Below are 56,781 nucleotides of genomic sequence, written 5' to 3' on the forward strand. Positions count from 1 at the left end.
TCGTTGTCCAAGAAACGGGAGGCAGTTCATTTCTCTCATCGGGGGCTTTTACTATGCGCTGTCGACTGGGCCTGGTGCGGAGCCGGTAGCGGATAGCTTATTGTTCATTGACCTCGCGGGGCTTCTGCGCGGGGTTGGTGACCAGCGGTTCGTCCTGGGTGATGGGCTCGGCGTCACCGTTCAGGTCGTAGACCTGGGCATCTTCGGGGATTTCCATGGCGGGCGCGCCGGGAATCCGGTCGTAGCCACCGGTGAGGCTCTCGCCGTTGGCTCCTGCCGTGAGAGCTTCTGCGGTTGCTTCGGCTGCCTCGTCGGCGGCGGCTCTATCGGCAATCTTAGTGTTAGATGCGCCTGCGCTCAGTCCCTTAGAGATCACCTTAATCGTCTTGCGCGGTCGCAGGTAGGTCACCCTACCGTTCGCGTCCAGGTTTCCAGCCTGTTTAGCCAGTTTGAAGCTGTTGATAATGCCTCGTCCACAGAAGTACTTATCGCACTTGATGCGGTTTCCCCCCGCGAGGGTGAACGCCTCCTCGACCTGCTTAGTGGTCATGGAGGTGCCGTTGACCAGCTGCTGCGCCAGCAGGGCGGAGACGTGCGGTGCCGCCATGGAGGTGCCGCTCTCGTAGACGTAGGTGAACTTGGTGTTATCCGGGCGGTCGAGGCTGTTCACGGACAGGGAGAGGATGTCTTCACCCGGTGCGGAGATGTTGACCCTCGTGCCGTAGTTGGAGAACGATGCTCGCGTGCCGGCCTTGGTTGTTGCGCCGACCGTGATGACGCCCATGCAGTTGGCGGGCGCGTACTTGGACGCCTCCGTGTTGCCGTTACCTGCCGCGGCGACCACGATTGCGCCCTTGGAGCGTGCAATGTTGATGGCGCGCTGGTACGCGGCGGGGCACTGGGTTACGGTGCCGATGGACATATTGATGATCTTGGCGGGGTAGGTGTTGTCCGGCACGCCGTCAACGTGTCCGCCGGCAGCCCAGATGATGGCGTCGGCAATGTCGGAGGTGCGGCCACCGCATCGGCCCAGCACGCGCACGGGCTGCACACGGGCGAGGTCGGCGGTACCAACCATGCCCATGCCGTTATTGCCGCGGGCGCCGATAATGCCGGCAACGCTGGTGCCGTGCCAGGTGGAGGTGTGGGCGTTCGCCTGATCCTTGCAGAGGTTGTAGGGCGCGTAGTCGCCTTCATCCCTGGGGTTGGGGTCGCGGCCGTCGCCGTCGCGGGCGCTGAGCGGGTCGCTGACGAAGTCGTAGCCGTTCGCCATGCCGGTGACCAGGTCGGGGTGCGGCACGTAGCCGGTGTCGAGTACGGCGACCTTCACGTATGCGCCGCGGCGCAGGCGTGCGTTACCGGTGTTCTGAACGCCGGTGGTGGGGTTGGTGAGGTTCCACTGCTTGCTGTACTGCGGGTCGTTGAACTGGAAGGTGATGTCACCTTCTGCGGCGGGGTAGTTGATGTAGTCGGGCTCGACGGAGGCTACGTCCGGGTCGGAGGCGACCTTCGCCATGAACTCCTTCGCCTCGTTTTTGTTGAGGGTTTTGGAGGTCTGGATGACGGCGTCATCGGTGGAGGTGTTGTGCAGGAACTTGGTGTCGACGTTCAGTGCTTCGCTGACGACGTCGACGGTGTCCATGATGTCGTCAACGATGCCGCGGACTGCGTCCCACTCGCCGTCGCGCAGCATTTTGCGCTGCTTGGCTTCGTCGGTGTAGGTGACGATGAATCGGTCGAAGTTCTGCTGGGGAAGCGTGCCGGGGGCTGCCGCGGTGGGGGTGGTGGGGCGTGCTACGCCGTTGCGTGTGAGGGTGAGGGGGCTGACGGGCCCTTCAATCTGGGGCGCTGCCTGAGCTGCTGCCAGGATGGCTTCGTCGCTGGGTGCCTGCGCGAGGACGGCGGGTAGGTCGCCTCCGAAGAGGAGCGCACCTGCGGCGAGCAGGCTCAGGGCTGCGTGTGCGGGGCGCTTGCGACGGCGGTTATCGGTGTAGAGGTTATCGGTGCGGCGGTTATCGATGCGGGGGCGAGGAGGTGTTTCGGTGTGCTGCGCACCGATGTATGGAAGCCTCATCTGGTTCTCCTGATGTAGGTGGTATGCGAACTGTGTGATGTGTACTGGTGTTTCCGTCTGTAGGTGCACGAGGTGCGCATAGGGTTCTTACGGGGCGGCAAAGGGGCCTGTTTTTGGGCGCGCTGAAGTAATGAATGGGGTGAGGGAATAGTGTTTTGTAGACCCTTTTTCGTACCGAAAGAACCCTTTTTGGACGGTGTGCAACGTACATTTCTAAGGTATCACTTCAAGGTGAACTTGAGGGATTTTTGAGGTGCTTTTCACGGGTTAATGTGCAGAAAATCAACCTCTGGAGGCTGAATAGTGCCCAATGGTTGAGGGTTTATGTAAGTAAAGCTTGAGGGTTGGAGTATACGAGGCAGGATATGCGGCACCTCTTGCTGACAGGGGAGAGAAATAAATGTTTTAACACTGTGGTGTAAGCACTAGAATGCATTAAAAATGCAGTTGATAGCAAAAAATAAAAATAGCCTGAAATACGCGTGAAAATAAATAAAAAGCTGGCATCAAACACACGGGACAGCACGCACCGCCGGTAGACACACAGACCGGGGCGGCCACCGCATGGGTGACCGCCCCGGTCTATAGAATCATCAGCACCAGCAAGCTGGCGCTCGCTACCTACTGGAGAAAGCGTCCTTAGGAAGCGTAGGAGCCCAGCAGGCGAACCGCGCCGCCGTCCACGCCCTTAGCGCCCTGCACGTAATCGGGGTTGTTAGCCTCGGGCTCACCGGCGGCAACAACGTCACCCATAATCCAGGAGGGGATACCGCGGTCGTTCAGACGCTTGGTAGCAGCCTCAGCCACGGAGGGGTCAACGATAGCAATCATGCCCACGCCCAGGTTCAGGGTGCGCTCCAGGTCGGCAAGGGGCACGTTGCCCAGCGAACCGATCAGGGAGAAGATGGCGGGAATCTGCCAGGTGGAGCGGTCCACACGACCCTCCAGGCCCTGGGGCAGAACGCGAGCCAGGTTAGCAGCCAGGCCGCCGCCGGTCACGTGCGAGAAGCCGCGTACACCGCTGCCGGTGGTGCCGTCTTCGCCGTTGACGGGGAATGCTGCCGCCAGGTCCAGGCAGTCTGCAGCGTACACGCGGGTGGGTTCGAGCAGCTCTTCACCGATGGTGCGGCCCAGCTCGTCCACCTGGCGCTCCAGACCCCAACCGGCAACGTTCAGGACCTTACGGACCAGGGAGTAGCCGTTGGAGTGAATACCGGAGGATGCCATAGCAATCAGTACGTCACCCTTACGCACGCGGTCCGGGCCGAGCAGCTCGTCAGCCTCAACCAGACCGGTTGCCGCGCCCGCAACGTCGTACTCGTCTTCTGCGAGCAGGCCGGGGTGCTCAGCGGTTTCGCCGCCAACCAGGGCGGTGCCAGCCTGTGCACATGCGCCAGCGATACCGCGCACAATGTCAGCGATACGCTCGGGAACGACCTTGCCGGTGGCAATGTAGTCGGTCATGAACAGCGGCTTAGCGCCGCAGACCACGATGTCGTCCACGACCATGCCGACCAGGTCGTAGCCGATGGTGTCGTGAATATCGAGTGCCTGCGCAATAGCGACCTTGGTGCCCACACCGTCGGTGGAGGTAGCCAGGTAGGGCTTGCGGTACTTGACGAGCTCGGAGACGTCGTACAGGCCCGCGAAGCCGCCCACGCCACCAACGACGGAGGAGTTGTGGGTCGCCTTGATAGCGCCCTTCATCAGCTCAACGGCGCGATCGCCAGCCTCTACGTCAACACCTGCGCTCGCGTAGGTTACGGTGGTGGTGTTCTCGCTCATTAGGATTCCTTCGGGGTAGCGGTAGCGGAGGAGTTTGCGGGGATGCGGTCCTGCTCGGTGAGCAATGCCTCGAGGTCGGCGTCGGGGCCGGGGTTGCACATGCCCATACCGGCGTCGTCTGCGGCAACCTGTACTGCGGAGAGATCGAACTTCGTTTCGAGAGTTTCGGTGCCTTCGCGGGTCTCAATGGAGACGGCCTCAGCATGCTCAGGCTTGGAGGGGACGGGGCGCTCCACGGTCACCTCAGCTGCCTTACCGGCGAGGGGTCCGCCCTTGCCCTTTTCTCCAGCGTCGAAGAGGGACTTGCCGCGTCGTTCCTCGCTCGGCAGCTCGATCGGGTATTTGCCGGTGAAGCATGCGGTGCACATGTTTTCGGCGGGCTGCTCGGTGGCTGCCATCATGCCGTCCTGGGAGATGAAGCCGAGAGAATCGGCACCCAGGGAGGAAGCGATTTCGTCCACGGACAGGCCGTTAGCGATCAGCTCCGCGCGGGAGGCGAAGTCAATACCGTAGAAGCAGGGCCACTTCACGGGCGGGGAGGAGATGCGCACGTGCACTTCCTTCGCGCCAGCTTCGCGGAGCATACGCACGAGGGCACGCTGAGTGTTACCGCGAACAATGGAGTCGTCAATGACGACGAGGCGCTTACCGGCAACCACGGACTTCAGCGGGTTCAGCTTCAGGCGGATACCGAGCTGGCGGATAGTCTGCGAGGGCTGAATGAAGGTTCGGCCCACGTAGGCGTTCTTGACCAGGCCGTTACCGTAGGGGATGCCGGACTCTTCGGCGTAACCAATAGCAGCCGGAACACCGGATTCGGGGGTGGGCATGACCAGGTCAGCTTCAACAGCGTGTTCGCGGGCGAGCTGACGGCCCATTTCTACGCGGGATTCGTAGACGCTACGGCCGGAGATGGTGGTGTCCGGGCGTGCGAGGTAGACGTACTCGAAGACGCAACCGGCGGGCTTAGCTTCTGCGAAACGCTGGGAACGCAGACCGTTCTCGTCAATGGTGAGGAATTCGCCGGGCTCCACTTCACGCACGTAGGATGCGCCGACAATATCAAGTGCCGCGGTTTCGGATGCGACAACCCAGCCGCGCTCCAGGCGACCGAGTACGAGGGGGCGTACACCCTGCGGGTCGCGTGCGGCGTAGAGAGTGTTCTCATCCATGAAGGTGAGGCAGAAAGCACCGCGCAGGGTCGGCAACAGGTCGAGCGCTGCTTCTTCAAGGGAATCGAAGTCATGCTCTGCCAGTAGAGCCGTAACGAGTGCGGTGTCGGTGGTGTTACCCTGAGCAAGCTCACCGTGCTTGGGGGGCTTGCCGCCGTTCTTTTCGAGGATACGGTCGTAAAGGTCAGCGGAATTGGTGAGGTTACCGTTGTGCGCCAGACAGAGCGTGCCGTGCGGGGTGGTACCGAGGGTGGGTTGTGCGTTAGCCCAGTGGGATGCGCCGGTGGTGGAGTATCGGGCGTGGCCGATAGCGTGGTCGCCGGGCATGGAGCTGAGGGTGGCTTCGTCAAAGACCTGGGAGACGAGTCCCATATCTTTGTACACGTGGATGCGTTTGCCGTTACTGGTTGCGATACCTGCTGATTCCTGGCCGCGGTGCTGGAGTGCGTACAGACCGTAGTAGGTTAGCTTTGCCACGTCCTCGCCGGGTGCCCACACGCCGAAGACGCCGCAGGCGTCCTTGGGGCCGTGGTCAATCGGATCGAGGTCGTGAGTGAGTTTTCCGTCGGGACGAATCAATTCACTTCTTTTCGACGTTGGGACTGCGGATGCGTCTGCGCAGGCGCAAGACGGACGTGTGTTTCTGTACTCGCACCTGCCTGTGTGTGCGGTAGCATACACCAGACCTTTAAAAGTGTACCGGGTTTCAATGTAGACGTGGTGAAGGATACGCTAAATACCTCAGGATGGACCACTAGAACAGGCACCAAACACGCCAAATCACGAAAACTGCGTGGACCTGTGAGCTCGTAGCGAATTCTAGAAGAGCGGCAACAAACCCGAAAGGTCACTACGCTCACCCGACGCATCCAGCGCACCGGCACTCACCGCCTGCGCCCACGAACAGGCACCCAGAACCAGCGCCGCCCACACGAGCGGACGCGCCTCCACAACGGACGGGGGAGTGCCGCGCGTATGGCGGGGGCCAGCAATACACTGAGTCACACCCAGCGGGGGTACACGCACCTCCACACTATTGCCGGGGGCGAGGGTTGCCAGCTCCTCCAAGGTGAAGCGCACAAAGGTCGCACGCACCGAGCGGGGGAGCGCGGCAAACGCCTGCTCCACCTCGGCGCTGTTCAGCAGGTACTCGCCTTGGGCATGCACATCTGCAGGCTCGCCGGCTGCCGCACGCTGCGCCTCAAAGAAAGCACGCACTTCGCGTACCGCCGCCATGCCGTCTGCTTCGGAAGTTTTACGTCGAATCGCCACGATTAGTCCTCTTCCGGGGCGCCGGGAACCAGACCCTCGCGGGTGAAAAGCTCCTCATACACACGCAGCTCGCCCACCTCAACCGGCTTGCCGTCCACGTAGCCGCCGGTCACCGGGTGAACCACCAGCGCGAGTAGGCGCTCGCATTCCTCGGCGCTCAGGTAGCCGCCAGCGGCGAGAGCACGCAGAGCCACGGCGTACATGGCGCGGTGCGAACCGTCGCTCATCTTCACCACCACGGATGCGCCCGAACGCAGACCAATGCAGAGCACGCCCTCCGCACCGCCCTTGACGATCGCGTCCAGTTCTTCGCTGAGCACGGTGTCGGGGGAGCCGGGTGCCTGAATCAGCTCGGGGTAATCCACCATGGCGGTCGCGACCGTGGAGGCGCGCGCATCCGCGCCGAGGTTGCGGATTGCCGCACCCAGGGTCGAGTAGGCGCGTGCGGCACCGGCCAGGGAGACGGCGTGCACGGGCGCACCGCAGCCATCAACGCCGATAGCGGCTACGGGCTCGCCGGTGAACGCCTCAATTTCTTCGGTGATGACCTGCTGCAGCGGGTGGGCGGGGTCGAGGTAGTTGTGCAGAGTCCAGTCCTGCGAGCCCTCTTCGAGGTCGCCGCGCTCAAGCTTGGCGGTGCACGCCCACAGGAATGCGGCGTGCTTGCCGGAGCAGGGGTGCGCCAGGGTAGTAGCGGCAAGGTTCGCCTGAACCATTGCCTGGCGTGCCTGCTTGTCGGAGGGGAGCGTGGGCTTGAGCGCCAGGTTTGCCGGGGTGAGCGGGTTGGTTTCGGTGCTGCCCTGGGTGAGTACGTCCTGCACGGCGCGCATCTGCTCGAAGGTGCCGCGGTGCGAGCCGCAGGCGATGGCGACCTGGGAGCCGCGCAGGGGCGCGCCCGCCTTCATGGATCCGATGGCCTGCAGCGGTTTGGCGGCGGAGCGCAGGTAGAAGGGCTCGTGAATATCGCCGAGGGCAAGCTGCACATCGCCGTCGGGGCCCAGCAGGATGAGGCGGCCGCGGTGGCGTGCCTCAATGAAGTTGTTGCGGGTGAGCTGCGCGAGTTCTACGTCGAAGGCGCTGCTGTGGTCGGTGGTGTGAGTGGTTGCCTGTGGGGTGGTGCTGTTGGTCATTCTTCTAGTTTAAACGGGGCATGCGGCTTGACCCTATTCGTGCTTAGTGGTGCGGAGCTAGGATGGGCTGGCGCGGTCGAAGGAGAGCCGTGTGAAGAGATTCACGCCCACTACGGGTTGAAGCTATGAGTAACTCATTTTTATAATTGAAGGGTGCTCAAGCGCAACAGGAAATACTGAGGTACGTGAGCGAGGCACAGCCCGCACGAACCGAAAGACCTGACCCGCGCACCGCATAGGACCGACCACGATTGACGCCCGACGAACCATTCTGGCGCCTCGACGTACCGCCTCATGAACATGGCGATGACCAAGGCAGCGGCAGATGAGCAAAACCCCACCCCGTCAATCGATGAGCTATGAGTGTATCCACGGTTCATCATCTCTGACATGCCCCAATATGCAGTCTGAGAACGGGCGTAATGTATCCAGTACGCAATTGATGCAGTCCCGGGGCCTCTATATCTAGGCGAAACTAGTTAGACGTGACCCGGTACGAGTATGCATCGCTTAATGCCCCTTACCCCTCAACTCACTCTTGATTGGTGAGCGGCAAACCATGTAAAGGAGTACATCCATGGCAGAGCAGAACAACACCTCCGCAAACACCTCCGCACAGAACGTCTCCCCCAAGGGTGGCGTGGGCGTGGATTCTGAATTCCACGCAAAGTTCTTCCCCATCCTGGCTCGCGTTGCTTCTGTGACCGCAGTGCTCATGTATGTCTTCTACTTCCCGCAGATTATCGGTAACCTGAACGGTCACAAGGGTGACTGGATCCAGCCGCTGGTCGCTGCGGTGAACTGCACCCTGTGGGTTCTGTACGGTCTGTGGCGCCCCAAGAAGGACGTTCCGATCATCATTGCGAACGCTCCCGGTATTGTCTTCGGTGGCCTGGCTGCTATTACCGCCCTCATCTAGTGCTTTAGTTTGATTCGGTAGCTTCGGTTACCGCGCTGTGCGGCTCTTCTCTAGCGTGCATTCTTGCGAATGTGCCGCTACATGAGAAGGGCCGCATTTTTAGTGTGCTCAGCTCACATTTTTGAGAGGGTACCGGGTACCCTAAATACTATGAAGGTTTTGGTACTGGGCCCCGGCGGCCGCGAACACGCAATTATTCGAGCGCTTCTGCGCGACCCTGAGGTAACCGAGGTGCACAGCGCCCCCGGCAACGCCGGCATTGCCCAGGATGTTCCCGTCCACGCAATTGATGCGAATGATCCCGCCCAGGCAACCGCCCTGGCACGCGAACTGAACGCCGACCTGGTTGTTATTGGCCCGGAGGCACCGCTGGTCGCCGGTGTTTCTGATGCACTGCGTGAGGCGGGTTTTGATGTTTTCGGCCCCTCTGCAGCTGCCGCTCAGCTGGAGGGTTCTAAGGCTTTCGCTAAGCAGGTCATGGAAGAGGCTTCCGTGCCGACTGCCCGCGCTTACGTGGCAACGAATGCTGCTGAGGCGCAGGCTGCCCTGGACGAGTTCGGTGCACCCTATGTGGTGAAGGACGACGGCCTGGCAGCAGGTAAGGGCGTTGTGGTGACCGAGGACCGCACCGCAGCACTGGAGCACGCTCAGGCTTGCTTCAACGCTGGCGGTACCGTGGTCATCGAAGAGTTCCTGGACGGCCCCGAGGTGTCCCTCTTCGTCATTTCTGACGGTAAGAACGTTCTGCCGCTGTCCCCGGCTCAGGACTTCAAGCGCATTTTTGACAACGATGAGGGCCCGAATACCGGCGGTATGGGCGCCTACACCCCGCTTCCCTGGCTGCCCGAGGGCTTCGTGCAGGAGGTCGTGGAGAAGGTTGCCCGCCCGACCGTGGCTCGTATGGCTGAGCGCGGCACCCCGTTCGTGGGTGTGCTCTTCTGCGGCCTGGCTGTGACCAGCCGCGGCGTGCGCGTTATCGAGTTCAACGCCCGCTTTGGCGACCCGGAAACCCAGGCGGTTCTGGCGCGTCTGCGCACCCCGCTGGGTCAGCTGCTGCGTGCGGCTGCTCGCGGTGAAATTTCTGAGGGTACCGAGCTGGATTGGGATCCCCGCACCGCAGTGGACGTGGTTATGGCTGCTGAGAACTACCCTGACACTCCCCGCAAGGGTGATGTTATCTCCGGTCTGGATGAGGCGAATGCTCTGGAGGGCGTGCACGTGATTCACGCGGGCACCGTGGTTTCCGGCGAGGAAATCCACACCGCCGGCGGCCGCGTGCTGGCCGTCGTGGCGCTCGGTGAGAACCTGGGCGCCGCCCGCGACGCCGCCTACGAGGGCGTTCGCGCTATCTCCTGGGCTGGCGCGCAGTACCGCACCGACATCGCGCTGAAGGCTGTGGAGAACCGCATCCACATTCCCGCCCCGCGCGGCTAAAACCTAAGGTGACCGGCTTCCCCGCTTGAGGGTGGGGGAGCCGGTCGCTTCTTTGCCACTCGCTTCTTTATCCCTCGCAGCCTCAGCTTTTCCCGGGTTCATTTCCTCGGCTCGGGGTGCTGTCGGCGGCGACCGGGGCAGGTTGGGCTCTCAAGATTGTGCCGTATTGATGACTGGTTGGCACTATCGGGAGCCGTGCCTGTCGCGGTATTGTAATTACACAGACTTTTTGCATCCACATCACACCACCTCATCAGGAGAAATTCTCATGACTTCTCGTTCTAACCCCGTGGAAATCCCGGGCTGGACTCACATTTATTCCGGTAAGGTCCGCGACCTGTACGTTCCGAATGAGGAACGTTTTGATGCTACCGGCTTGACCGTCAATGATGACGCTGAGCTGCGTGCCGGTTCGGTTATGGTTGTTGCCTCGGACCGTATTAGCGCTTTTGACCGTATTCTGCCCACCGAGATTCCGGATAAGGGCAAGATTCTGACTCAGATGTCCCTGTGGTGGTTTGAGCAGCTTAAGCAGGTTCCGAACCACGTGCTGTCCACTGACGTTCCGGATGTTGTGGCTGGTCGAGCAATGATTTGCCGCTCCCTGAACATGTTCCCGGTGGAATGCATTGTGCGCGGTTACCTGACCGGTTCGGGTTTGGCTGTGTACAACGAGACTGGTGAGATTGCTGGCGTGAAGTTGCCTGCGGGTCTGGTGGATGGTTCCCGCCTGGAGACCCCGATTTTCACTCCGACCGGTAAGGCTGAGGTGGGTGAGCATGATGAGCTGGTGACCCGTGAGGAGCTGTACGCTGAGGTTGGTCAGCCGGTGGGTGAGCGCCTGGAGGAGCTGAGCCTGAGCCTGTACACCACTGCGGAGAAGATTGCTCGTGAGCAGGGCATTATTCTGGCGGATACCAAGATGGAGTTCGGTACTGATTCGTACCGTGGCGAGATCACTCTGGGTGATGAGGTTCTGACCCCGGATTCTTCGCGTTTCTGGGACGCTCAGCAGTATGAGCCGGGTCATGCTCAGCCGAGCTTTGATAAGCAGTATGTGCGTGACTGGCTGCGTTCCCCGGAGGCGGGCTGGGACGGTTCGGATAACGTGCCGCACCTGCCTGAGGAGGTTGTGGAGAAGACTCGTGCCCGTTACGTTGAGGCGTATGAGCGTCTGACCGGCACGAAGTTCTAAACTCAATATTTCGGGCTGAATAAGTCTTTGAGATAGCTAAAGGGCGGTGCCCCGGAAGGTCATTCTTCCGGGGCACCGCCCTTTAATCCATAAGCTCTTTTACATGCATTCTTATAGGTGCTATACGTCATAAATACATCTTGTGTGTCTATTGTACGGGGGGGGGTTGTCCTCTATCATACTTAGTAATCGGCTCATGATGCTTCTACTCCGCAAAACGCAGGTTTACACCATATAGCTGGTCTGTAGATAGCCCTCACGATACGCTCGTATCACTGCCGGTTCTCGCCCATCAATGATGCTTGAGAAAGGTGAAGTTCATGGCAAAGAAGCCCTTCACACCCCTCGCCCTTATCGGTATTGCCTGTTGCCTGGGCGTATCGAGTTGCTCCACCACCGTTGAAGTTAAGCAAGACATTCGCAATGTCCTGGCAAGCTACGAGAATCCCTCCCCGGACATTAACGTGGCCCTCGTTAACGAAGTCAAAAAGTGCATGAGTGAGAAGTCCTTCACCTACTCCGGTAGCCAGAACATTATTGACGGCAGCTCCGTTCATGAACTTGCGATGAGTGACGCCCACTTCGCCAACGAAGAAGCGGCCACCCAAGGGTACTTATCCACCCGGCAGGGCAACGCTAGCTCCAGCAATGCACCCGCGATGGAAAACCCGGCATATCGGAAAGCATTTCAAGGCGACCCCCAAGCCGCAGACAGCAAAACCGTTACCATCACGATGAGTAACGGTTCCCAGACCGGCATGGCAACAGATTCATGCCTGGGACGTGCGGCAGAGGCTGTCTTTGGCTCAGCAGAAAACTACCTCAAATACATCAACTTCATTAACGAGCTCATCGTGGGTGGATCCAAAAATAACGCAGTAGAAGAAATGGGGAAATACTACCGTAATGACACCACCTACGGTGCATGCATGAAAGAAAGCGGATACACCGATATCCAGCACTTCGGAGATGCTCCCAGCTACGCAGAGAAAACCTGGGGTAAGTATAAGGCAGCCAATGCCGCCGCCAATGCGGAAGAGCAATCCCTAGCTCATGCTGACTACAACTGCCAAAAGTCTACTGGAATCCTGACTAAGGCACAGAATATCTACTACGAAAAGGCTGCGACCTGGCTCAATGAGCATGAGCCGCTCATCCTTGAAGTACGCGATATTGAACGTCAGGCACAGGAGCGTGCCGCAGCTCTAGTCAACGGCAACTAGCCAACGGCAACCAGTAAACGCTGATTCCTCGTTGGACATTTTCTAGCGAAAATTTTCTACCGGTCCTCTGCTCTCAACCGCGTTCACCCGCGGATGAGAGCAGAGGATACACCCCTTTATTCAACCCCCGCCACGTTGTTACCCTCAGCAATTACCCCTAGTCCCGCCCCATATTTCACCGCAGAAAGGTGAACCCATGAACACGCAGCAGAGTTCAGAAAACCCCCGCCGCGCCGCCACGACGGCAACCATACGCGCCTACCTGGTTCCGGTGCTCGTCATTCTGCTCGTCATCACCGGCGGGTTCTCCATCTACGCACTTAATACGGGGCTACGCACCAATGTTGAATCCAATGCGCAACCGTCCCGCGCCGCGCAACTAACAACCCGAATCAGCACGCAGACTGTTACCCGCACCTACTCGGGAGAAGTTAGCGTGTCACCCGCTCGAAGCTACACCGTGGGAACCCCTCAAGGAGTGGTGACCAGGGACGGTGCCAAGGCGGGTACCCAGCTGAGTAACGGCTCAATTATCACCACTATCAACGAGCGTCCCATCATTGCGTTCAAGGGTAGTATTCCCGCCTACCGCGACCTTGCCGTAGGCGCGCGCGGCGATGATGTTAAACAGCTCCAAGAGGCTCTAGAATCGCTTGGCTACAGTATCTGGGATGAGGAAGGAAACTACGGCGAAGCAACCGCCAACGCTGTCTACCGTTTCTACCTGGATCGTGGCTACTACCCTCCCGGGGATACTGACCGAACCGAAGAAGGACGCTACAGCACCGCACTGCCGCTCTCTGAATACCTCTTCGCTGACGGCAATGAATACACCGTAGACAACAGCTGCGGCACCAAAGGCCAAACCTCAACTCAGGCGCTGTGCACCCTATCCGCGGGTGGATACCGTCTGGTACTCTCCGCGGACGGTAGCGCTCTCAGCAATGAACTCGCTGAGGGACAGAAAGTCCAGATTCTTACCGATAACGGAAGTTCGCTCGAAGGCACCCTGGGCGCGGCCCTCACACCCGAAGGCTCAACTAACGCTGACGGCGGCGCTAACGCAGGTGCCTCCAACGGTGCGCAGAACAGCGCGCGACCTAACAGCGATACCTCCGCACCGGGAGCTACCGCACGGAAACGCTACCCCATCACAATCGACTTGCCGGAAAACACGACGGCATCAACACGTTTTCAAGCAACCGTCACTCTCAACCGAGGCGCTGAAAACGCCCTCGCAGTGCTTGAAGCCGCCGTCAAAACCGAAGAAAACGGAACGCACTCCATCACCCTGGATAACGGTCAGAGCGTTCCCGTCACCCTTGGCGTGTGCTCCGCCGGAATCTGCGAGCTCGTCAACCCCGCTGCAGAACTCAAGGCAGGTACCGTCGTGAAGCTGAAGGAGCGCTAAAATGCCTCATCACGAGACAGAACGTGCCCTCCCCACGAGCGCTACCGCCACAAAACCTAATATCGAGTGCCACAATATTGCGCGTTTCTTCCCGCCCTCCACCTGGGCACTAAAAAACGCGACCCTCAGCATTCATGAAGGCGAATCGGTGGCCATTACCGGCGCCTCCGGAAGCGGAAAATCTACGCTCCTCTCTATCATCGGGCTACTCGATCAGCCCTCTGAAGGTGAGCTGAAAATATTGGGCCAAAACATGGGCACCGCCAGCGACGCCGAGCGAACTGTAGCACGCCGTGAGCACATCGCTTTTGTCTTTCAGGCGTACCACCTTATCGCTCATCTGAACGCCACCGAGAACATTGCCCATACCCTCCGGATGCGCGGCGTACCGGGCCGTCAGGCACATCAGCGTGCGTTGCAGGCACTCGAACAGGTGGGTTTGGGGCACCGTTTGGAGGTTCTTCCACGCAATATGTCCGGTGGTGAACAGCAACGAGTCGCGGTCGCACGCGCGTTAGCCTGCGCCCCGCGTATCCTACTGTGCGATGAGCCTACAGGAAACCTCGACACTGAAAACTCTCACAAGGTGTTGGATCTGCTCCTCGCCGGCCGTGCGGAGAAGCAAAGCCTGGTCATCATCACCCATGAACCCGATATCGCGGCTCGCTGCGACCGGCAGCTACACATGGTCGATGGGATGCTCGTTAGCCCCGAACTCACTCGTCCCGAAGAGCTTGCCCACCAAACGCTCATAGAACCCGTTGTCAGGGGAGGATAGATGCTAAGGAACAACCTTCACTACGCTCTCCTTGCAGTTGTTCGCCGTTGGCGCCGCAACCTGCTCACGGTACTGGCGATGCTCGCGGGAACAACCACCATCATCATGCTGGTGGGCGTCAGCGAGTCGTCAGCACTCAACACGAGCTCGCAGCTGGTCAGTTACGATTCCACCCGGCTCGGTGTGCGCCTCCAGCCGCAGACCTGGGATATACCGGAGGATGAACTGCTCTGGCGCGTTAACCAAGTTCCAGAGGTCAAAGCTGCCGGTACAGTCACCGTCGATACGCAGACAACGCGTCCGCAGGTCAACAGGCCGGGGCAAGAAGGCCAACAGACACCCCTCGCAATCGTTTCAGAATCAGGTTTGAAAGCACGAGGTGCGCACATTGTTGAGGGACATTTCTCGGAACCTGCCCGCGAACGCCTCGGTGAGCCTACCGTCTATCTGGGTGTTGCCCTCGCGAAAGAGCTAGGGGTCAGCACTGAGCCCGGGCGGAACATGATTGAGGTCAACGGAATGCGAGCCTACGTACTCGGCATTATCCGTGACGGCGGCAAAAACGCTGCTCTCAGTAGCGCTCTTATTCTGCCGACCACCTCCACTTTCTTGCCGCAAGCCCACACCCTGCAACGCGGTATGGACGTCATCGTGAATCCAGGAAGTGCAGATACGGTCGCGGAACAGCTTAAGCAGGTACTCGATCCGCAGCGCGCCCCCGTTGATACAAATATTGAGATTCCGCCTTCACCGGTGACTCTTCGTGCTTCCTTGACGAAGGATAGCCGAGCTCTTACGACCATTATTCTGGTGGTTCTTATCGTCTCGACAAGCTTCGGCATTGTGATGACTATGCAGATTTCGGTCTGGGAACGCCGCAGGGAAATCGGCATCAACCGTGCATTAGGGTTGGGACGGCGAGATGTGGCGGTCAGCTTCCTTGCGGAGGCGGCTCTCCTCGGTGCCTTGGGCGCTCTTGGAGGCTTCATCCTCGGTATTCTCGGTTCCTGGGTTGTGTGCCTTCTCAACGGCTGGGCGCTATCTCTGCCGCCCCTTATCCTAGGGATTCCTTTCCTCGGCTTGGGTGTGGGCATCGTGGCGGGTGCATTGCCCGCCTACGCGGCAACGAAGGTTCAGCCGCTTGAGCTGCTACAATAACTGCCCAGCGAATAAGGGCGGTGCCCCGGAAGGTCATTCTTCCGGGGCACCGCCCTTTAGCTATGTGGGGTTATGAGGTTGAGTGGCACATCCTAGCCGGCGTGAATGTTCTCGTGGCATAAATCCTCGTGCAGAATATCCCGCGCCGGATGCTGCCGCGCCCGCTCCTCCGCAGCCCGGTCAGACAGCGAATAGAACCACGTAATATGCTCGCACACCCGCTCATAGGCTGCCTGCTCATCGTGAGAGGCAATCGCCTCAATAATGCCGTAATGCTGCTGCTGCAACGTGCGCTTGACCGCTTCCCAATCCTTCAAGAAAGGAACTGCCTCCTGCACATAGCTCATCGTCGCCATGTGCAGAGAGTCAATCACCGTATCAAGCACAATATTGCCGCCGAGCTTCGACAGCTCATAGTGAAAACGCGTATCGCAGAAATGGAAACGCTCATCGCTGATCTGCTCATCCATCTCCGCCAGATGTACGCGCGCCCGCTCCAACGCTGCCGCACGCTCCGGGGTGTCCGGCGCGGCAGCCGCCGCACGCGCCGCAGGGCCCTCCAGTAGCAGACGGGTTGAGACAACGTCCTTCACCGGCAGGCTACGGGTCGCAATGTGCATGCGCAGCGCCCAGCTGAGTGCATCCGACGGCTCCGAAATGATAATCGCGCCCGACTTCGGTCCCGAACCGGTACTGGAACGAATCAGACCCAGTGCGTTCAAAACCCGAAGGCCCTCACGGACCGAGGGACGGGAAATACCGTGCCGTGCCGCCAGCTCACGCTCGGAGGGGAGCTTATCGCCCACACGCAACTCACCCAGGCGCAGGCGCCGCTCAAAGGTCTCCAGAATGATGCTGTAGCTGCGGTCCGCCAGAATCGGCTGGCGCTCAACCACAGGGGGCGCCTCTGCAGGCTGGGTGTCGTCAAAAGAACGAGGCATACTCTCTCCTGATAACGAGGCGGATAACGAAAAGAAGTCTCGACTCAGCATGTTCTCCCAAACTATTGGGGCAACCTATCGAGTCATAAGGGGCATAAAAAGCGGGGCGGCGATACCGGAAAGGTACGCCGCCCCGCTGTGGCCTCCGGTCAAACCGGGGCGAATGTCCTACTGTTCGTGAAGCGGATGCTTCAGGAACTCTCTAAAACCTGAGCTTCAGATTAGGGAATCATGAAGGACAGCACGTTGGTCTGCAGGAAGACCAGGACGCAGACGAACAGGAGCATAGCGAAGGACCAGGGGAGGACAGCCTTGAGGATGTCGGATTCCTTGCCTTCCATGTCCACGGAGGTAGCAGCAATAGCCAGCGACTGCGGGGAGATCATCTTACCGACCACACCACCGGTGGTGTTAGCAGCCAGCATGAGCTCGGGGGTTGCTCCGTGGATACCTGCGTGCTGCAGGTTCTCAGCGGCAGACACCTGCAGCTTGGAGAACAGTGCGTTGGCGCTGGTGTCCGAACCGGTCACAGCGGTACCGATCCAGCCCAGAGCCGGTGCGAGGAACGCGTAGACGGTGCCCAGGCCTGCCAGGAAGGTACCCATAGCAATGGTCTGACCGGAGAAGTTCATGACGTATGCCAGTGCCAGAACCGAAGCAATGGTCAGGATGGACCAACGCATGCGGTAGACAACGGAACCGAACTCGGTGAAGATTGCCGGGAACTTGAAGGCGTAGCGGCCCTTCTCGTTGAAGAAGAAGTAGACGACCGCAACAACCAGACCGGAGATGATCAGCAGGGTGCCGGGGTTGGACATCCACGCGAAGTTGTAGACAGCGTCCTTGACGGGCTTGCCGTCAGCGGTGACGAGGCGGGAGCTCAGAGCCTGGATATCAATCTTGATGACGAAGCTCTTCAGCCATGCCTTCAGGCCAGCGTGCAGGTTAGCAACACCGAAGATTGCAACGACGATGACGTAGGGCAGCAGTGCCATCCAGACGCGAACGGCGGGCAGAGCTTCCTTCTCTTCAGCCTGTGCGGGCAGGCCGTAGCGTTCACGAACGCCTGCGACGCCGCGCGGCTTCCAGAACTGCAGGAAGACAACAGCAACACCCATGGAGACGATGCAAGCAACAACGTCGGTCAGGTTGTATGCGGGGGTAGCAGCGGTGACCCACTGTGCAATTGCGAAGGAGACACCGATGATCAGTGCGGGCAGCCATGCGTCCTTCAGACCCTTCATACCGTCAAGGATGACGAGCAGGATGAGCGGAACGAGCATTGCCAGGAACGGAGCCTGGTGACCAACGATGGTTGCGATAACGTGTGCGTCCTTGCCGCCAACGTCAGCTGCGGTGGTAATCGGGACAGCAACTGCGCCGAATGCCACGGGTGCGGTGTTAGCGATCAGAACGGTGACAGCAGCCTTAAGGGGCTTAACGCCCAGGGAGAGAATCATGGTTGCGGTAATTGCAACGGGAGCGCCGAAGCCAGCCAGTGCCTCGAGCAGACCGCCGAAGCAGAATGCGATGAGGATAGCCTGGATGCGCAGGTCGCCGCCGCCGAGGCGGTCGAAGACGCGGCGCAGGTCTTCGAATCGACCGGAGAGAACGGTGATCTGGTAGAACCAGATGGCGCCCAGAATCACCCAGCAGATGACCAGGCCGTAGATGGCGCCGCGGACGGCGCTCAGGCCGGCGAGGTCAGCGGGCATGTGGAAGCCCAGCGCTGCTACGAGGATGGATGCTGCCAGTGCCACGAGTGCGGACCAGTGAGCGCGTGCCTTAACGCCCAGTAGCATCACAAAGAAGGTGAGGAGGGGAATGGTTGCCACGAGCGCGCTGAGGCCGAGGCTACCTCCCACTGCATTGGTTACAGCGGTATAAGTTTCCACTGGAACTCCTTTGGTTCAGGGTGTGTTTTGTGTGTGGTCAGACCATAGATAATTCTGTGGGGAACGAGTCATTGTTCCCTGCATGGGGATGTGGTCAGACCATTGATCGCATGTTTAGAAGAGTACCGGATAATGTGGTGTTTCACCAAAAGTGACCTGACTCATTTTTGTGGAAGGCGACCGGAACCTGGGCTCGCTTCCAGTGAAACTGCCGAAATATTGCGGTTCTGATAGTTAATTCCAGGTTCTGAAACTCGAATATTTTCAGATACATCACGAGTTGGGTGTATGGGTCATTGGTTTACCCAGGGGAGAGTCTTCATTTGGACGCATATACCCGAAAAGAATGTTGTTTTAAAAAGGAAAAGCCCCATAAAACAACCATAAAATCTTCAGAACGGCGGATTTCTAGGGGGTTTATGGTCCACTTCTGTGTGTTTGATAAATGTTCAATCTGCGAAAAGAATATAGGGGTCTTACGGGGGGTGCATGGGAGATGAGGTCACATGTACCGGAAGGTAGGGAAATATACCTTAAGGTCAGGTCGACCTAACCGGTTATTTAACAAGGAAAGTATGTGCTATTCCAACTAGAGAAAAGCCGCCCAACGGTGTTAAATGGCTAGAAAGATAAAAGACATCACCACGGTTTCTGATCCCACCGCATCCCACCTCCACTTGGGGCGCGCACATTAGCCGGAACCATCCGGCCCAGCTTCCCCGACTCAATACATCTGAGTCGCTTCTTTGGAAGACCGAACTTGTTCGGACTGTGCCCCGCCTGCCCCAGACGCAGGCGGTGAGACCGAGAAACTCTGAACACAGAGGAAAGGACGGACAAGTCATGCGCATTGCACTCTTCTCCACGTGCATCGTTGACGGCATGTACCCCCGCGTAGCACGCGCCACCGTCGAAATTCTTGAGCGCCTGGGCCACGAGGTTGTCTTCCCCCCGAACCAGACCTGCTGCTCTCAGATGCACGTCAACTCGGGCTACTTCGATGACGGTTACGAAGTCATCAAGAACCACGTTGAAGCTTTCGACTCCTGGGACTGGGACGTAGCTGTTGCACCCTCCGGCTCCTGCGTTGCTTCCCTGCGTCACCAGCAGGCAATGGTCGCACGTAGCCGCGGCGACGAAGCGCTGGCTCTGAAGGCAGAGCAGATTGCTTCCCGCACCTTCGAGCTTTCCCAGCTGCTAATCGACATCCTGGGCATCACCAACGCTGCCGAGCAGCTCGGCTCCTACTTCCCCGAGCACGTCACCTACCACAGCTCCTGCCACGGTATGCGTATGCTCGGCCTGGGCACCCGCCAGCAGGACCTGGTCCGCACCGTCGAAGGCATCAAGTACACCCAGCTCGAGGGCATGGACCAGTGCTGCGGCTTCGGTGGTACCTTCTCCTTCAAGAACGCTGACGTCTCCGGCGCAATGGTCAACGACAAGGCAGACAACGTTGAAGCAACCGGTGCTTCCGTCTGCACCGGCGGCGACTGCTCCTGCCTGATGAACATCGGCGGTGCGCTGATGCGTCGCGGCTCGGACGTTCAGACCATCCACTTCGCTGAGATCCTCGCATCCACCAAGGAAAACCCGCTCAAGATTAACTCCGAGCGCGTCGAGCTCTCGATCGGCTAAGGAAAGATAAGACCTCATGACCGCTATTCAGCTTGGTATGCCCAAGGTCGTTCACTACGGCGAGGGCAACATTTTCGAAGAAACCCCCTTCCCCAAGTACGCGAAGGAAGAGCTCAAGAACGAGCAGCTACGCGCCAACCTGCGCTTCGTGACCCACGCGATCCGTAACAAGCGCGCACGCGTCACCGCAGAGGTGCCCGACTGGCAGGACCTGCGTAACACCGGTGAGTCCGTCAAGAACTACGTTCTGGCGAACCTGCCCGAGCTGCTCGAACAGTTCGAGCGTAACTTCACCGCCGCAGGCGGCCACGTGCACTGGGCACGCAACGCCACCGAGGCAAACCAGATTGCTTTGGACCTGATCCGCGAGCAGGGCGTGGACGAAATCATCAAGATTAAGTCCATGGCAACCGCAGAGACCGGCCTGAACGAATTCCTCGAGGAAAACGGCATCAACGCTATTGAGACCGACCTCGCGGAAGAAATCGTCCAGCTCGGCCACGACCGCCCCTCCCACATTCTGGTGCCCGCAATTCACCGCAACCGCCGCGAAATCCGCGACATCTTCCTGCGCGAAATTGAGGGTATTAACCCGGACATCACCGATGAGCCGGCAGAACTGGCAGAGGCATCGCGTAACCGTCTGCGTAACAAGTTCCTGAACACCACCGTGGCAGTCTCCGGCACCAACTTCGGTATTGCTGAGACCGGTACCCTGACCATCGTGGAGTCCGAAGGTAACGGCCGTATGTGCCTGACCCTGCCCGACACCCTCATTACCTTCATGGGTATTGAGAAGATTCTGCCCACCTTCCAGGACTACGAGGCATTCCTGCAGCTGCTGCCCCGCTCCTCCACCGGTGAGCGCATGAACCCCTACACCTCCATGTGGACCGGTGTGACCCCCGGTGACGGCCCGCAGAACATGCACGTCATCCTCATTGACAACGGCCGTACCGCTGTTCTGGCTGACGAGCTCGGTCGCCAGGCACTGCGTTGCATCCGCTGCTCCGCTTGCATGAACGTGTGCCCCGTGTACGAGCGCGCAGGTGGTCACGCCTACGGCTCCACCTACCCGGGCCCCATCGGCGCGATTCTGTCCCCGCAGCTCTCCGGTATCGAGGCTGCAGAGAACAACTCCTTGCCGTACGCATCCTCCCTCTGCGGCGCATGCTACGAGGTCTGCCCCGTGAAGATTAACTTCCCCGAGGTCCTCGTGCACCTGCGCGCTAAGGACGTCGAGTCCAAGCACGCTATCCGCGAGTTCGAGGGCAACAAGAAGGCTCCCTTCTCGCAGATGGACGGCATGATGCTCGGTGCGAAGAAGCTCTTCACCTCCGGCAAGATGATGTCGATTGCAGAGCGTGGTCTGCCCATGTCCCGCCTCATTACCGGCCGCAAGCACAAGATCACCGCTGTTCCCGGTATCGTCGGCGGCTGGACCGCTTACCGCGACATCCCCGAGCCCCCCAAGGAATCCTTCCGCAACTGGTGGAAGAAGGAGAAGGGTCAGGCTCCGGCACGCGATAACGCACAGCGCGTTGACATTCAGGCCCTCATCGAGGCTAACAAGGGTAAGGCAGCTGAAGCGGCTGCAAACGCTAAGGCTGCTCAGGAAGCCCGTGAAGCTAAGGAGAACAACTAATGTCCTCTGCTAAGGAAGATATCCTCGCACGTATCCGCTCGTCCCTGGCTGACGCACCCGTCGCCCCCGAGCCCGTACGTAACTACCGCCGCGTCAGCGAGCTGAACGAAGAGCAGACCATTGAGATGCTCGTCGACCGCCTCATTGACTACAAGGCAAATGTGTTCCACGCGAACAAGGAGAACATCTCCGAGGTCATCGCAGAACGCCTGGGTGAAAAGTCCACCTACGTGGTTCCCGAGGGCCTGAACATGGAGTGGCTGCCGGCTGACACCGCTGACCGCAAGCGCGTCACCGACTCCGGTAGCACCCTCAAGCCCGGCTGCCTGTCCCTGAAGGAACTGGACGCAGTTGACGCTGTGGTGACCGGTTCGACCGTCTCCTGTGCAGAGACCGGCACGATCTTCTTGAACACCAACCCCGATGAGGGTCGCCGCGCCATCACCCTGGTGCCCGACCACCACATCTGCGTGGTGCCCCGTTCCACCGTGGTGGAGCTGGTTCCCGAGTCGATCGAGCGTATCACCTACACCCGCCCCGTGACTATGATTTCCGGTCCGTCTGCAACCAGTGATATCGAGCTGATCCGCGTGGAGGGCGTGCACGGCCCCCGTACCCTGGACGTCATCATCTACGATGCCTAAGGTAAAGCGCCAGAAGGCAAACCTCTAAAGAAACCGCCCGAGAGCTAAGGCTCCCGGGCGGTTTCTTTATGCCCTCTCGGCTTCTGCATCTTTCAGAGCAGTAGAGAGCGGCGGAGAAGATAAGCGAACGGTGGCGGGCCCATGTTTCCCGCCACCGTTCTGTGCTTTATAGGGTGGTGTATCGACGGTTAGCGTTGTAGCGCCCTGTGAGGGTGCTTAGGCGCGTGCGTCGAAGTGCTGCAGACCGGAGTCCTCACGGCTACCGCCTTGGCCATCGCCAACATCGTGGTAGTCCTTGATCCACTCGATCTTCTGAACCCACTTGACCATCTTGTAGCCGTGCATGGAGTCCGCACGCAGACGGAGCGGGCCGCCGTACACATCGGGCAGGGGCTTGTCGTTCATGCCCCACGCCAGGATGGTCTCATCTTCCATCGCCATGGAGATGTCCAGGCACTCGTAGTAAGGTTCGGTCGGGCGGCCGTCGTAGGTGTGGCCCACGTGGCCGAAGGAGGTCACCATAACGTAGCGAGCCTCGTCGGTCTTCTCGACCAGTGCGAGAACGTCGCGCAGGCGCACGCCCTCCCACTTGGCGATGCCGGTCCAACCCTGCATGCAGGTGTGCATGGTGATGTTGACTTCCTTGCCCAGCTGCTTGAGCTCGTCAATGCTCAGGGACTTGGATTCCTTCACCAGGCCGCCCAGCTCGAGGCGGTAGTCAACGAACTCGTGCTCCTTCAGGCGGTTCCACTCGGTGCTCTCACGCTCTGTCGGCGGGCGAGTGTTAACCCAGTGGAAGGGCGAGATGTCGGCATCGGTGAAGGTCTTCTTCTGCACCTGACGGGAGGTGATACGGTCCAGCAAGACGTTACGAATCGGCTGGGTCAGACCCCAAATGAAGGTCTGGGTGAATCGCAGGTCGCGCAGGGACCAGTACGAAGCGAAAATCCACAGAGCCACAGCGAAGACAATGCCGCCAATGAGCATGGTGACTGCCTGAGCGAACTGTGCTGCGTCGACCTCGTTGTAGGGCTTGTTCAGCATCATGTGGGCGATGTTGTACTGGGGGTGAACCACGAACACCAGCGCCACGTGAATGACGGTGAAGACGCAGTAGAACGCCATGCCCAGGAAGTGGATGGAACGTGCGGTCTGGCGGTTACGGAAGAGGCGCACGTAGCCGGGGAAGCGGCCGCAGAATGCCGGGCTCATAATCGGGCCGGTTGCAATCATCAGCGGTGCCACGATGAACACCACAGTGAAGTACATAATCTGCTGCAGAGCGTCGTACGGCTGGAAATGCTCAATCGAGGGAATCTGGAAGCCAGCGTAAATCTGGATGGATTCCCACGCCTGCGGGATGATGTCCCAGCTGGTCGGGACGATGCGGCGCCACTGACCGGTCAGGAACAGCAGGGAGACATATACCAGACCGTTAACAATCCAGATGACGGTCACCAGCGCGTGCCATGCGCGGCCCAGACCAATCTGAGCCTTACCGGGCAGAGAAATCAGGGGAGACAGGGTGCGCTGGTCATCGCGCGCAGTAAATGCGCCGGGGGTGGTAGGGACCTTGTCCTTGGTGAACTTAATCCACTCAGAACCCGGGGTGCAATGGTTGTTCCAGTACAGGCGGGGGTGAGAGGCGAGAACTTCCCAACCTGAACGAATCAGGAAGCCCATCATAATGAAGTTGATAAAGTGCGTAATTCGGAGCCAGGCCGGGAAGTCCAGCTCTACGCCACCAGTGCTCGCGGTGAGGAGTAGTTGGTGCATGATATTTCCTTCGGAAATGACTGTGTGTGCAGACAATCGTTAGGATTCAGTGCGAGGCCTTGAGATGCGAAGTTAGAAATAGTTACCTTTCTGAACCATATGATCCTCCTCCATAGTTGGGAGCCGCCGGGGGTATCGTCGCGGATACTCCCGAAAGGGGCGCCTCCCGTGTGTGAGATGGGAGGTGCGCCAGCTCCCGCTGGGGCGGAAGCGACTCTGTGTATGTATGTTGGTTTATGTGTGTTTTAGGGAAATTCCCTGTCCGCTTTCAATTTTATAGGACAAAGTGTCAGTCGTGAAAGCTAAGACACGTCATGTTCTGTAATATTTGCATAAAAAATCCGAATTTAAGGAAGATTCTCATCTTTCCGCGGTTTATAGGGTCTTTCGGGTGCAAAAAACCCACCGCAGCCTCAAGAGGGGATGCGGTGGGTTTTGATCCTATATGTGGGATGCGTGTTGGTTTGCAGGGCTTTAACTGCCTGGTATTGTGTGGTTTTATAAATTCAATCCCACATAAGGTTGCGGTGACTGTAAGCGAGATACCCGCTCAAACCGGTTTGTAACCCGACCTTGAAAACGCCGAAGGCAACCGTACCGTAGCCGCTACTAGATCTCTGCAGAACCCGTATTTTCCGCAGAACCCTTACGCTTCTTTGCCTCAGCCCGAGAGGCTGCTCGGGACGCAACACTAGAACCAGCGGAAGTGTCCGTAGCCTCGGCAGAGCCGGGCTGAGCATCGGCCGGGGATTCAGAATCGGGCTGGGACTCAGAATCGGGCTGGGTCTCGGAATCAGCCTGCGACTTCAGCTGAACCACCGGAATCATACCCGTAGTCAGCTTTGTCTGAGCATTACGCTGAGCCTTCAGAGCATTCATCTGTTCCTTACGGCTCGGCGCCTGCTGAGACGGTCCAGCAGAACCAAACGCCTGACGAATACCCAACGCCCACAGCGGGAACAGTAGAACCGTCAGCGCGCCACCGGCAACCAGCAGCGACGCCGTGGACTCCTCCAGAAGACCCGAACTGGTCGCAACCTCCGTCACCGCCACAATAATCGGCAGACCCGCAGCCGAATACAACGCCAACTGCGCCTTCTGCGCGCGAGCGGTCAACCCCGAACGGGTATCGAAGAAATGCTCCGCCAAAAGCACCGGAACACCACGGCACAGCAGAATACCCACCACCACGGCAAGCAGACCCAAAGGCTTAGCCACCACGGCAGAGACATCAATGCCCATACCGCTGACCACAAAGAACAGCGGAATCATGAACGTAAAACCAACCACCTCAAGGCGGCGAGTCATCATGTGCAGAGCCGCCGGAGGGGTCAGGGTACGCAGAATCAGGCCCGCCGCGAACGCGCCCAGCACCGCATCCAAATCGAAGAGTGCGGTGCACATGATCAGGGTCGCCAGCAGGAACATCGCAAGACGCAGAACCGTCTGACCGGTAGTGTTCGCCTCCGCAGCCATAATCTGACGCAGACCCGGCACATGCGCAAACAGGCGGTGCGGAATCAACGCCGTAATCACCGCAACCACCATAAACGCCAGCAGCACCACAAACGCCATACCCGGCGAACGCGACGACAACAACAGCGAAATAGCGAAAATCGGCAGCAGCTCACCCACAGCGCCGTGCACCAGCACCGCATTACCCACCGGCGTACCGGCGGCACCATGAGACTTCAACATCGGCAGCAGCGTACCCAGAGCCGTAGAACTCAGCGCCACACCCACCGCAACATACGTATTCAGCTCACGCGAGAACGACGTAATCACCGCCGCACCCGCCATACCCAAGGCAAAACACACAAACCACGTGGCAATAGCGCTATAACCCTGGCGGCTACGCAGCGAGGACACGTTAATCTCAAAGCCCGCAATCAAAAAGAGCATGCCCAGACCAAGCTCCTTCAGCAGCGGGATGCCGCCCTCACTGCTGGCAAGATTGAACATATTCGGGCCAATGAGCAGACCAAAAATGAGCAGGAAAACCACATCCGGAATCTTCTTACCCGTCACGCGGGAAAGAATCGGGGAAAGCAACGCAACCAACGTAATCCAGAAAATGGACACAAACTGGCCGCTATCGTGGCTCGATCCATCCGACAGAGTCGTACCCGAAGCAAGAAGAGCACCAGACGCCCCCAAATCCGTCAAGAAAAGCGGGGAAAAAGTCGAAAACATAAAACCTCAACGTGGTGTGTGCAGGTGGGGCGCGTTTGGGACAGTAAAAGGAGCGAAATCATGCTCCCGCGGGATTGCCCCACCTTTAAGAACGTACCAATGGTACACACCCAACCTCGTGCAACAACACTTGAACAGCACTCACCAATAGGGCAAGAAGCTCCAGCCAGCAGCCGACCGAGAGGCGGCATGAGAGCAAAACCTCCGCGCCACCGCCGGACCAGACACAGCTTCCACCGTTACACTTAACACCTATGCCAGAGCATCCGGCACACACCACCGGATGCGGCAGATACCCTGGCAGCGCACATCCCCTGGCAGGGCACACACCACCGGCAGGGTGCACAGACTCTCAAACACGGCACTACAAGGAGCGAGGACATGGCAGCAGGGCGCACTCAACCCATCCCCACCGTCAGCAGCGGGGCACGCGCCGCCTCCCTCGGAGGAACCCGACGCGACCTCGGGCTCGACCTAGCCCGCGCCTTCGCCGTGCTCAGCCTGCTCATCCCCTTCGGATACTGGCTGCAGCTGATCCCGGTGTCCTGGAAATTCTGGATCCCGCAGACCCTCGTACCGGCAGAACCGCTCTTCGCCGCAATCCTGGGCGCAGCCGCCTGGCGCTACGCCCGCACCGCAAACTTTCCGCAGCTCTTTGCCGGAACCATCGTGCGATTCCTCGCGCTGCTGCTACTGGGTGTGGCACTCATGCAGGGCATCACCTACCTGCCGCAAGCCGGCGTGACCGTACCGACGCAGGGCTTCTCCTACTCCCTGCCCTTCGACATGCTCGTGCACCTGGCGCTACTCACCCTGCTGACCCTATTCGTCGTGCACCTGCCCCTGTGGGCAATCGCAGTGCTAGCGGTAGTCACCAGCCCCTTCATTACCTGGACCTACACCCTCCTCATGGACGTAGCCGCTCGGGCCGACCAGTGGACCGCTACCCAGCTGCCGTTCCTGGCAAACCACGGCGTCAACCACGCGCAGAGCGCCCAGCTCATCTGGGTCATGTGCCTGGGCATCGTGCTCGTGCGCCTCTACGACAACCTGCAGGCAAAGCTCGCAATCCCCGTAGTACTCGCCGTGCTGGCGCTCGCCGTCTACCGCACCTTCAACCCCTACACCGAGCTCGGCTTCCTCAACAGCCCGCAGGTGCTGCTAACCCTAAACCTCGCGGCAACCCTCTACTTCTGGGCCGAATGCGCGCGCCTGCTCTCCGCACAGGCGGGAATGCTTACCCCCATCGCCCGCCTGGGCCAGATGTCGCTGAGCGCCTCCATTGTTCTGAGCGGAATCATCATCTACGCCGGCCCCACCGTCAAGGCTCTCACCGTCGGCGAGCACTACATCGCCACCGGAGGCTGGGGCACCGCCGTGTACTGGAGCGCCTTCCTGCTGCTCGGCGCTGTTATCGCCCTGGGCTTCTGCACCCTCTGGTCACGCATGGCACGCTCCATTGCCGGACGCGGCCCCCTGGAGGCGATTCTCGCCCTCATCTCCGGGCGCGGCTAAACGGAACTGAACTCAAAACGAAAGCGACCCCCTCCCCGCGTTCCTGCGCGGGTAGGGGGTCGCCTCTATATGCTCAACATCTGCAACAGAAATACTGCGGGTACGACAAAGCCCCGGTCCAGAGGACCGGGGCTTTCTGTCGGGATGACAGGATTTGAACCTGCGACCTCGTCGTCCCGAACGACGCGCGCTACCAAGCTGCGCCACATCCCGATGTTGACCTATCAGTGAATACCGTAGGCAACTCACCTAGGATAACCCAAAAAAATTCAGAACGCAACACAGCGGCACACCACCGGTCGGGGAGAGGCAAATAAAGTTCCTAGGCTTCAGCCTCCTGAACCTGATTCAGCTCATCCCAGGAGGCGTACATCGCTGCAAAACGACCACCGGAAGCAATCAGCTGCTGCGGGGAGCCATCCTCCACCACGGAGCCCTCATGAATCACCAGCACACGATCAGCACCCAGAACCGTCGAGAGGCGATGCGCAATCACCAGCGCCGTACGCCCCGCCAACACGGTTCGTAGCGCCGCCTGCACCGCACGCTCACTCGGGATGTCCAGCGAAGCCGTCGCCTCATCCAGGATCAGCACTCGCGGATTCGCCAAGAACACGCGAGCAAAGGACACCAGCTGACGCTGACCCGCCGACAGGGTAATACCGCCGCGACCCAGCTGTGATTCGTAGCCCTCACGCAGACGCTCAATGAACGCGTCAGCGCCCACCGCCTTTGCGGCAGCCTTCACCTGCTCATCGGTCGCCTGTGGGTTACCCATGCGGATATTCTCCAGAATCGACGCGGAGAACAGGAACACCTCCTGGGTCAGCATGAGCACCTCACGGCGCAGCTGCGCATCCGCCAGCTGGCGAACATCCACGTCGTCAATACGCACCTGACCGGCTGAAACATCGTAGAAACGAGCCACCAGCTTAGCAATCGTCGACTTACCGGCACCCGTAGCACCCACCAGCGCCACGGTCGTACCCGGCTCAATGCGCAGGGTCGTCTCCTTCAACGCGTGACGATCCGACGTGTACCCAAAGACCGCCGAATCCAGCTCCACCAAAGCGCCCTGAACCGTGCCGGACGTGCCCTCAGCAGCACTAGACTTAGATGCAGACTCGGCGGTAGACTCTACAGCGCGCTCATGCGGATGCTCCGGTTCAGCAACCTCCGGCTCCTCAGCCAAGAACGACGACAGCTTCTCCAGCGCGGACATCGCCGACTGGAACATGTTGTAGAACTCAGAAAGCTGCATAACCGGCTCAAACACGCGGTTCGCGTAAATCACCAGCGCCAGCAGGGTACCGATCTGCATGGTGCCGCCCAGCACCGCATAACCACCCAGCACCAACGCACCGGCAATAAACACATTGCCCAAAAGCATCAGCACGGGTGAGTAGACGCCGAAAATCTTAATGGAATCCATCACCGCAAGGCGGTAACGCTCCGACGCCTGAGCGTACTCATAACGCATCTGCGCCTCCGCACCAAACGCCTTCACCGCGCGGATACCCGTAAAAGTCTCCACAAAACGGCTCGTCAAATGCGCAGACTCGGTACGCATCGTACGGAAAACCGGCACCGCGGTCTTCTGGAACCAGCGCGTCAAGAAATAAATCGGCACACCCATGACCAGCATGAACAGACCAATACGCCAATCCAGAAGGAAAATAGCGACCGCAGAAATCACCATGGACAGCAAGGTAATCGCCAACTGGCTGATGCCGCTGTCCAAGAAGCTGCGGACCGTATCAATATCGCTGGTCAAACGCGAAATGACCTTGCCCGAGGTATACCGCTCATGGAACGAAACACTCAGCGACTGCGCGTGACGGAACACCCGCTTACGCAGGTACACCACCACGCCCAGCGAAACGCGCACCGTGTACGCCACGTTGACCCACGAGAAGATCGCGGTTACCGCGGTAGCCGCCACAAAAAACGTCAGCAGGGTTAGCAGGGGAGAAACGTTACCCTGCCTAAGCGGCTCAATGGAACTATCCAGGACGCGGGCAATCAGAATCGGCGCAACCGCCGAGGAACCCGAGACCAAAAGCACCGAAATAATCGACAGAGCCAACGCCCCACGGTGCGGGCGCAACATCTGGCGCAGTAGAGCCATCGAGCGTTCGCGAGTCTCCGCGCGCTCCTGCGGGCTCATCTGCTCCCGCGGCTCCGCCGGACGATGATGGGCCATTAGCCCTCCTCCATCGTCATCAGCTGGCGGTACTGCTCCGAAGAGTCCATCAGCTCAGCGTGAGTGCCCTCCGCGACCACAGCACCATCAACCATCAGCAGCACGCGGTCCGCCAACGCCACGGTGGAGGGGCGGTGCGCCGTCAGCAGGGTCGTAGCGCCGCCCAGGCCCTCCAGCCCCTCACGCAGGCCGGTAATAATACGCTCCTCGGTGTTCACGTCCAGCGCTGAGAACGGGTCATCCAGCAACAGCACGGAGGGGCGCTTCGCCAGGGCACGTGCCAACGACAGACGCTGACGCTGACCACCCGAAAGGCTCAGACCCTCCTCACCAATGACGGTATCCAGACCCTGCGGAAGCTCCGCCACAAAATCGCACGCAGCCAGCTGCAGTGCGGTCTGGAGGGTCGCCTCCAGCTCTTCTGCGGCGGGGTAGTCTTCATCCTCGGTGCCGTGCTCGTACTGCTCGGCAACGCCCATCAGTACGTTCTCGCGGACCGTGCCGGAGAAGAGCACCGCCTCCTCAAAGACGAACGCGGTCTGGGCTCGCACCTCCTCAATGGACATGTCGGCGGTATCTCGGGTGCCAAAACGTAGGGAACCGGAGGTCGGCTCGTAGAAACGCGGAACCAGCGACAGTACGGTCGACTTGCCGCTACCGGTTGCACCCACCAGCGCTAGAATCTCACCCGGGAAGACCTTGAAGTTTACGTCCTTCAGCACGGAAACCTCGGGTGCCTTCACCTCAGAGTTTGCGTCGGTATCCTCAGCAGAAACAGGTGCTTCGGCAACATCGTAGCTGAACTGAACGTGATCGAAAGTGACAGATACTGCGCCACCGCTGGGGTACTGCATAGTTTCCTTCCCGGAGCCGCCCTCGGCAGACACTCCAGCTACTGTTGACGAATCAGAAGCACCCTGCGGATGCTCGGGCACAGACACAGCTGCGGAGCCACGAACCAGCGGCACCGCCTCAAAGCCGGGCTCGTCCATGACCTCGTTGTGGCGTTCCAATGCCACCTTATAGCTCAAATAGGCAGACATCAGCGCGGTCGAGCGCGTCACGTGGCTGAGCACGGTCGTCTGCACCGCAAAGTAGGCGGTCATCGCACCCAGGCTCAAGGTGCCCGCCGCAACCTGCGAAGCACCCACAGCCAGCGCCACCGCCGTGGAGACACCCACAATCAGGCCCTGGTACAGGGCAACGCGAGCCACCAGCATCGACCTGCCGTACTCGCGCACCTGCAGGGCATCCACAGACTCGGAGTATTCCTGAATCTGCTCGGGGGAGCGGCCCAGCGCCTTAATCACGCGGATACCGCGCACCGACTCCTCAATACGGGTGGAAAGATCGCCCGTCATTTGCTGAATCTCATGCGAAGCGCGGTAGTACTTGCGGGTAAAGTTCACCAGCGACAGCACCAAAATCGGCACGGTCACCACGAACACCAGCGCCAGCGACGGCGAAGAACGCAGCATGAAGAAGCCACCGACCAGGAACATCACCGCAACAGTCAGCATCTGAACAATACCGAAAGACAACCAACGGCGAATTGTCCCCAAATCGCTCATGGAGCGGGTCAGCAACTGACCGGAGGGCCAACGATCCAGCAGAGAAAGCGGGGCACTGAGCAGACGGTCAAAGAAGTTCATGCGCATGGACAGCTCAATCGTGGAGGTCGGGTCCACAATCAGCCAGCGCCTCCAATACATGAAGGAGGCATGCGCAATACCCAGCAGAAGCACCAGGCCACCGGCAATCCAGATGGCGCTCTCGGTGGTGCTCTGCGAGAGATGATCCACAATAATCTGCAGTACCTGCGGGATGGAAATCTCAAGGGCACCGGCACCGAACGCCACGAGCAGACCCACGCCCCAGCGCACACGAATCGGACGCGCATACGCGGCAAGGGTGCGCGGGGCACGCTGACCGTGCGCGTAGTCGATCGGGTCGGGGGTCGGTTCGCTCGCCGTCTCCAAGAAGGGATTACGGCGGCGCTTAGCCGTGTGTGCTGTAGAAGCCTCAGACATTAGCGGCGGCCACCTTCCGAAGCGTCGGCTTCACCCTTATCGCGAGCCGTGAGGGTCACCAGGATTGCCTCCGGCGGGCAGAACAGACGCACCGGCGCAAAACGAGAGGTACCCAAACCGGCAGAAACCTGAACCGGAATACCGGACTGCTCACTGACGCCTTTCGCACGCGAAGGCGGCAAATCGCAATTGCTGACCAACGCATGACCGCCGGGCAGACAGACCTGACCGCCGTGCGTATGACCGGCAAAAATAGCCTGCGCGCCGTCCTGCACGAAGCGGTGCAGGGTACGCATATAGGGGGCGTGCGCCACGCCGATACGGACGCTCGGCTCCTCACCCTCATCGAAGGCGCCGGGAGCGAAGCCGGGGTGCTCATCGTAGCGCAGGTGCGGGTCATCCACACCGGAGAACTCCAGACGCAGACCCTTAAGGTTCAGCGTATCGTAGCGGTTGACCAGGCCCGTCCAGCCGCGCGACTCGAACGCCTCGTGCATCCGCTCAATGGGCAGTGCTACACGCGAGCCCTCCTCAATCATCTGCGGGGTGCGCGGCTGCCACAGGTAACGCGCCGGGTTCTTGAAGACGGGCGCGAAATAGCAATTCGAGCCGGGCACAAACACGCCGGGGAAATCCATGAGCGGGTCGAGCGCCTCCAGCAGCGGACCCATACCGTCCACGTGGGAGAGATTATCGCCCGTGTTCATCACCAAATCCGGCTCCAGGGCAGCCAGCGAGTGCATGAAATCAATCTTCTTCTGCTGGCCCGGGATCATGTGCATATCCGAAATATGCAGAATCCTGAAGTCAGGACTACCGGCGGGCAACACCGGCAGGGACTCGGTGCGGAGCTGAAAATTGTTCAGCTCAATAAAGTGCCCATACGCCGCCGTGGCGGCCCCCAAGGCTGCAGTGGCGGCTACCGCCCCCGCTACCTTCTTCAGGAGCGGGGAGGAGCCGCGTGCGCCGGGGACCGCCACGGGGACGCGGGCGTTGACTGCGTTTTCACACATTATCAATCGCCTTTCAGGCTTCAGCTGATGAGCTGTGATTCTAGCTGTACGACAGAATCTTATCGCTGGGGGTGGTGAAGTCCTTCGTGTTGTACTTCGGTGCGATCGTCTTCATGAACGACTGCCACTGTGCACCCGCGTAGGTTGCACCATCGACGTACTCGAGGACTCGACCGTTGATGCCCACACCGTTCAGGGAGCGGAAGCCGAGGTTGTTAGAACCAACCCAAGACGCGGTGGACAGGCCACGAGTGTAGCCAACCTGCCAGGTCTGGGAGGAGTTATCGTTCGTACCGGTCTTCGCAGCCGAACCGTTCGGCAGACCAATACCGCGCTGAGAAGCGGAACCGCCAGGCTGGATAACACCCTTCAGAACCCAGCTGACACCGTTCGCGATGTCCGGATCCAGAACCTGCTCACACTGGTTCTGGTATTCCTTCATGGTTTCACCGTTGGTCTTGGTGATCTTCTCGATGGGGCGCGGGGTGCAGTACTTACCCTCAGAAGCGAAGATAGCGTACATGGATGCGCTGGTCAGCGGGGAGATACCGTACTTGGTACCACCAATGTTGGTACCCAGGTCGGGGATGCTGTGCAGCGGTTCGCCGGTACCGTCCAGGGCGTGCATCTTGATGGACAGATCGTGCACATCGCACAGGTCAATCTGGGAGAGCATGCCGTACAGGTACGAGTTCAACGACTGGCGAATACCGTACGCAGCGGTACCGTAGGTCAGGCCGCCGTTGACTGCGTTCTTGTAGGACCAGCCGTTCGGCTGACCGGTGTAGTAGTACTTACCGCCGTCGTAGCACTTGGCGTTCCAACCGAAGCTGGTGGGCCAGAACAGCTGGGTACCGTTCACGGTAGCGTTAGCGCCGCGACCGCTGATGAGCCACTGTGCCAGAATAATCGGCTTGAACGTCGAACCGGGCTGGAAGCCGCTGGTACCACCGTAGATGGCGTCAACGTTGTAGTTGTACTCGGTCTTGGAGTGGTCGTTCGCGTCTGCGGGGCTACCGAGCTCGGTGTTCTGTGCCATCGCGATGACGCGGCCGGTGCCGGGCTCAACACTGGTCAGTGCGGAGTTCACGTCGTTCCAGTTGGTTGCTGCCGGCTGGGTGGAGTCAACTGCCTGCTTTGCCGCAGTCTGAGCCTCGGGGTTCAGGGTGGTGATCACCTTCAGACCGCCACGCTTAATAGCGGTGTTACGCAGCTCAGCGGTTGCGCCGAGGGACTCATCCTGCAGCAGGTAGTTGACCACGTAGCGGCAGAAGAACGCCTTATCGCCTGCCAGGGAGCAACCCTGGGACTTGGTGTGGACGTTGAGCTTAATGTCGCTGGCGATAGCGTCGCTGTATTCCTTATCGGTAATCTTGCCGTCACGCAGCATGGTGCCCAGAACGATGTCGCGGCGTTCACGAGCCAGCTCGGGGTTCACGGTCGGGTCGTACACGTTCGGTGCCTGCACCAGACCGGCAAGAAGCGCGGACTGTGCCACGTTCAGGTCCTTAGCGGAAATACCCCAGTAGTACTGTGCCGCAGCCTCAACACCGTAGTTGGAACCACCGAGGTTCACGATGTTCAGGTAGCCTTCAAGGATTTCGTCCTTGGACTTGTTCTGCTCCATAGAGATCGCAAGCTTCATCTCGCGAATCTTTGCAGCGTAGGTCTTGTTACCGTTCAGGGTTGCGGTAGCGTCCTCACCACGAGCCACAGCGGAGTCAACAATGAGGTTGTTGACGTACTGCTGAGTCAGGGTAGATGCACCCTGACGGCGGCCGCTGTTGGAGTTAATGATGTTGTTCAGGAACGCACGACCGATACCGATAGCGGAGACAGCACCGTGGTTGTAGAAGTCACGGTCCTCCACCGAGACGATAGCGTTCTTCATATGCTGAGAAATCTGATCCAGCTTGACCGGTTCACGGTTCTCTTCAAAGAAGGTCGCGATTTCGGTCTTGCCGTCAGCAGCGTAAATAGTAGAAGGACGGGAGGAGATGCCATCGGCAATGTCGTCAGGAAGGTCCTGGAACCATGACATCGACGCGTTCGTGACCATACCCAAGCTCACGGCAGGGGGTACGACAATAATTGCCGCGAGGAAACCGGCAATCACGCTGAACGCGAGGAACTGCAAAAAATCTCCCGGGCGGCGACGCGCACGGGTTTTCTTAGATGAAGCCATTCATTCAGTTTATCCCATGAAGCTGTGAGAGGAAGTCTGGTTCGGCACCCCACAGGGAGGTGGGCGCCTCAGCCCTGAGAATAAAGCCTCCAAAGCGCCGGACATTGACCGAAACCATAGTAAATCCCTTTTACTTATTCGACCCTGAAAGCTAGTCTAGAGGGTATGAAGAAATGGGAATACGCAACTGTACCGCTGATGATCCACACGACCAAGGCAATCCTCGACAACTGGGGTGAAGACGGCTGGGAGCTCGTCACCGTTCTCCCCGGCGCATCCGCACCTGCTGGCGCAACCCCCGCGTCGAACATGGTCGCTCCGACTCAGGGCAACCCCATCGCCTACTTTAAGCGCGAGAAGGCTGACTAAGAGCAGCGTACCCGGCGGTCACCTCGCTATCCCGGCCCTCCTATTAACTAGGGGAGCGCGGGAATAGATGAGGAAGGCCGCCGGTTAGCCGTTTAACAGCTACCTGAATATCAGTAGCGTTTAGATTTACGGCATTTCCCCTATCACCGTTTGGGTGCCAGCACCCGCCATCCTTCTGGAGTAATCATGACTGAACCCCGTATTGAAGCACGTATCCGCGAACTCGGTTACGAACTGCCCGTAGCACCCGCCCCCGTTGCAGCCTACGTTCCGGCTGTTACGTCCGGCTCCTACGTGTACACCTCCGGTCAGCTGCCCTTCGTTGACGGCGCGCTGCCCGAAACCGGTAAGGTTTCCGACTCCGGCGCTGAAGGCTTCGTGACCCCCGAGGATGCGAAGAAGTACGCGGGTATCTGCCTGCTCAACGCCCTGGCAGCGGTCAAGTCCGTCATTGGCGACCTGGACCGCGTGCAGCGCGTCGTGAAGGTTGTCGGCTTCGTGGCATCCGAGGTGAACTTCACCGCTCAGCCCGCCGTCATTAACGGCGCATCCGAACTGCTCGGCGAAATCTTCGGTGAGGCAGGCCAGCACGCCCGCTCCGCAGTCGGCGTTCCCGTTCTTCCCCTGGACTCGCCCGTAGAGGTCGAGATCATTGTTGAATATGTCTAATCTGTACACCGGCGCGCTGCCGCTGTCTGCTATTCGTGCTGCCCAGGCTCAGCGGGCAGCACAAAGTGGCGCCCAAAAGACAGTGAACGGTATCGACGGCCACGGATCCGGCGAATCGCAGGATATCAAGACTCTACCCCAGCCGGTGCAGGAACGCCGCTTCGGCACCCCCACCCCGGCTGAGGGCGTGGAGCGCCCCCGCGTGTTCACCGGCCGCCAGTCTGTGGCTAACCCGCGAACCTCCTGCATCCAGCGTCTCTACACGATTCCCGAGTTCATGCGCACCGCCGCCGAAAGCTGGCGTGAAGGCGGTAACGAAGGTGCGACCGGCTGCACGATGCGCCAGGCGGCATCCGTCATTTTTGTGCGCGACGGCGACAACGGCCTCGAAACGATTCTGACCTACCGCCCCGGCACCTCCCCGCTCGGCGTGGTCGCGTTCCCCGGCGGCACGGCTCTTCCCGGTGATGATGAGTCTGCATCCTGGATCGGCCCCGGCGCCGAATACTGGGAAGAACAGTTCCACTTCTCTGATATCGCTCAGGCACGCCGTAGCGTCATGGCTGCCGTGCGTGAATCCTTCGAAGAGACCGGCATTCTGCTCGCTGGCGAGGACGATCAGGACGTGGTGGAACGATCCAGCACCCCCGAGCTCATGGCGTGGCGTGAAGCGGTTGCCGAGCAGGACAAGAGCTTCTCTAATTTCTTGACCTCCAGTGGTCTGAGCGTGCGTGCCGACCTGTTGCGCCCGGTCGCGCGTTGGCAGTCCCCGGACTTCTTCCTCAAGCGTTACGATATCGCCTACTTCACCACGGCGTTGCCCGTCGGTCAGGACCCGAAGCTGCTGCTCGGTAAGGGCGTGTGGGGTGACTGGCTGAACGTGCGTGAACTGCTCGAAGCCAAGGACACAAGCGAACTAGGCGACCGCATCGGCCAGCCCAACACGGTGGGACGCACCCTCGACCAGCTCATTACCCCCGGTGTGATGTGCATGCTCGAATCGCTGGCGAAGGCTCAGACCTCCGTGGCGTGGCTGTCCAAGCGCCGTAATATTGAGGTGAAGAAGCCCGTGCTCGTCACCCACAACGGTGCGTGCATGCTCTCCTTCACCGAGGTGGTTCCGGCTACCACCGGTTCCATCTACACCGGCGCGATGGGTGTGCTCTAACAGGTTTGCTCCAACAGGCCTGTTCTAATGAGCTACCGCAATGCTCGCTCGTATGATGAAGCGTTAAATAGATTAGGAGCCGTTTCCCCATGCAGAGGGAAACGGCTCCTGATCTATTTAAGTCGCGTGTCTTTCAGCGAGGGCGCCCTAGAATGCCCATGCTCAAAGAGGCTTTAGCGGGAACGCTGGCGCAGGCGGGGCAGGTCCAGAATGACAACTGCGCGTGCCTCCAGGCGGATCCAGCCGCGGGAAACGAACTCGGCAAGAGCCTTGTTCACGGTCTCGCGGGATGCACCAACCAGCTGTGCCAGCTCTTCCTGAGTCAGCTCGTGAGCAACGAGCACGCCGTCGGTCGCGGGGCGACCGAAGCGGTCAGCCAGGTCCAGCAGCGCCTTAGCGAGGCGGCCGGGAACGTCGGAGAAGACCAGGTCAGCCAGTGCCTCGTTAGCGTGGCGCAGGCGGCGAGCCAGAGTCTTAATAACCTGATCGGAGATAGTGGGATCGAGCTGCTGTGCACGCTTGAAGGACTCGTGCTTGATAGCAGCCAGGCGAGTCTCAGAGACAGCCACAGCGTTGGTCGAACGGGGCGAAGGATCGAAGAGAGCCATCTCGCCGAAGACGTCACCGGGACCCATGATTGCGACCATGTTCTCGCGGCCGTCAGCGGCGGTGCGACCCAGCTTGACCTTACCGGAGAGCACCGCGAAGAGCTGGTCGTCCTGGTCGCCCTCGTAGAAGAGGACAGCGTTGCGGGAGAGGTCAATCTCCTGAATGTCATCGGTCAGCAGAGCGAATGCTGCGTCGTCGAGGTTAGCAAAGAGAGGGGTACGACGGAGGATCTCGAGATCCATAAAGTTCTCCTAGATATGAGGTGATGAGCCGAAACTCGTAAATGTTCAGTGAGTGAGCCCGAACCGGTGTCATGCGTCTCAACATCTGAAATGTGAGAAGGCTCAAGCTAGTGTGACATATTCAACTGATATGAGCGTACCCTAAAAAAGCGCTTTATGCATTCCGATACAGCGAGCTTTACAACAAAAGTTATTTCTTTCGAGTAAATTCAAAGCTTCCCCACAGGTTCACCACCTAATATCAGGCATTCAGGTGTGTACTTTTATCGGTACCAAGCACGCTGACGCCCTCATGACAAGGAGGCTCCCGCCTCCACACGCGGTACGATGCGACGAGACAGAAACCCGACCCCAAACCCCGGGTACACAAGCCCGCCGCACCCACCACCGGGTGTTAACGCGCCACCACACTCACCGGGCACAGCCCGCACCAACCACAATGGGCACACCGTGACCACTTCTACCCACCAAGGAGGCAATTAGTCGTGACGACTGGCATCAACCTGCTTGATATTGCTATCCCCATCATCCTGCTGCTCTACTTCCTCGCCGGAGTCCGCAGCGGATTCTTCACCACCCTCGGAACCTTCCTCGGCCTGGGCCTGGGCGTCTGCGCCGCAGCCTGGCTCGTGCCTCTCGCCGTGGCATCCGTGGGATCACAGTGGAGCCTCATTACCGCCGTCGGCGTGCTCATCATCTGCCTGACCATCGGACAGTGGCTCGGCCTCCTTGCCGGACGCACCATCCGCCGCGTCACCGATATCACCCCGCTCAAGGGCATTGAACGCTTCTTCGGCGGCGTGCTGAACCTCGCCGCCTGCGCCCTGGTCATGGTCGTACTGACCATCTCCATGCGCACCGTACCCATCCCGCAGCTCAACACTGCGCTCAGCGACTCCAAGACCCTCTCCTGGATGGTCGCCTCCACCCCCGAGGTCGTCAAGGACCGCATCAACACGGTACGCAATGACGTGCTCGCCTTCGGAACCATTCCGGAAGTCAGCCAGCTCATCGCCCCCGAAACCAGCGCCCCCACCCAGACCGTAGAATCCGCGGCACTGGACCGGGCGGCTGCCTCCGTGGTTGAGATTCTGGGCGCTGCCGAGCAGTGCGGCTACACCTCCACCGGTTCCGGCTTCGTGGCGGATAACGGCCTGGTCGTCACCAACGCCCACGTGGTCGCCGGCGTGACCTCCCCGGTCGTGCAGGACTCCCGCGGCCGCACCTGGCCCGGCACCGTCGTCTACATGGACAGCGAACAGGACATCGCCTTCATCGGCGTTCCCAAGCTGCCGCTCGAACCGCTGACCATCGGCAACAACGCCACCGCAGGTAGCCTCGTAACCTTCATGGGCTACCCCAAGGGCGGCCCGTTCAAGGCGCTGCCCGCCACCGTGCAGGGCATCGGCAACACCCAGACCATCGATGCCGACACCGGCCGCGCCAACGCCATGCGCCAGGTCTACCAGCTGGCAGCCGACGTGCAGCACGGCAACTCCGGCGGCCCCGTCCTCGACGAAAACGGCAACGTGGTCGGCGTGATCTTCGGTAGGGCAACCACCGGCCAGACCGGCTACGCCATCACCGCAAGCACCCTCAAGCAGGCACTGGCCGAAGGCGGCGACAACACCGCCGCAGTCTCCACCGGTACCTGCCGCAAGTAACTAGCCGCTAAATAGCGATAAAAGTTCAGGCTCCCCCCTCACACGAGGAACGGGAGCCTGAACTATTTAACGAAAGGTGGCGGCGCGCTGTTACTCCGCGAGGTGCTGTGCCAGGAAATCAACCGCCATGACATAACCGTACGCACCCGCACCGGCAATCACCGCGGTAGCCTGCGGCGACACAAACGAATGATGACGGAACTGCTCACGACGATGCACATTCGACAGATGCACCTCAACCACCGGAAGCTCAGCCGCCTCCAGCGCATCGTGCAGCGCCACCGACGTATGTGTGTACGCCGCCGGGTTGATAATAATCGCCGCGCCACGAGTACGAGCACGCTGAATCTCATCCACCAGCGCACCCTCATGATTCGACTGCATAAACTCAACATCAAAACCATGATCCGCCGCGCGCTCACGCACCATACGCTCAATATCGTGCAGAGTGGTGTAGCCGTACACCTCGGGGCGGCGCTGCCCAAGCAGGTTCAAATTCGGTCCATTAAGCACAAAAATCGTATCTGACATAAAACCAGTGTGGCACAGCTGGCGCCCGCTGAGCGCTAGCCGGCGCGAACTGCCCAGAAAATGATGGGGAGCGGGCCAAGTACGGTGAACCTCGCTACCGCCCACACGCCCAAGCCCGGTACCCTCGCGCTATGACCGAGAACGCCACCCGCACCGAAGTAGAGAACACCGCGGCAGAAAATAACGCGGCTGAGAACAACGCGGCAGAGAACGCCGAATCGCTCCTACAGATCCGATTCGTTCCCGAATTCAAAGCCGCAGCCGCCGCACGCCGCCTCAACGCCCGCGCACCCGAAAGCCACCTCGCCACCGTGCGCCGCGCCCGCAAAATTAACCGCATCCTCGGCGAAACCTACCCCTACGCCGTCGCAGAACTCGACTTTGACAACCCCTTCGAGCTACTCATCGCCACCGTGCTCTCGGCACAAACCACCGACGTGCGCGTCAACTCCGTCACCGGTGCACTCTTCGCACGCTACCCGGACGCCGCCGCGCTCGCCTCCGCACGCACCGAAGAGGTCGAACCCTACATTCAGTCCCTCGGCTTCTACCGCGCCAAGGCACGCTCCATCGTCACCCTCTCCCAGCAGCTCGTCGAACGCCACAACGGGCAGGTTCCCTCAACCCTTGAAGAGCTCGTAGAACTCGCCGGAGTCGGCCGCAAAACCGCGAACGTGGTCCTCGGAAACGCTTTTGACGTGCCCGGACTGACCGTAGACACCCACTTCGGCCGCCTCGCCCGCCGCATGGGATTTACCACCGCAGACGCCCCCGAGACAGTCGAAAAAGACGTCGCCGAACTCATCGAACGCAAAGACTGGACGCTCTTCTCACACCGCATGGTCTACCACGGCCGCCGCATCTGCCACGCCAAAAAGCCCGCCTGCGGCGTATGCCCCGTCGCCGACCTCTGCCCGTCCTATGGCGCCGGGGAAACGAACGAACAAGCAGCACGTAAACTCATGAAATACGAAATGGCACCCGGTCGAGAAGATCTGCACCTGCGATTCCTGCAGGGCGCAACCCGCCGCGAACTCATGGCAGAAGGCTACCCGCTCAGCGCCTAACGGCGACTAAGCCGAACCGGAACGCAGCCGCGCAGAAGAGAGGTACACAGATGAGCGCACCCGAGCAGTCGGTACAACCCGAACAGGCTGGGCAGGATGCACAGCACCCCGCCCAGCAGGCACTGGCGGCTCTCGCAGAGGGCGGCGTGGAATTTGACGTCCAAGCCCTACTGCGCAGCGCACCCGCCAGCCCCCTCAGCAAAGAAGCCGCCGTGCTGATCCTCTTTGGTGTGCTTGACAACTCGCCCTCCACCGGCAAATTTGACGGCTGCCCCGAAAACGTCAGCGCCGACCTGGATGTACTGCTCCTCGTACGTGCCGCAACCCTGCGTTCACACGCCGGTCAGCCCGCCTTCCCCGGCGGCAAAATCGACCCCGAAGACTACGCGCTCGCCGAAACCACCGGCGAACCCGTCGCCCACATCGCCGCCCTGCGCGAGGCGGTCGAAGAAACCGGGCTCGACCCCGCCGGCGTGCAGATCCTAGGCCAGCTGCACACCCTGCCGCTACCCATCAGCAACTTCATGGTCACCCCCGTCATCGGCTGGTGGAACAGCCCCGTACCCGTCGAGGTCGTCGACCACAACGAGTCCGCGCTCATCGCCCGCGTGCCCGTGCGCGACCTGCTCAACCCCGCCAACCGGCACACCGCCTACGTCAAACGCGGCCGCACCTCACACCGCACCCCCGCCTTCGAGGTGCGCATGCTCGGCGGTGAAGAATTCACCGTCTGGGGATTCACCGCAATTCTGCTGGACCGGATCTTCGACTCGCTCGGCTGGACCGTGCCCTGGGATCAGAAAAAGATGCGCCCGGCACCCGGCTACGAGGAGTAAAGCTCATCGCAGAATAAGCGCTTGACTAGCGGATATAGGGTGCAGATAGGGGTGGCAGGTAGCTTGAACGAAGCTACCTGCCACCCCTATTTTTTGTTGTACGGTGCCGCTTATGCGCGGCTGATTATTTACCGCAGATTATTTACCCTCGGCGTAGTTGCGCACCCGCACCACCGACACCGGAAAATCAACCGGCACCCGACCGAAGAGCAGACGCGCCGCCTCCGCAGCGCCCTCACGCACGATACGCTCCACGCGATCCGCCTCCAGGTCGGGACCGCACAGCAGAAGCTCATCGTGCAAAAAATACACAATGCGGGTGCGCATCGGCATACCAAAAATCCGCTCCGACAACAGACGAGAACGCACCGCGCCCATCCAACACAGAGCCCACTCCGCCGCCGTACCCTGCACAATAAAATTGCGGGTCATACGCCCGTGCGCACGCGCAGTCGACACCGCACGCGACTCAGCCGCCGGCGAAGACCGATCAGCCACAATCTCACGGAAACGCTCATCCACCGGCGGGGACGTACGACCCAAAAAAGTCGTCACCTGACCGCCCGCCTCACCAATACGAGCCGCACGCTCCGTAAACTCCATCGCCTGCGGAAAAAGCGCCGCCACATGCGGCAACAGGGCACCAATCTCACCGCTGCGACCGCCATACATAATCGCCAGCATGCCCACCTTCGCGTGGGAACGCTCCGTCAAACCCACACCCTTCAGGCGCGCCAACTCGGCAATACCCGCATACAGGTCAGCGCCACGACCCGCCGAAGCGAGCGCCTCATCACGGCTCAACGCCGCCAGAATACGCGGCTCAATCTGCGATCCATCCGTCACCGTCAGCACCTGACCCTCCGGCGCCTGCACCGCCTGACGAATCTCCGCAGGCAGCTGCAACGCACCACCGCCGGAAGCGCCCCAGCGCCCGGTCGCGGCGCCACCCACCTCAAGATGCGGGCGGAACGCCCCCTCAGAAACCCAGGTATCAGCCCACGTCCAGCCGTTAGCAGTCCAAATACGGTACAGCTTCTTATAGCGCAGAATCGGGTCAATCAGCGCCCAACGCTTCTCCCGCTGAGCCGGAATCGCATCCGCCCAACTCTTCAACTCCCACGAACGCGTAGACTTCACCGAAACCCCCGCAGACTGCAGAGCACGCAAAAGATCCTGCGGCGAATCCGGATTCAACGACGGCATAAACAGCATGCGCTGAATCTGCTCCGCCAACTCCTGCATCTTCTGCGGACGCTCCCCAGGCACCGGGCGCGGACCCAACAACTCGCACAGATGCTCATGATGCGCCTGCACATTAAACGGGATGCCGTAATAGCCAATCTCAGCCGCAACCAACGCACCGGCAGACTCAGCCGCCGCCAAAAGACGCAGCCGTTCCGGGTGCCTCGACGCACCGATAGCGCGCGCCTGCGCCAGCCACTCACGCATCAGCACACGCACTACCGGATGCTCCGGAAGCAGGGTCACCGGGCCCGCCGCCAACTGCGGGGCAAAAGGCTCATGAGGCGCCGCTTCAAGGAAATCGGGGGAGGAATCTGCGGGGGACTGGGTGGCGTTGGTAGCGGGCGCACTCAAAAAATCGGCGCCGAACAGCTCCTCCTGACCCTGAATCTGCCGCGCCATCGGCAGATACCCCTGAGGATCGGCCGCCTCACGCACATCAGAAAGATCCAGCACCGGGCTGTACTCCACAAAACCGCTCGGATGCGTAGCGGCAGTCGCCAAAATTCGCTGCACCAGACGCAAATCATGGCACAGATGCACCCGCACCCCGCGGCGCAGAAGCAACGGGTCAACGTGGCGGGTATCAGCCCAAATCCAGCGGGGGAAACGCGCCTGCGCCGAATCTGCCGCCTGCCGCTCTACCTCTCGCACATACGCCGGAAGATTCGCCGCACTCACCCGATCCGCGCGCGTAATCCGCGGAATAAAGGTCGGGTCCTGCAACTGCTCAGCGGTTGGCGCCGAAAAATGAAAAGCACCCCACGAGGTCACCGGCTGAGCACCGCGCGAGGACGCACCCGCGGCAATAGCCGAGGTGACCGGGTGCGCGGGGGTGCCGGTCTGGGCGGTAATACCCGCGCCGGTGGCAGGACTGAGCAGAACGTACATTCTTCCATTATCGAGGATGTGTCGGTAGAACGGGTGGTGCGTGGTTATCACCAGAATGTACGAGTGGTTTGTCATAAAAGCGCCGGATGCGTGCGTTTTGTTCGTTTGAGGTGCGTGCATCGTGGATATTTCGGGGTGCGCGAGGAGTTATCCACAGAACGCTCATTCTCATAAAAATTCGGGGCGGGCGCAATGCTCTCCTAGAGCCATGAACCCCGTCATGAATCCCTCCAGCAATCCCGCCGGGCACCCTGCCAACAATCCCGGCAACCCCAACGGTTGCTCGCCGCGTGCCGCACAGGGCGCGAATCAGCCGGGCGCACAGAATACGGGCGTCCAGAACACCCGCACGCACTCGCTACCCGCCCTGCTCATTCCCGAAGACTATCGCGCCCGCGCCGTCGCCCTGCACGCCCGCGAGCTGATTCTGCGCTCGCCGCAGATGAGCGCTATCGCCCTGGGTGGTTTTAGTGGCGGGTTCAGTGCCGGGTTCTGTGGCGGACCCAGTAACGGATTCAGCGCCGGGGCCGAGCGGGCAGGGGAGCGGCCGCCCGCAGAGGGCGTGGTTGCCGCGGACAGTGCAAACGCTGCGAGTGCCGCGGGCGGTGGGCTACTCCAAGAATCCCAGCCCCTCCGCGAGATTCTCGAAAACGCCGTGGACGAGGCAATCTGCGCCATCGACGGCGGATGCCAGGGGAATGCTCGGGGGAACGCCTGGGGGAACACGAGTGCAGAAGTAACGGGCGCAGACGGAACTAATGTGACGAAGCCCCGAAAATTCCGTGTCAAAACTGCACCGCCCACCTCCTGGAGCTACCCCAGCGTGGAATACGTGCCCGTCAACCGGCAGACCGCGCTGCGCTACCTCGCCGCGGAACTCTACGGCCTCGGTGCCCTCGACCTGCTCCTTGACGAGGGGCAACGCGCCGGAACCATCACCGATATCTACGTGAACTCGCCCTGCGATATCTGGGTGGGCATCAACGGAACCACCCGCCCCGTGGCGCTAAGCCTCGGCAATGAGCGGCGCGTGCGTGACCTGGCTGAGCGGCTCATCCGCAGGCACGGCGGACAGCTGGATGCCGCGCATCCGGCAGCTGACATTAGCGACGCGCAGGGTCGGCGTATCCACGCGATTATCCCGCCGCTGAGCGAACGCACCCGGCTCTCCGTGCGCCTACCCGCCCGCGAGCGCCCCACCCTGGCGCAGTTACAGGCCGCCGGGCTGTGTGATGAGGCGACCGCCGCCTATCTGCGCCGCATGATTGCCGAGCGCCGCGGGTTCCTCATTAGCGGGGGCACCGGCACCGGCAAAACCACTCTGCTCAACGCCCTGCTGGGGCTGTGTACGCCGCAGGAGCGCCTCATTCTGCTCGAAGACACCCCGGAACTCGCGCCGCAACATGAGCAGGTGATTGCCCTCAAAACCCGTGCCGCGAACTCCGAGGGTGCCGGCGAAATTGGGCTAGGTGAGCTCATTGTGCAGGCGCTGCGCATGGGCCCGGATCGGCTCGTGGTCGGTGAGTGCCGCGGCGCGGAGGTGGTGCACCTGCTGACCGCCATGAATACCGGTCACCGCGGAGCTGGAACGACCCTGCACGCCAATAGTGCGCAGGCGGTGCCCCTGCGTCTGTGCGCCCTGGGTGCGCTCGCCGGGCTGGATAGTAGAACGGTCGCTCTACATACGGCGACGGCTTTTGAATGCATTATCCACCTGGAACACCGGGACGGACGCCGCCGTATCGAGGGTATCTACAGCCTGCACCCCGCAGTTGAGGGGAGCGAAGAGTATCTGCAGGTCAGGCGTATTTCTGTGGGCTCCGAAGTTGGGTACTAGCCCCCGTAAAGGGGAAACGGAAAACGTGAAAGGAGGAACCATGAAAAGGGAAGAAACGAGTCGAGGAAGCCTTCGCGAACGCTGGGCTGAGCACCTCGCCGGAGCAGCCAGCGCCGAGGAAATGCGCATGTGGCCGCTCATGCTACGCACCCTCGCCCTGAACCTGCGCGCCGGCATTCCCCTGCAGGAAGCGGTGCACGCCGACCCTGGCACCGGGCAGTTTGCACAGTTCGGGCAAAACGAACCGGTGCCGGATGCGGGGAAAATGCACGCGAAGAAAATAACAGCCCGGAAAAGCGCTGGGAAAAGCGCCCAAGCTCGACGGGCACGAGGCTTCTCGCCCCTTTCCGAAGAGTACGGTCAGAAACGATGCGCCGAAGATATTCGCCGCTTCACACAGGCTCTCGCCACGGTTACCTCCTGGGGTGTACCCGCGCACCTCGCCTGCGCGCAACTGCTCGAAAGCAGCACCCGGATGCGCCCGCACAGCCGCGAGCGCCTGCACGACCTGCAGCTGAGCCTGCGGATGAGTGAGAGCGCCGGCGCGCCGCTCGCCACGAGCCTGGAACGCGCCGCAGAACACGCCGAAGAACGCATCGACGCGCTCCTGGGGCGGCAGAGCGCCCTTGCCGCGCCGCGTGCCACTGGCAGGATTCTCTCCTGGCTGCCGCTACTCGGCCTGGGGTTGGGTGTGCTCATGGGAAGTGACCCCGTGGGCGTGCTGACCGGCTCCATCCTCGGGGCGCTTACCGGTTTGTTCGGGCTGGGGCTCGCCTTCGCCGGGCGCCGCTGGACCGCCGCGCTCGTGCATCGGGCGGAGGTGGAGAGTACACGAGCTGGGCATACAGGAGGCGAGCAGGCCTTGAATGCACCGACTGTTGATACCGCCCTCGTACTGGAACTACTCGCCGCGCAGTTGAGAGCCGGGCTCGCACCGCTCGCCGCCTTGGGTACCCTCGCTGAGGCGCTCAACAGCCGACCCCTGCATACGGTCTGCCAGCGCCTACAGATGGGCAGTAGCTGGGGGAGCGCCTGGTCGGGCTCCGCGGCGGGAACCTTCGGTGAGCTGCGGGACGCGCTCGCTCCCGCCTACACGGGTGGCGCACCCAGCACTGCGCTGCTGCTCTCCCTTGCCGATGCGCACCGCCTCAGCGAGCGCCGCGCGGCAGAACGCGCCGCCGGAAAGCTCTCCGTAGCGCTCGTGGTACCCCTCGGGCTGTGCTCGCTGCCCGCCTTTATCTGCTTGGGTATTGTGCCCATCATCATTTCGCTACTACCCACGCTGACCGGCTAAAGAACCATGCGCATAAGCGCTGTTGACCAGCTGAAATGCCGAAAAGTTTAGACCCTCGCCCATCTGCAGCGAACGCGGATGAGCACCCACCCCGCCCCGCATGTTTAGGGCACAACGAAAGGAAAACCAATGACGAACACCCTCTGCGAAGCAATCCGCCACGACCTGCACCCCGTCGGCGCTCCGGTAAACGCCCCGGCCGGTGCTCCGAGCGAAATTCAGCCCGCCGCGCTCGGTGCCGTGCAGGGCGCTGAAACGCAGACCATTCTGGGCCCCGTGCCGCTGTCCGTTGCCATCGCAACCACCATGAAGCAGCTGCGCGAAGAATGCCCCGAACTCTTTACTGATGCTGAGCTTTCCGCCGGCGCTGAGCAGAAGCATGCCGGCCCCAGGATTGACCCTAACGAAATGGAGATTGATATGAACACGGACCGTCTGAACCCCGACCAGGCGCTGACCATTGCCCGCGCGCTCGCCGAGGGCTGCACCCTGGACGAATGCGGCGCTACCTGCCGCAGCCTGGGTGAGCACGCGCCCGGCTGCACCGAATATGTACCCGCTGAGGGGCACGAAAAGGCGCTCGAAGACTACGCCCCCGCGGGGGACCCAGAGGAAGGCGCCTCCACCGCGGAGTACGGCATTGTGATGCTCGCGGCGGTCGGTTTCGCGGGCCTGCTGGTGCTGATTCTCAAGTCAGATGAGGTGCGTTCCATGCTCCTGGATATTGTGCGTAACGCCCTGTCCATTGCGGGCAATACGGGGCTGCTCTAGAACCTTTGGTGAACCCGCGTAGGGTTTGCTTCTAGGTATTGGAAGTCCTGGAAAATCAAGTCAGAAAGGAGGAATAAAGAATGAATGCTCATGTGAATTTGGGTGCTTTGCGGTGCGCTCGTCTCGCAGGAAAAGTCGGGGCGGAACCGGCACCCTCAACCCCGCACAAGAGCCCAGCAGAAGAGGGTGTGATTACCGCCGAGTTTGCGGTTGCCCTACCCGCCGTGACGGTGGTGCTCGCCCTCTGCCTGGGTGCCGCCTCTACGGGGGTTGCGCAGCTGAAAGTGGAGGAGTCCGCGCGAACGGCCGCACGAGCCGCCGCCCGCGGGGATTCCGAGGCGCAGATTCGCTCCGCCGTCAGCCGCATCGACCCGGTGCAGAGCGTGCAGATTTCTGTTTCTCCTGATGCTGTCGCTTCTGATGGTGCGGTCGCCGCGGATGCGGGGCGTGCCCGGGAAGTGCACGTGCGGGTGAGTCGCCTCGCCCCCGGCGTAATCGGCTCGGCAACCGGCTGGGTGCTGCGGGCGGACGCTCACGCCCGCGTTGAAGGCAACGGTGGCACTCAGGAAAGCAGTGACAGTGAAGAAAGTACCGGCAGTGATGGCGAATAGAAGCGCGGTTCTTGCTTGGTCTGCGGACGAATATTCCGAAGAGGGTAGCGGCACCGTCCTCGCCCTCACCATTATTGCCGCGCTGCTGGTGCTGACCGTGGTGATCGCCGGGCTCATCGGGGTGGTGTCCGCGAACCGCAGGGCTTCCGCAGCTGCTGATTTGAGCGCACTCGCGGCGGCGGATGCCTACCGCGGGCTCACCGAGGGCGACCCGTGTGCGGTCGCGGCGGATCTTGCCGAACGCCACGGGGCACACCTGGAATCCTGTACGTTTCCGGACCGCCCTGAAACGGTGGAGGTGACGGTCGCCGTCCCCGTCGCAGGGCCCATGGGGATGTTGGGCCCGGCGAGGGTGCGTGCCCGCGCCGGGGCTGAACACCCCGAAGAAGAGTACGCCGAAGAAGAGCACGCCGCGGCGGGCAACGCGGAGGAGCTGAGCCCCGATGAGGTTACCGAGCTGGAGGAGGAGCTGGATACTGGGCAGGACTCGGTGCCCGAACCTCCTGAGCCGGAAAGCCCAGCCGACTAGGCTATTTGCGCTCGCCGGGAGTTGTCATCCCAGCCCGTCCTGCATCCCCAGCACGCCCCGCACCCCAGCGCGTTCTACGCCTCCGCCATGCTCCGCAGCATTACCTGCAGTAGTGCCCGCGCGCCGTGCTTGCTGAGCGGCTCGTTGCGGTTGCCGCACTTGGGCGAGTGCACGCAGGAAGGGCAACCGTTGTCGCATCCGCAGCTTTCGATGGCTTCGAGGGTGGCGCTCAGCCACTGCGTAACCGCGTTGAAGCCGCGCTCGCTAATGCCCGCGCCGCCGGGGGCGGCGTCGTAGACGAAAATGGTGGGTCTGCCGGTGTCCACGTGAAGCAGTGTGGAGAGCCCTCCCAAGTCCCAGCGGTCGCTGGTGGCGATGAGCGGTAGTAGCCCGATGGCGGCGTGTTCGGCGGCGTGCAGGGTGCCGGGGCCGTCCTCTTCGGTCACGCCCGCGCCGAATAGGTAGCTGGGCTCGAAGGTGAACCAGACCGCCTCGGTCATGAGCACTTCCGGCGGCATGGGTTGCGCCTCTTCGCCCAGGTATTCGCCGCCGTAGACGGAGAAGCGCCGGTAGCCGGTGACCTGATCGGTGACCTGAACCTGCCCGCGGTGCATGGTGAGCGGGGCGAGCTGCGGTTCGCCGGGAGCAGTCTCGCCGGGAGTAGGCACACTGGGAGCAGTCTCGCCGGGAATCGCTTCCCCAACAGCGTTTTGCGCACCGTAACTAACCCGCGCACGCTCCGCCAGAATACGCACCTCGGTGCTCTCAATGGCGCGCGTATAGTAGTCCGGGTAGACGCGACTGAGCAGAATCACGCGCTCGCCCTCGCTGAGGGACTCAACCACATACTGCGCGCTCTGGTGAATGTAAATTGCGCCCGGGTGTCCCTGGCTCATGGCGTGCGCGGCGTCCATGGTGCCAACCAGGGTGCCGTCTTCGGCATCGATGAGCTGGTAGGGTCCACCGCCGGTGCCGCGGATATCGACCAGGTCGGCGGCTGATTCGGCATGCGTCCAGTACCAGCCGTCCGGGCGGCGACGCAGGTACCCCTGCTGCACCAGCCGATCCAGCAGCGCGGCGGTATGCGGCCCGAAGAGGCTCAGTTCTTCGGCGCGGATGGGTGCCTCCTGCGCGGCGGCGCACAGCTGCGGTGAGAGAACGTACGGGTTTGTCGGGTCGAAAACGGTCGCCTCAACCTCCTGCCCGAAAATCGCCTCCGGGTGGTGCACCAGGTAGGTGTCGAGCGGGTTGTCGTCGGCAATGAGCACGGCGAGCGCGTCCTGACCGCTTCGACCCGCGCGGCCCACGCGCTGCATGAAGGAGGCACGGGTACCCGGCCAACCCGCCACGAGTACGGCGTCCAGCCCGGAGATGTCGATGCCCAGTTCCAGTGCGGAGGTGCTCGCCAGGCCGAGCAGTTCGCCGTTGCGGAGTTTGCGTTCGAGTTCGCGGCGCTCTTCGGGGGTGTACCCGGCGCGGTATGCGGCGACGCGGTGGGAGAGACCCGCCTCCACCTCGTCGAGGTAGCGTTGGGTTTTCTGAGAGAGGATTTCTACGCTGCGGCGCGAACCGGCGAAAACCAGGGAGCGGGTGCGGGAAAGCACCAGGTCGGTGAGCATTTGCGCGCCCTGCTCCACGGGGGAGACACGGCGCGGCGCCTCCTGCTCAGCCTTCGACTGGACCGCCTGCTGCTGGGTGCTGCGGGCGCCCTTGGCGAGCTGATCGTGCGCCTTGGGCGGCATGAATTCGGGCTCCCAGAGCGCGACGGTGGTTTCACCGCGTGCGGAGGTGGACTCGGTAACGGCGGTGACCGCCTGCTGCGGCACGCCGATGAGCTTGGAGAAAGACTCGACCGGGTTGGAGCTGGTTGCGGAGGCGCCGTAGAACACGGGCACGGTGCGGTAGAGCGCGCAGACGCGGCGCAGGCGGCGCAGCAGGTTGGCGATGTGTGCACCGAAAACGCCGCGGTAGCTGTGCGCCTCGTCGAGCACCACGTAGCGCAGCCCGCGCAGGAAGGATGCCCACTGCCGGTGGTTGCTCAGGATTGAGTAGTTGAGCATGTCCGGGGTGGTGAGGATGAAGTTGGCGTGTTCGCGGATCCAGCGGCGTTCGCCGGTGGGGGTGTCGCCGTCGTAGCTTGCCGCGTGGAGTCCGGGTAGGTTGTAGGAGGTGAGGGCGGTGAGCTGGTCGGCGGAGAGTGCCTTCGCCGGTGAAATGTAGAGAACGTTCGCTCTATTATTGAGGTTTTCTGCCACCGAATACGCGGAAGTTGAGCTCACCGGCTCGCCACAGGATGCACGATAAATAGCGTCCAGGGTGGGCATCAGGTAGCTCAGGGTCTTGCCCGAGGCGGTGCCAGTCGCCACAATCACGTGCCCGCCGCTGCCGGTACTCTTCGCGTCTTCGGCGTGTGCGGGAGCCGGTGCCTCAATGCGCCCAGGCTCAAGACGCTCAGCCTCAATCCGCCCCGCCTGCCAGCCGTAGCGTGCCGCACTCGCCGCCAGCGCCGCATCAAGACCCGCATGGGCGGCGTCTGCCGCCTGCACCTGGTGGGCGTAGGGCTCGGCAATACCGAGCGATTCGAAGGCCTCCACCACGCGCGGATGCAACCACTGCGGCCACGGCGCGTAGCTCGCCTCCCTGGCGGCAATGGTGTGAATGTGGGTCATCTGCTCGGGCAGGGTTCCGGTGCGTTCTGCCTCCGGCAATAAGGATGCCAGCACCTGCTGTGCGCTCGCGGGCAGCTCGCGGTAGCGTAGCGTTTTTGGGCGCGCCGCAGACTGCCCCTGCGGCTGTTCGGGCTGGTGTACAGGCTGGTGCGTGGGCTGCTGGTTGGGGTTCTGCAAGGAGGTGCTGTGCGGCATGGGTTCCATTGTAGAGCGGTGGGCTAAAACCTGACCTGCCGCCGGTCACGCGCTACCCTGGACACCGGCTCCGAACCCGGCTCCGAGCCCGGTTCCGCACCCGCTCGGATTCCGCCCCGACCCCGAGCCTAGCCCCTAACCTAACCCCGCCCCAGGCACCGCTTCTGTGCCGCCGACCCCGTAGTCAGCGCGCACATATCAAAAAATTTGCATGCTTTAGACGTATATGACGATAAAATAGTTCCGTGGCTCAAAATAAGATTATTCTGTATTACCAGTTCGCCCCCATCGCCGACCCGCAGGCGGTCATGCTCTGGCAGCGTGCCCTCTGCGAGAAGCTCGGCCTGCGCGGGCGCATCCTCATTTCCAAGCACGGTATTAACGGCACCCTCGGCGGCGAAATCAACGCGGTCAAGGCGTACACCAAGGAAACCCGCAAGTACCCCGGCTTCAAGAACATGGAGTTCAAGTGGTCCGAGGGTGGCGCGGAGGACTTCCCCCGCCTGTCCGTGAAGGCACGCGACGAGATTGTGGCTTTCGGTGCTCCCGACGAGCTGCAGGTGGACGAGAACGGCGTCGTTGGTGGCGGCGTGCACCTGAAGCCTGAAGAGGTCAACAAGCTTGTTGAAGAGCGCGGCGACGAAGTGGTCTTCTTTGACGGCCGTAACGCGTTTGAGGCGAAGATTGGCAAGTTCAAGAACGCTATCGTTCCCGACGTGCGCACCACCCACGACTTCATCCGCGAGATTGAGTCCGGCAAGTACGATCACATTAAGGACAAGCCGGTCGTCACCTACTGCACCGGCGGTATTCGCTGTGAGATTCTCTCCGCGCTCATGAAGAACCGCGGCTTCAAGGAAATCTACCAGATCGACGGCGGCATCGTGCGTTACGGCGAGAAGTACGGCGATAAGGAACTGTGGGAAGGCTCGCTCTACGTCTTCGACAAGCGCATGCACATGGAATTCACCCCGGACACCGTCACCATCGGCAAGTGCGAACAGTGCGGCGCCCCCTCGAACAAGTTCGAGAACTGCTCCAACGATTCCTGCCGCGAGCTGGTTCTGCTCTGCCCCGAGTGCGCAGCTGATGACGCGAAGCGCCACTGCGTGCCCGAGTGCTCGGTGGACCGCGAAGCAGCTGAGGCGAACGCCTAATGGCAGCCGCTAAGGGCGGCGCGGTTCAGATTTCTGAACCTCGCATTGAGGAACACCCGGCGATGGTCGTTGCCGGCGTTTCGCAGGTGTTCCCCCTGGACGGCGACTTCTCCTCGCTGTGGGATGAGCTGAATCAGAAGGCGTCCCCGGCGATGCTGGATGTTCTGAACGTGACCCAGTACCTGGGCGTGTGCACTCAGCCGAACCCGAAGGGCCAGGTCCGCTACACGGCGGGTTTCCTGGTGTCGGAGCCGGCGAGCGCGGCGAAGCTTGGTCTGGGCGTGCTGGAGTTGCCTGCGAGCACCTATGCGGTGGTTGAGGTGACCGGCCCGATTTCGGAGTCCATTCCGGCTGGCTTTGCGAGCTTCGAGGAGGCGTTCTTCGCGAAGAATCCGCAGTACCGCCCGGTGGGTGGCCTTGAGGTGTACGGTCGCGGCGATATGCAGGCGGCTGATTACCGTATGGAGCTGTGGGTTCCGCTGGTGAAGCGTTCCTAGGGCAGTTTGTTTCTGCCGTTGTAGTTGCAGTTTTAGCTGTTGAATAGAAGGGCCCGGTGGTGCGATGCGTTCGTTCCGCCGGGCTTTTTTGTGCCCTTTTCGGCTGTATTTTGCGCCAGCATTTTGTGGCGGTATGTGTGCCTCGTGCGGGTGAGGCGTGCGGGCGGGTGAGGCGTGCAGGTGGTGTGTGCAGCGAAAGTTGGGGAGGGATGCTCTGTGCGTAATACCCTGAAACAAAATACTTGACATGTAAAGTAATTGGGTTTAGATTTAAAACACTAGCCCGGCACTACACGAACCCGGGCGCAACTCGCTAAGGAAAAACAATGAGCACCCCCACTAACCCCAGCACCCCGCAGCTCGACGAATCCATCCGCATCAGTCACCTCGAACCCATGCGCGGTGAGGAGAAGAAGCTCGGCTTCCTCTCCTTCGGCCACTGGGCTGAGGTTCCCGGCTCCCGCGTGCCCTCCGCGGCAGAATCTCTGCACCAGGCAATCGACCTTGCCGTAGGTGCCGAAGACATCGGGCTGGACGGTGCGTTCTTCCGCGTGCACCACTTCGACCAGCAGCAGGCAACCCCCTACCCGCTGCTCTCCGCAATCGCCGCCAAGACCGAACGCATCGAGCTCGGCACCGGCGTGATTGACATGCGCTACGAAAACCCGCTCTACATGGCTGAACTTGCCGCCATGGCAGACCTCATTGCGGCGGGCCGACTGCAGCTCGGTGTCTCCCGCGGCTCGCCCGAATCCGTTATTCGCGGCTTTGAGAGCTTCGGCTACTACCCGGCAGAAGGCGAAAACGAGAGCGATATGGCGCGCCGCCACCTCGACATTTTCCTCAAGGCAATCGAGGGTGAGGGTATGGCGCCCAGTGCCCGTGTGGCGGGCAAGTATGCCCCCGTCCAGCCGCAGTCGCCGGGTCTGCGCGAGCGCATCTGGTGGGGCGCGGGCACCGATAGCACCGCCGTGTGGACCGCGCAGAAGGGTCTGAATCTCATGTCTTCAACCCTGATGCTGGAAGATAGGGGCATTCCCTTCGATCAGCAGCAGGCGCAGCAGATTCGCCTCTTCCGCTCCGAGTGGGTAAAGGCGGGTAATTCGGGTGTTCCGCGTGTTTCGGTGTCCCGCTCGGTGCTGCCCGTTATCGACGAAACCTCGGCACGCTACTTCGGTCGCCGCGCCGCGGAGGACTCGCAGGATTACACCGGCATTATTGACAACAGCTTCTCCCGCTTTGGTCGCAGCTACATTGGCGATCCGGCGGACATTGCCGAAGAGCTCGCCCGTGATGAGGCGGTCCAGGCGGCGGACACCGTGCTGCTGACCATTCCGAACCAGCTGGGCGTGGACTTCAACCTGAAGATGCTTGATGCAATCGTGAAGGAGGTCAAGCCCGCGCTGACCACCAAGTAAAGACCCTGAGGTGAAGACCCCGCAGAACCTTCTGCGCCAGCAGGGTTTCGCGCCAGCGTGCCGCCGTCGCTTCCGTGATGGGCGGTGGTCGCTGATGAGCGCGAACTCTGCTGCCTCCCGAGGGCAAGGGCGCGGAGCACGTGCGGCAGTCCGCACAAGTGGACAATTGGTCAGTTATCACTGTATAGTCATCGTATGCTGACTATTGCTTCACACCTCGACGTCATGAACCGGCTCGGCCGCGCCATGGCCGACCCGACACGTTCCCGGATTCTGATGACCCTCCTCGGCGGCCCGAGCTATCCAGCCGTGCTCTCGCGCGAGCTGGAGCTGACCCGCTCGAACGTGTCCAACCACCTGACCTGCCTGCGCGATTGCGGAATCGTCGTCGCCGAGCCCGAGGGCCGCCAGACGCGCTACGAGATCGCCGACCCGCACCTCGCCGCGGCGCTGACGTCCCTGATCGACGTCACGCTCGCGGTGGACGAGGCCGCGCCGTGCATCGACCCGGCATGCTCGGTGTCGGGCTGCTGTGGAACGGCGGCGGGAGCATGAGCGAGACCCTGACCACCGCACGCCGCGCGATGCTGCACCGGCGGGTCCGCTTCATCGTCGGCTTCACGATCACGTACAACGTAATCGAGGCAATCGTCGCAGTCTGGGCAGGCGTCCTCGCCTCGTCCGCGGCGCTCATTGGCTTCGGGCTCGACTCGGTTGTCGAGGTACTCTCGGCCGCGGCCGTCACCTGGCAGTTCACCCGCAAGGACCCTGAGCGGTGGGAAACGGTCACCGTCAAGGCCATCGGCATCGCGTTCTTCGCGCTGGCGGCCTACGTCTCGATCGACGCGGTGCTGGCCCTGGTCGGCCAGGAGGGCCCCGACCGCAGCCCGCTGGGTCTCGGTATCACCGCGCTGAGCCTGGTCGTCATGCCTCTGCTGGCGTGGATTGAGGTCTGCACCGGGCGGGAGCTGGGCTCCAAGAGCGTGATGGCCGACGCCAAGCAGCTCATCCTGTGCATCTACCTCTCCGGTGCGGTGTTCATCGGCCTCGTCCTCGACAGCCTGTTCGGCTGGTGGTGGGCTGACTCGGTCGCGGCGCTGGTCGTGGCGGTGCTCGCGGTGCGCGAAGGCCTGGAGGCCTGGCGCGGCGACGTCGAGTCGCCGTTCGAAGTGCTAGAGGACCTCGAAGACGAGGACGACTGACCCGTCGCCCGACGATGAAGAGCCAGTGCTGCAACCCAGACATGCGCTACAAAAACCCGCTCTACATGGCTGAACTTGCCG

At 61.1% G+C, this 56,781-nt stretch carries 44 protein-coding genes and 1 tRNA gene; 27 read left to right on the forward strand and 18 right to left on the reverse strand.

All coding sequences use genetic code 11. The annotated features are described in order from the left end of the window. Window positions 1-97: 97 nt before the first annotated feature. From HMPREF3055_RS03675 to HMPREF3055_RS03695, 5 genes are all read right to left on the reverse strand, one after another. The gene (locus tag HMPREF3055_RS03675; RefSeq protein WP_070738025.1) at window positions 98-2,074 is read right to left on the reverse strand and encodes a S8 family peptidase; all 1,977 of its coding nucleotides are present in this window, start codon (window positions 2,072-2,074) and stop codon (window positions 98-100) included. Between the two features lie 639 nt (window positions 2,075-2,713). After that, entirely contained in the window at window positions 2,714-3,859 is a 1,146-nt protein-coding gene (gene purM / locus HMPREF3055_RS03680) for a phosphoribosylformylglycinamidine cyclo-ligase (RefSeq protein ID WP_070665959.1), read from the reverse strand. Beyond that, window positions 3,859-5,610, reverse strand: a complete 1,752-nt coding sequence (purF, locus tag HMPREF3055_RS03685; RefSeq protein WP_070738028.1) for an amidophosphoribosyltransferase — start codon at window positions 5,608-5,610, stop codon at window positions 3,859-3,861. The genes purM and purF overlap by 1 nt, the downstream gene beginning before the upstream one ends. Before the next feature lie 240 nt (window positions 5,611-5,850). After that, complete coding sequence (locus tag HMPREF3055_RS03690; RefSeq protein ID WP_371325918.1) at window positions 5,851-6,267, reverse strand: sterol carrier family protein; 417 nt, start codon at window positions 6,265-6,267, stop codon at window positions 5,851-5,853. Window positions 6,268-6,305: 38 nt separating this feature from the next. Continuing rightward, window positions 6,306-7,433 carry an asparaginase gene (locus tag HMPREF3055_RS03695; RefSeq protein WP_070738031.1) on the reverse strand — a complete coding sequence of 376 codons (1,128 nt, stop codon included), beginning with the start codon at window positions 7,431-7,433 and terminating at the stop codon, window positions 6,306-6,308. Between the two features lie 577 nt (window positions 7,434-8,010). On the opposite strand from HMPREF3055_RS03695, the gene HMPREF3055_RS09370 reads away from it, so the two are divergent. The 7 genes from HMPREF3055_RS09370 to HMPREF3055_RS03730 all read left to right on the forward strand — a co-directional run bounded on the left by HMPREF3055_RS09370 (window position 8,011) and on the right by HMPREF3055_RS03730 (window position 15,551). Further along, on the forward strand, window positions 8,011-8,352 hold the full coding sequence (locus HMPREF3055_RS09370) for a hypothetical protein (RefSeq protein WP_246826889.1): 342 nt from the start codon (window positions 8,011-8,013) through the stop codon (window positions 8,350-8,352). A gap of 150 nt (window positions 8,353-8,502) precedes the next feature. Then, window positions 8,503-9,786, forward strand: a complete 1,284-nt coding sequence (gene purD / locus HMPREF3055_RS03705) for a phosphoribosylamine--glycine ligase (RefSeq protein WP_049340963.1) — start codon at window positions 8,503-8,505, stop codon at window positions 9,784-9,786. A 268-nt stretch (window positions 9,787-10,054) separates the two neighbouring features. Then, window positions 10,055-10,981 (forward strand): phosphoribosylaminoimidazolesuccinocarboxamide synthase, encoded by a 927-nt coding sequence (locus HMPREF3055_RS03710; protein WP_049340964.1) that lies wholly within the window; start codon window positions 10,055-10,057, stop codon window positions 10,979-10,981. 320 nt (window positions 10,982-11,301) lie between these two features. Beyond that, a complete protein-coding gene (locus HMPREF3055_RS03715) occupies window positions 11,302-12,204 on the forward strand; it encodes a hypothetical protein (protein ID WP_005504617.1) in 903 nt (300 codons plus the stop codon). Window positions 12,205-12,400: 196 nt separating this feature from the next. Beyond that, complete coding sequence (locus HMPREF3055_RS03720; protein WP_070629995.1) at window positions 12,401-13,615, forward strand: peptidoglycan-binding domain-containing protein; 1,215 nt, start codon at window positions 12,401-12,403, stop codon at window positions 13,613-13,615. Window position 13,616: 1 nt separating this feature from the next. Further along, window positions 13,617-14,393: an ABC transporter ATP-binding protein gene (locus HMPREF3055_RS03725; protein WP_070691154.1), complete on the forward strand. Its 777-nt coding sequence runs from the start codon at window positions 13,617-13,619 to the stop codon at window positions 14,391-14,393. Further along, window positions 14,394-15,551: an ABC transporter permease gene (locus HMPREF3055_RS03730; RefSeq protein ID WP_070738033.1), complete on the forward strand. Its 1,158-nt coding sequence runs from the start codon at window positions 14,394-14,396 to the stop codon at window positions 15,549-15,551. Window positions 15,552-15,643: 92 nt separating this feature from the next. On the opposite strand, the gene HMPREF3055_RS03735 is transcribed toward HMPREF3055_RS03730, so the two are convergent. Both HMPREF3055_RS03735 and HMPREF3055_RS03740 read right to left on the reverse strand, forming a co-directional pair. After that, entirely contained in the window at window positions 15,644-16,492 is an 849-nt protein-coding gene (locus tag HMPREF3055_RS03735; protein WP_049340966.1) for a FadR/GntR family transcriptional regulator, read from the reverse strand. A 221-nt stretch (window positions 16,493-16,713) separates the two neighbouring features. Beyond that, window positions 16,714-18,387, reverse strand: coding sequence for an L-lactate permease (locus tag HMPREF3055_RS03740; RefSeq protein ID WP_070738035.1), 1,674 nt, complete (start codon window positions 18,385-18,387; stop codon window positions 16,714-16,716). Window positions 18,388-19,230: 843 nt separating this feature from the next. Here HMPREF3055_RS03740 and HMPREF3055_RS03745 point away from each other — a divergent pair. Genes HMPREF3055_RS03745 through HMPREF3055_RS03755 form a run of 3 tightly spaced genes read left to right on the forward strand, consistent with a single transcriptional unit; the run spans window position 19,231 to window position 22,314 of the window. Next, a complete protein-coding gene (locus tag HMPREF3055_RS03745) occupies window positions 19,231-20,025 on the forward strand; it encodes a (Fe-S)-binding protein (protein WP_005504630.1) in 795 nt (264 codons plus the stop codon). Window positions 20,026-20,041: 16 nt separating this feature from the next. Continuing rightward, window positions 20,042-21,670 carry a LutB/LldF family L-lactate oxidation iron-sulfur protein gene (locus HMPREF3055_RS03750; RefSeq protein WP_070614841.1) on the forward strand — a complete coding sequence of 543 codons (1,629 nt, stop codon included), beginning with the start codon at window positions 20,042-20,044 and terminating at the stop codon, window positions 21,668-21,670. Beyond that, window positions 21,670-22,314: a LutC/YkgG family protein gene (locus tag HMPREF3055_RS03755; RefSeq protein WP_049347182.1), complete on the forward strand. Its 645-nt coding sequence runs from the start codon at window positions 21,670-21,672 to the stop codon at window positions 22,312-22,314. The genes HMPREF3055_RS03750 and HMPREF3055_RS03755 overlap by 1 nt, the downstream gene beginning before the upstream one ends. Before the next feature lie 216 nt (window positions 22,315-22,530). On the opposite strand, the gene HMPREF3055_RS03760 is transcribed toward HMPREF3055_RS03755, so the two are convergent. Together HMPREF3055_RS03760 and HMPREF3055_RS03765 are read right to left on the reverse strand one after the other, a co-directional pair. Next, window positions 22,531-24,090 (reverse strand): molybdopterin-dependent oxidoreductase, encoded by a 1,560-nt coding sequence (locus tag HMPREF3055_RS03760; protein WP_005504634.1) that lies wholly within the window; start codon window positions 24,088-24,090, stop codon window positions 22,531-22,533. A 609-nt stretch (window positions 24,091-24,699) separates the two neighbouring features. Then, window positions 24,700-26,283, reverse strand: a complete 1,584-nt coding sequence (locus tag HMPREF3055_RS03765; protein ID WP_070738038.1) for a cation:proton antiporter domain-containing protein — start codon at window positions 26,281-26,283, stop codon at window positions 24,700-24,702. Between the two features lie 381 nt (window positions 26,284-26,664). Between HMPREF3055_RS03765 and HMPREF3055_RS03770 the strand changes: the two genes are divergently transcribed. Further along, the gene (locus HMPREF3055_RS03770; protein ID WP_070677484.1) at window positions 26,665-27,798 is read left to right on the forward strand and encodes a hypothetical protein; all 1,134 of its coding nucleotides are present in this window, start codon (window positions 26,665-26,667) and stop codon (window positions 27,796-27,798) included. 139 nt (window positions 27,799-27,937) lie between these two features. Here the strand turns inward: HMPREF3055_RS03770 and HMPREF3055_RS03775 are convergent. The 5 genes from HMPREF3055_RS03775 to HMPREF3055_RS03795 form a co-directional block, all read right to left on the reverse strand. Beyond that, window positions 27,938-28,011: transfer RNA gene (locus HMPREF3055_RS03775), tRNA-Pro, on the reverse strand. Window positions 28,012-28,120: 109 nt separating this feature from the next. Further along, window positions 28,121-30,001 carry an ABC transporter ATP-binding protein gene (locus HMPREF3055_RS03780; RefSeq protein ID WP_070738040.1) on the reverse strand — a complete coding sequence of 627 codons (1,881 nt, stop codon included), beginning with the start codon at window positions 29,999-30,001 and terminating at the stop codon, window positions 28,121-28,123. Continuing rightward, on the reverse strand, window positions 30,001-32,031 hold the full coding sequence (locus HMPREF3055_RS03785; RefSeq protein WP_070738043.1) for an ABC transporter ATP-binding protein: 2,031 nt from the start codon (window positions 32,029-32,031) through the stop codon (window positions 30,001-30,003). The genes HMPREF3055_RS03780 and HMPREF3055_RS03785 overlap by 1 nt, the downstream gene beginning before the upstream one ends. Then, window positions 32,031-33,044: a metallophosphoesterase gene (locus tag HMPREF3055_RS03790; RefSeq protein ID WP_070738046.1), complete on the reverse strand. Its 1,014-nt coding sequence runs from the start codon at window positions 33,042-33,044 to the stop codon at window positions 32,031-32,033. Before HMPREF3055_RS03790 ends, HMPREF3055_RS03785 begins: the two co-directional genes overlap by 1 nt. A 40-nt stretch (window positions 33,045-33,084) precedes the next feature. After that, complete coding sequence (locus HMPREF3055_RS03795) at window positions 33,085-35,229, reverse strand: transglycosylase domain-containing protein (RefSeq protein ID WP_070738050.1); 2,145 nt, start codon at window positions 35,227-35,229, stop codon at window positions 33,085-33,087. Window positions 35,230-35,394: 165 nt separating this feature from the next. Here HMPREF3055_RS03795 and HMPREF3055_RS03800 point away from each other — a divergent pair, with 165 nt between their 5' ends. The 3 genes from HMPREF3055_RS03800 (at window position 35,395) to HMPREF3055_RS03810 (ending at window position 37,435) form a co-directional block, all read left to right on the forward strand. Further along, window positions 35,395-35,598, forward strand: coding sequence for a DUF4177 domain-containing protein (locus HMPREF3055_RS03800; RefSeq protein ID WP_005504647.1), 204 nt, complete (start codon window positions 35,395-35,397; stop codon window positions 35,596-35,598). 186 nt (window positions 35,599-35,784) lie between these two features. Next, the gene (locus HMPREF3055_RS03805; RefSeq protein WP_070738051.1) at window positions 35,785-36,267 is read left to right on the forward strand and encodes a RidA family protein; all 483 of its coding nucleotides are present in this window, start codon (window positions 35,785-35,787) and stop codon (window positions 36,265-36,267) included. Further along, window positions 36,260-37,435: an NUDIX hydrolase gene (locus HMPREF3055_RS03810; protein ID WP_070738054.1), complete on the forward strand. Its 1,176-nt coding sequence runs from the start codon at window positions 36,260-36,262 to the stop codon at window positions 37,433-37,435. Before HMPREF3055_RS03805 ends, HMPREF3055_RS03810 begins: the two co-directional genes overlap by 8 nt. Window positions 37,436-37,608: 173 nt before the next feature. Here the strand turns inward: HMPREF3055_RS03810 and HMPREF3055_RS03815 are convergent, their stop codons facing one another. Continuing rightward, a complete protein-coding gene (locus tag HMPREF3055_RS03815; protein ID WP_012902921.1) occupies window positions 37,609-38,286 on the reverse strand; it encodes a Crp/Fnr family transcriptional regulator in 678 nt (225 codons plus the stop codon). Between the two features lie 485 nt (window positions 38,287-38,771). On the opposite strand from HMPREF3055_RS03815, the gene HMPREF3055_RS03820 reads away from it, so the two are divergent. Beyond that, the gene (locus HMPREF3055_RS03820) at window positions 38,772-39,950 is read left to right on the forward strand and encodes a MarP family serine protease (protein WP_070738057.1); all 1,179 of its coding nucleotides are present in this window, start codon (window positions 38,772-38,774) and stop codon (window positions 39,948-39,950) included. Window positions 39,951-40,040: 90 nt separating this feature from the next. Here HMPREF3055_RS03820 and aroQ read toward each other — a convergent pair whose 3' ends face one another. Then, window positions 40,041-40,481, reverse strand: coding sequence for a type II 3-dehydroquinate dehydratase (gene aroQ, locus HMPREF3055_RS03825; RefSeq protein ID WP_005504658.1), 441 nt, complete (start codon window positions 40,479-40,481; stop codon window positions 40,041-40,043). A gap of 131 nt (window positions 40,482-40,612) precedes the next feature. Between aroQ and nth the strand changes: the two genes are divergently transcribed. Both nth and HMPREF3055_RS03835 read left to right on the forward strand, forming a co-directional pair. Beyond that, the gene (gene nth, locus HMPREF3055_RS03830; RefSeq protein WP_012902924.1) at window positions 40,613-41,548 is read left to right on the forward strand and encodes an endonuclease III; all 936 of its coding nucleotides are present in this window, start codon (window positions 40,613-40,615) and stop codon (window positions 41,546-41,548) included. A 50-nt stretch (window positions 41,549-41,598) separates the two neighbouring features. After that, entirely contained in the window at window positions 41,599-42,384 is a 786-nt protein-coding gene (locus tag HMPREF3055_RS03835) for an NUDIX hydrolase (RefSeq protein ID WP_049338328.1), read from the forward strand. Window positions 42,385-42,522: 138 nt separating this feature from the next. On the opposite strand, the gene HMPREF3055_RS03840 is transcribed toward HMPREF3055_RS03835, so the two are convergent. Continuing rightward, a complete protein-coding gene (locus HMPREF3055_RS03840; RefSeq protein ID WP_070738060.1) occupies window positions 42,523-44,520 on the reverse strand; it encodes a bifunctional 3'-5' exonuclease/DNA polymerase in 1,998 nt (665 codons plus the stop codon). Between the two features lie 208 nt (window positions 44,521-44,728). On the opposite strand from HMPREF3055_RS03840, the gene HMPREF3055_RS03845 reads away from it, so the two are divergent. The 5 genes from HMPREF3055_RS03845 to HMPREF3055_RS03865 all read left to right on the forward strand — a co-directional run bounded on the left by HMPREF3055_RS03845 (window position 44,729) and on the right by HMPREF3055_RS03865 (window position 49,562). Beyond that, window positions 44,729-46,357, forward strand: coding sequence for a TadA family conjugal transfer-associated ATPase (locus HMPREF3055_RS03845; protein ID WP_246826890.1), 1,629 nt, complete (start codon window positions 44,729-44,731; stop codon window positions 46,355-46,357). A 40-nt stretch (window positions 46,358-46,397) separates the two neighbouring features. Further along, entirely contained in the window at window positions 46,398-47,651 is a 1,254-nt protein-coding gene (locus HMPREF3055_RS03850) for a type II secretion system F family protein (RefSeq protein ID WP_070738066.1), read from the forward strand. Window positions 47,652-47,780: 129 nt separating this feature from the next. Further along, complete coding sequence (locus tag HMPREF3055_RS03855; RefSeq protein WP_070633726.1) at window positions 47,781-48,422, forward strand: DUF4244 domain-containing protein; 642 nt, start codon at window positions 47,781-47,783, stop codon at window positions 48,420-48,422. A 188-nt stretch (window positions 48,423-48,610) separates the two neighbouring features. Continuing rightward, entirely contained in the window at window positions 48,611-49,033 is a 423-nt protein-coding gene (locus tag HMPREF3055_RS03860; RefSeq protein WP_239664236.1) for a TadE family type IV pilus minor pilin, read from the forward strand. Next, window positions 49,002-49,562, forward strand: a complete 561-nt coding sequence (locus HMPREF3055_RS03865) for an Rv3654c family TadE-like protein (protein WP_168166572.1) — start codon at window positions 49,002-49,004, stop codon at window positions 49,560-49,562. The genes HMPREF3055_RS03860 and HMPREF3055_RS03865 overlap by 32 nt, the downstream gene beginning before the upstream one ends. A 74-nt stretch (window positions 49,563-49,636) precedes the next feature. On the opposite strand, the gene HMPREF3055_RS03870 is transcribed toward HMPREF3055_RS03865, so the two are convergent. Further along, window positions 49,637-52,435, reverse strand: a complete 2,799-nt coding sequence (locus HMPREF3055_RS03870; RefSeq protein ID WP_070738072.1) for a DEAD/DEAH box helicase — start codon at window positions 52,433-52,435, stop codon at window positions 49,637-49,639. 236 nt (window positions 52,436-52,671) lie between these two features. Here HMPREF3055_RS03870 and HMPREF3055_RS03875 point away from each other — a divergent pair, with 236 nt between their 5' ends. The 5 genes from HMPREF3055_RS03875 (at window position 52,672) to HMPREF3055_RS03895 (ending at window position 56,700) form a co-directional block, all read left to right on the forward strand. Further along, a complete protein-coding gene (locus tag HMPREF3055_RS03875) occupies window positions 52,672-53,583 on the forward strand; it encodes an oxygen-dependent tRNA uridine(34) hydroxylase TrhO (protein WP_005504694.1) in 912 nt (303 codons plus the stop codon). Further along, entirely contained in the window at window positions 53,583-54,080 is a 498-nt protein-coding gene (locus HMPREF3055_RS03880; RefSeq protein ID WP_005504695.1) for a GyrI-like domain-containing protein, read from the forward strand. The genes HMPREF3055_RS03875 and HMPREF3055_RS03880 overlap by 1 nt, the downstream gene beginning before the upstream one ends. A gap of 326 nt (window positions 54,081-54,406) precedes the next feature. Further along, a complete protein-coding gene (locus tag HMPREF3055_RS03885) occupies window positions 54,407-55,498 on the forward strand; it encodes an LLM class flavin-dependent oxidoreductase (RefSeq protein ID WP_070738075.1) in 1,092 nt (363 codons plus the stop codon). Between the two features lie 195 nt (window positions 55,499-55,693). Then, a complete protein-coding gene (locus HMPREF3055_RS03890; RefSeq protein WP_049331677.1) occupies window positions 55,694-56,053 on the forward strand; it encodes a Cd(II)/Pb(II)-sensing metalloregulatory transcriptional regulator CmtR in 360 nt (119 codons plus the stop codon). Further along, the gene (locus HMPREF3055_RS03895) at window positions 56,050-56,700 is read left to right on the forward strand and encodes a cation efflux transmembrane domain-containing protein (RefSeq protein WP_070738078.1); all 651 of its coding nucleotides are present in this window, start codon (window positions 56,050-56,052) and stop codon (window positions 56,698-56,700) included. The genes HMPREF3055_RS03890 and HMPREF3055_RS03895 overlap by 4 nt, the downstream gene beginning before the upstream one ends. The last annotated feature ends 81 nt before the right edge of the window (window positions 56,701-56,781 follow it).

Source organism: Rothia sp. HMSC061C12 (assembly GCF_001815755.1).
GTDB lineage: Bacteria > Actinomycetota > Actinomycetes > Actinomycetales > Micrococcaceae > Rothia > Rothia mucilaginosa.

What these genes read in the sequence shown, in the direction of transcription:
- HMPREF3055_RS03675 (WP_070738025.1), bottom strand. Translation starts at nt 2,074, where the DNA reads ATGAGGCTTCCATACATCGGTGCGCAGCACACCGAAACACCTCCTCGC.
- purM (WP_070665959.1), bottom strand. Translation starts at nt 3,859, where the DNA reads ATGAGCGAGAACACCACCACCGTAACCTACGCGAGCGCAGGTGTTGAC.
- HMPREF3055_RS03690 (WP_371325918.1), bottom strand. Translation starts at nt 6,267, where the DNA reads ATGGCGGCGGTACGCGAAGTGCGTGCTTTCTTTGAGGCGCAGCGTGCG.
- HMPREF3055_RS03695 (WP_070738031.1), bottom strand. Translation starts at nt 7,433, where the DNA reads ATGACCAACAGCACCACCCCACAGGCAACCACTCACACCACCGACCAC.
- HMPREF3055_RS09370 (WP_246826889.1), top strand. Translation starts at nt 8,011, where the DNA reads ATGGCAGAGCAGAACAACACCTCCGCAAACACCTCCGCACAGAACGTC.
- purD (WP_049340963.1), top strand. Translation starts at nt 8,503, where the DNA reads ATGAAGGTTTTGGTACTGGGCCCCGGCGGCCGCGAACACGCAATTATT.
- HMPREF3055_RS03710 (WP_049340964.1), top strand. Translation starts at nt 10,055, where the DNA reads ATGACTTCTCGTTCTAACCCCGTGGAAATCCCGGGCTGGACTCACATT.
- HMPREF3055_RS03715 (WP_005504617.1), top strand. Translation starts at nt 11,302, where the DNA reads ATGGCAAAGAAGCCCTTCACACCCCTCGCCCTTATCGGTATTGCCTGT.
- HMPREF3055_RS03720 (WP_070629995.1), top strand. Translation starts at nt 12,401, where the DNA reads ATGAACACGCAGCAGAGTTCAGAAAACCCCCGCCGCGCCGCCACGACG.
- HMPREF3055_RS03725 (WP_070691154.1), top strand. Translation starts at nt 13,617, where the DNA reads ATGCCTCATCACGAGACAGAACGTGCCCTCCCCACGAGCGCTACCGCC.
- HMPREF3055_RS03730 (WP_070738033.1), top strand. Translation starts at nt 14,394, where the DNA reads ATGCTAAGGAACAACCTTCACTACGCTCTCCTTGCAGTTGTTCGCCGT.
- HMPREF3055_RS03735 (WP_049340966.1), bottom strand. Translation starts at nt 16,492, where the DNA reads ATGCCTCGTTCTTTTGACGACACCCAGCCTGCAGAGGCGCCCCCTGTG.
- HMPREF3055_RS03745 (WP_005504630.1), top strand. Translation starts at nt 19,231, where the DNA reads ATGCGCATTGCACTCTTCTCCACGTGCATCGTTGACGGCATGTACCCC.
- HMPREF3055_RS03750 (WP_070614841.1), top strand. Translation starts at nt 20,042, where the DNA reads ATGACCGCTATTCAGCTTGGTATGCCCAAGGTCGTTCACTACGGCGAG.
- HMPREF3055_RS03755 (WP_049347182.1), top strand. Translation starts at nt 21,670, where the DNA reads ATGTCCTCTGCTAAGGAAGATATCCTCGCACGTATCCGCTCGTCCCTG.
- HMPREF3055_RS03760 (WP_005504634.1), bottom strand. Translation starts at nt 24,090, where the DNA reads ATGCACCAACTACTCCTCACCGCGAGCACTGGTGGCGTAGAGCTGGAC.
- HMPREF3055_RS03765 (WP_070738038.1), bottom strand. Translation starts at nt 26,283, where the DNA reads ATGTTTTCGACTTTTTCCCCGCTTTTCTTGACGGATTTGGGGGCGTCT.
- HMPREF3055_RS03770 (WP_070677484.1), top strand. Translation starts at nt 26,665, where the DNA reads ATGGCAGCAGGGCGCACTCAACCCATCCCCACCGTCAGCAGCGGGGCA.
- HMPREF3055_RS03780 (WP_070738040.1), bottom strand. Translation starts at nt 30,001, where the DNA reads ATGGCCCATCATCGTCCGGCGGAGCCGCGGGAGCAGATGAGCCCGCAG.
- HMPREF3055_RS03785 (WP_070738043.1), bottom strand. Translation starts at nt 32,031, where the DNA reads ATGTCTGAGGCTTCTACAGCACACACGGCTAAGCGCCGCCGTAATCCC.
- HMPREF3055_RS03790 (WP_070738046.1), bottom strand. Translation starts at nt 33,044, where the DNA reads ATGTGTGAAAACGCAGTCAACGCCCGCGTCCCCGTGGCGGTCCCCGGC.
- HMPREF3055_RS03795 (WP_070738050.1), bottom strand. Translation starts at nt 35,229, where the DNA reads ATGGCTTCATCTAAGAAAACCCGTGCGCGTCGCCGCCCGGGAGATTTT.
- HMPREF3055_RS03800 (WP_005504647.1), top strand. Translation starts at nt 35,395, where the DNA reads ATGAAGAAATGGGAATACGCAACTGTACCGCTGATGATCCACACGACC.
- HMPREF3055_RS03805 (WP_070738051.1), top strand. Translation starts at nt 35,785, where the DNA reads ATGACTGAACCCCGTATTGAAGCACGTATCCGCGAACTCGGTTACGAA.
- HMPREF3055_RS03810 (WP_070738054.1), top strand. Translation starts at nt 36,260, where the DNA reads ATGTCTAATCTGTACACCGGCGCGCTGCCGCTGTCTGCTATTCGTGCT.
- HMPREF3055_RS03815 (WP_012902921.1), bottom strand. Translation starts at nt 38,286, where the DNA reads ATGGATCTCGAGATCCTCCGTCGTACCCCTCTCTTTGCTAACCTCGAC.
- aroQ (WP_005504658.1), bottom strand. Translation starts at nt 40,481, where the DNA reads ATGTCAGATACGATTTTTGTGCTTAATGGACCGAATTTGAACCTGCTT.
- nth (WP_012902924.1), top strand. Translation starts at nt 40,613, where the DNA reads ATGACCGAGAACGCCACCCGCACCGAAGTAGAGAACACCGCGGCAGAA.
- HMPREF3055_RS03835 (WP_049338328.1), top strand. Translation starts at nt 41,599, where the DNA reads ATGAGCGCACCCGAGCAGTCGGTACAACCCGAACAGGCTGGGCAGGAT.
- HMPREF3055_RS03840 (WP_070738060.1), bottom strand. Translation starts at nt 44,520, where the DNA reads ATGTACGTTCTGCTCAGTCCTGCCACCGGCGCGGGTATTACCGCCCAG.
- HMPREF3055_RS03845 (WP_246826890.1), top strand. Translation starts at nt 44,729, where the DNA reads ATGAACCCCGTCATGAATCCCTCCAGCAATCCCGCCGGGCACCCTGCC.
- HMPREF3055_RS03850 (WP_070738066.1), top strand. Translation starts at nt 46,398, where the DNA reads ATGAAAAGGGAAGAAACGAGTCGAGGAAGCCTTCGCGAACGCTGGGCT.
- HMPREF3055_RS03855 (WP_070633726.1), top strand. Translation starts at nt 47,781, where the DNA reads ATGACGAACACCCTCTGCGAAGCAATCCGCCACGACCTGCACCCCGTC.
- HMPREF3055_RS03870 (WP_070738072.1), bottom strand. Translation starts at nt 52,435, where the DNA reads ATGGAACCCATGCCGCACAGCACCTCCTTGCAGAACCCCAACCAGCAG.
- HMPREF3055_RS03880 (WP_005504695.1), top strand. Translation starts at nt 53,583, where the DNA reads ATGGCAGCCGCTAAGGGCGGCGCGGTTCAGATTTCTGAACCTCGCATT.
- HMPREF3055_RS03885 (WP_070738075.1), top strand. Translation starts at nt 54,407, where the DNA reads ATGAGCACCCCCACTAACCCCAGCACCCCGCAGCTCGACGAATCCATC.
- HMPREF3055_RS03890 (WP_049331677.1), top strand. Translation starts at nt 55,694, where the DNA reads ATGCTGACTATTGCTTCACACCTCGACGTCATGAACCGGCTCGGCCGC.
- HMPREF3055_RS03895 (WP_070738078.1), top strand. Translation starts at nt 56,050, where the DNA reads ATGAGCGAGACCCTGACCACCGCACGCCGCGCGATGCTGCACCGGCGG.